The organism is Proteus myxofaciens ATCC 19692 (assembly GCF_001654855.1).
Lineage (GTDB): Bacteria > Pseudomonadota > Gammaproteobacteria > Enterobacterales > Enterobacteriaceae > Proteus > Proteus myxofaciens.
Genome location: NZ_LXEN01000005.1, coordinates 1 through 57,671, shown reverse-complemented (window position 1 = coordinate 57,671; position 57,671 = coordinate 1). Strand labels below are relative to the sequence as shown.

Genomic DNA, 57,671 nt, shown 5'->3' with positions numbered 1-57,671 from the left:
ACATTGATGTTTTGTGTTAGTAAAGTACATGATGTTGAAAGGATTTCTCCGTTAAAGTTAATTGTACCTGATGAATTATTAGCCATTACATTAGATGTTGATAGTACTAATAATAATGGTGTGATAATTTTGAAGCTATTTATTCTCATTTAAGAATTCCTTTATTATATTGATAGTTAAAAATGTATTTTTAGCGAACTGGATAATAGATTATTTCCTAAAAAACATAAAGAAGATGCAAAACACCAAGTAATATAAAATATAAAGAGCTATATTCTATTTATTCTCCATTGAATGATTTTTACTATAGGCTAACGAGAGTAAATATAGATTCCTAAACTAGAATTATAAAAAAAGAAAACTTTAATAAGGTTTTTATTTTTTATAGATGCTGTTATTTCTATTAACTTACATTAGTTACAACATACAATAAGTGTTTTGTTAAATACCTTAACTAAGGAGCTTCTATTCTAAATAGCTTAACAGAAAAATAAAAATGGCAGGACTATAGTTATAAAAAAGCCCCGTAAAACAGGGCTTAATAGCACTTTTGAGCATGTGTTAAAAACTAGTTAATGGCGAGATAACCTAAAGCAGGAATTGCCCCAAATAGCACAAGTGAAAGCATTATTTTTTCACTAGTATGTAATGGGGGTTTGTTTTTATACTGACTACGCGCATATAGGAAAAGTAAAGCCCCTGGTGCATAAAGTACAACTGATAATAATAAATTAACAATCCCAGATGCATAAAGTAGCCATAATCCATAAACACTTGCAGGAATAGCAATTAGTAATAAAGCTTTACTTTTACGTGCTAATGCAACTTTAATTAAAAATGCGCCCACCAGAAAGTAGGGTACTAAGATCATCTCAGAAGCAATGGTCAATAATGTATTATAGCTACTTCCTGTTAACCAAATTAAAATTAACGATAATTGCACTGCAAAATTGGTAAACCATAAAGAAGATGATGGCGCATCATTTTTATTTTGTTTACTCAATTGTTTAGGAAAAGAGCGATGTAAAGATGCAATAAAAGGGACTTCAGCCGCCATAATGGTCCAACTTAAATAAGCTCCACATACTGATAAAATTAAGCCAGCGGCGATGATAATTTCACCAAAACTACCAATCAATTGCACTAATAAAGGTGCCATCGATGGATTTCTCATCGCTGCTAAATCTGATTGGCTGACTAAGCCTTGCGATAACAGTGTAACAAGAATATAAATAATCAAAGCTGTAACAACAGCTAAAATTGTCGCTAAGCCAACATCTCGACGATTTTTTGCTCTTGCAGAAACCACCACAGCACCTTCAATACCAATAAACACCCAAAGTGTAATTAGCATGGTATTTTTAACTTGATCCCACACTGGAACGCCCATTTCAATTCCTGTGAAATCAAGTGTGAAAATGTCCTTTTTAAATGCAAGTAGGGCGACGACAATAAATAAGCCTAATGGAATAAGTTTCGCGAGTGTCGCCATTAAATTAATGCTCGCTGCCGTTTGTACTCCACGTAATACTAAAAAATGAACAACCCAAAGTAGAATAGATTCACCAATTAAAGCATGCGCAGTGTTTCCATCACCAAAGATAATGTTTTCAGGTGTGTCTGTAAAAAAGCTTAATGCGGCAAAGACGATGACAAGATAAGAAACATTAGCAACAACAGCACAAACCCAATAACCCCATGCTGAGCAGAATCCAACAAATTCACCAAATCCTTCTTTGGCATAAGTAAATATGCCACTATCTAAATCAGGACGTAAACGAGAAAGCAACAAGAGTGATATTGCTAAAAAGAGAATGCCAATTCCGGTAATAATCCAACCAATAATAAGCGCTGCAGGGCTTGCAACTTCAGCCATATTTTGAGGAAGACTGAATACACCTGCACCAACCATAGAGCTTAAAACTAACGCGGTGAGTGACATTAAACCAAGTTTTTTATTCAAGGATAACTTCCTATGTGATTAAAATGGTAAACAAATAGCGTAATTTCTTGTTTTTGGTTTAATAAACAGAATAATTATAAATATCTAAATTTAAGACAAAGACAAAAACACTAAAAATCAGCGAGATTTTACGTAGAGTTAATATGGTTGTCTATGCATAAAATCATAAAATCTATGCATGCTGTGAGTCATTGTGTTGAAAGGAGCTAGATAGAAAAGAATAAGAAAAAGACTTTGCCTTAGCAAAGTCTTTTAATAAAAGAAGAGTATTATTTAAAGAGTTCAGCTGTAATTGTTACGTTGCCGCCATCACTTTGCCATTCACGGGTGATATGATAGTACTTAGCACCTTTTGCAGCAGCACGTTTAGCAACCTGGTAAGAAACTTCTGGTGAGTTGGTAAAATAACCACTGAATGTAATGGTATCAAACGGTTCCATTAATGCCGCAGCTGCTTTATTGACTTCTTGAATTTCTTGTCCATCTGGTAAGGTTACAGTGTAACGTCCACTTGCTCCTGATGATTGTGTATCAGTAAACTGACCTACACTTCTATCAAAGTCAGTGTTTGAAGCCAACCCGGGTTTTTCAACTTTATCAGCAGCTTTACCGCCTTCAGCAATAAGAGCTCGACCTGCATCTGAATCATAAGGAACAACGGCTTCTGGAGCCTGAATTGCTCTTTTAGGTGCATCTTTTTTGTAAATGTAGGCTGTCACTTCTTGGTTGCCACCATCATTTGTCGCGACATTACGGACAATAAAGAAAGAGGCAGCCCCTTTTTTAGCAGCTTCTTTTGCAATTGCTTCATTAATATCAGGCGTCGTTGGATAGTAGCCACGAATGGAAACAGTATCAAAAGGCTGTAATAGGATAGCTTCAGGCTTTGGTAGTTCTTTTAATCCATGGAAAACACGATATTCTGGTTCTTCTGCTTTAGGTGCATCTTTTCGGTATACATCAGCTGTTACGCTCATGTTGCCACTATCGCTAATATCATCTAAACCTTGAATATAAAAACTATCAGCACCGATTTTGTCAGCACGGCGGGATACCGCATCAGCTGCTTCATAAATCGCATTAAAGCGACCGATAACTGTAATTCTTTCAAATGGTTTTAGCTCTGCCGCTTGTTCTGGAGTCAGTTCCTGAGCAGCCTGCGCAACAGTGATATTAGTTAAAGATAACATCGCTGCTGCGATGACTGAGGTTTTCAGCTTCATACAAAATCCTTCCGCCTTGCGCAATTAATATTGGTCATGTGCTGAACATCGTGGTTTATCACATAGGGCGTAATTATTACATGTAATAATAGCATTTGTCGCATTATTTTATTTAGTGATTAACCAGTGGAACATATGACCAGTATATGGTACCAGATATTTACCTGAATATAGTGAATAATTCATTAATATGCCATTTCGACTAAAATGATCCAATTAAGTTCAATTTTAGCTTTACTCTGAACTAGATTATTGGTTTTATTTTCAGTAGTTTATTAGAACTCCGATTAATAGCATGAAAACGATAACTTTTTACACGCTTTTTTCAAATTTATGACACTGACGAGAAAATTTTAACAATTTTCGTATGGATAAGAAGGACTAATTATGCGAATTGGAATACCCAAAGAGCGACTTTCTAACGAAACAAGAGTTGCAGCAACACCCGCTACAGTTGCTCAACTTATAAAGTTAGGTTTTACAGTCGCAATTGAAAGCGGAGCTGGTATAGCATCCAGCTTTGAAGATAGCGCTTATGAGAAAGCAGGTGCTGAGATTGCTAACGATAAAAATATTTGGCAATCAGACATTATTTTAAAAGTGAATGCACCGGTTGATGAAGAAATTGTACTCTTAAAAGAAGGCTGCACGCTAGTCAGTTTTATCTGGCCTGCTCAAAATGAGGCATTACTCGCGAAATTAGCTGAAAAAAACATTAACGTTATGGCCATGGATAGTGTGCCACGTATTTCTCGTGCACAATCTCTCGATGCGTTAAGCTCAATGGCGAATATCGCAGGCTATCGTGCAGTTGTTGAAGCTGCTCATGAATTTGGTCGTTTCTTTACAGGTCAAATTACTGCAGCAGGAAAGGTACCACCAGCAAAAGTAATGGTGATTGGTGCAGGTGTAGCAGGGCTTGCTGCTATTGGTGCTGCTGGTAGCTTAGGCGCTATTGTTCGAGCATTTGATACTCGACCAGAAGTCAAAGAACAAGTGCAAAGTATGGGCGCTGAATTTCTTGAGATTGATTTTAAAGAAGAATCTGGTAGTGGTGATGGCTACGCAAAAGTGATGTCTAAAGCCTTTATCGATGCTGAAATGACGCTTTTTGCAGAGCAAGCAAAAGATGTTGATATCATCATTACAACCGCATTAATTCCTGGTAAACCAGCACCCAAGCTTATCACCAAAGAAATGGTTGATTCAATGAAACCAGGAAGCGTGATTGTCGATCTTGCTGCTCAAAATGGCGGTAATTGTGAATACACTGTTGCAAATGAAATTTTTACCACAGAACATGGTGTAAAAATCATTGGTTATACAGATTTAGCCGCACGCTTACCGGCTCAATCTTCACAGCTTTATGGTACTAACTTAGTTAACTTATTGAAATTACTTTGTAAAGAAAAAGACGGCAATATCAATATTGATTTTGATGATGTTGTTATTCGTGGTGTTACTGTTATACGTGATGGTGAAGTTACATGGCCTGCACCACCAATTCAAGTATCAGCGCAACCGAAGGCCGCCCCTACAACTAAAACACAGGAGAAACCTGTTACTAAGCTGATGTCTCCTTGGAAAAAATATGGTTTATTAGTTGTTGCTTTTCTCTTATTTGCTTGGCTTGCTAATGTGGCACCAAAAGAATTTTTATCACACTTTACCGTTTTTGCGCTGTCATGTGTTGTAGGCTATTACGTTGTTTGGAATGTTAGCCATTCATTACATACACCATTAATGTCAGTCACTAATGCTATCTCCGGTATCATTGTTGTTGGGGCTTTATTGCAAATAGGCTCTGGTGGTTGGGTGAGCATTTTCTCATTTATCGCCATTTTAATTGCAAGTATTAATATTTTTGGTGGGTTTACTGTTACTCAACGTATGTTGAAAATGTTCCGTAAAGGATAAGGGAGACAATTATGTCCAGCGGCGTAGTTACAGCGGCATATATTGTCGCCGCAATATTATTTATTTTTAGCCTTGCAGGGCTATCAAAGCATGAAACCTCGAAACAAGGTAATTATTTTGGTATCGCAGGTATGGCTATCGCGTTATTCGCGACAATTTTTGGTCCTTATGCCGGTAATGTAGGCTGGATCATCGTTGCTATGGTGATTGGTGCTGTTATTGGTACACGTTTGGCTAAGAAAGTCGAAATGACACAAATGCCAGAACTTGTTGCTATCTTACATAGTTTTGTAGGTTTAGCAGCGGTTTTAGTCGGTTTTAATAGCTATCTTGATCACAGTAGTGCGATGGATCCTGTAATGGCGAATATCCATCTCACAGAAGTCTTTTTAGGTATATTTATTGGTGCGGTAACCTTTACAGGTTCGATTGTTGCTTATGGCAAATTAAGTGGGAAAATGTCATCTAAACCAATGATGTTACCTAATCGTCATAAGTTAAACTTAGCAGCGCTCGTTGTTTCATTTTTACTAATGATTTGGTTTGTTAAAACTGACAGTGTTGGTTTGCAAGTATTCCTTATCATTGTGATGACAATAATAGCATTAGTCTTTGGTTGGCATTTAGTCGCTTCTATAGGTGGGGCTGATATGCCAGTTGTTGTTTCTATGCTGAACTCTTATTCAGGATGGGCAGCCGCAGCCGCAGGTTTCATGCTAAGTAATGATTTATTAATCGTGACAGGGGCACTTGTGGGTTCTTCTGGTGCAATCCTTTCTTACATTATGTGTAAGGCAATGAATCGCTCTTTTATTAGTGTTATTGCTGGCGGATTTGGTACTGATGGCTCGGCATCTAGTGAAGAAGGTGAAGAGGGTGAATATCGTGAAACAACAGCTGAAGAAGTGGCTGACATGCTGAAAAACTCAACATCAGTTATTATCACTCCAGGTTATGGTATGGCGGTTGCTCAAGCGCAATATCCTGTACATGATATTACAGAAAAACTTCGCCAACGTGGTATCAAAGTCCGTTTCGGTATTCATCCGGTTGCTGGTCGTTTACCAGGACATATGAATGTCTTGTTAGCAGAAGCAAAAGTACCTTATGACGTGGTATTGGAGATGGATGAAATTAATGATGATTTCTCAGATACTGATACAGTACTCGTTATTGGTGCAAACGATACAGTTAATCCAGCAGCTCAAGATGATCCTAATAGCCCGATAGCAGGAATGCCAGTATTAGAAGTCTGGAAAGCGCAAAATGTTATTGTCTTTAAACGCTCAATGAATACGGGATATGCAGGCGTACAAAACCCACTGTTCTTTAAAGAAAATACACAAATGCTTTTTGGTGATGCTAAAGCAAGCGTAGATGCTATATTAAAAGCACTGTAATTTTTAAGATATAAAAAAACACCCCAAAGTTCAATATTGTCTTTGGGGTGTTTTATATATAATAAATTAAAATCAAATTACGCGTTATCAGTATCAACAGTGATAGGACATGTAAATCCATCAGGTTTAATTGCTAATAAGTCACATTTTATATGGTCGATCAGCTGTTCTGCTGTATTACCTAAAAAGGCCGCAGATAATCCGGTTCTTCCTAAAATACCTAATACCACTATACCCGCATTAAGTTCCTCACACATTTGAGGGATAACTTGTTCTGGTAATCCTTCTTTAACATGTGTTTTTTCTTCAGGAATTGCAAATTGCTGACGTAATTCTTTCATTGCGATTAGATGTTGTCCACGTAATGCATTGTTATAGAGGTTTGGATCAAAATCAGGGAGTTCAATGGCAATATTAATAGGAGCAACAGGATAAGCACTAAGCAGGTGTACATCAGGATCTTTTTGAATACGATGAGCTAGATCCGTTGTTAACTCAATTAATTTCAAATTGAGTGCATCATGGTAAGATTCTTCATTCGTTAAATTAGTGGCAACAACGATAGTGCCATATTCAGGCCATACCTTATTTTTTACCATCCATACAGGGCAAGGACATTTTCTTAATAATTGCCAATCAAGAGGCGTAAAAATCAAGGAGCCTAATTTATCATTTTGATGAGCCATTTTTAACAGCACATCATGTTTAGCTGCAATCACTTCCTCAATAATCGCTTCATAAGGGCGACTATGCCAAATCACTTTGATATCAATATCAATACCAGCTTCAAGATAATAACGAGCTTGTTGCTTTATCCAAGCAGTTTTTTGATTAATAACACCTTTACGCATGGCATCTCGTTCATCGGGGGATAAAAGGGTTGTCATGTCATATGAGAGATCGTAAACAGGTAGAAAAGCTTTTATCCGCCCACCATTACGCTGAACGATATAAACAGCACGACGTAGTGCTGGTTGGTCATCTTGGTTAGGATCAATGACAACGAGAAGGTTCTGGTATTTTTCCATTGCGATATCCTCTTTTGGGCTGGATGTATCCATCTACAACTTTAAAGATAACCTAAGAAGTACAAATGCAATAGTATAAAATAGAAAACGGGACACAATTTTTTGCATCCCGTTATAAATAATGTGGGCTGAGTATTTAAATTAAGCTTCAGTAGAAGAGGGCAATTTACCTGCTAATTCACTTAATAATGTGCCATCTTCTATTGTGATATATTTACCTTTAACACTTAACATACCACTTTTTTGGAAGCGACCTAATAAACGGCTAATGGTTTCTACAGTAAGCCCTAAATAGTTACCGATATCACCACGAGTCATCGTTAAACGAAATTCACGAGGTGAGAAACCACGCTGTGCGAAACGACGAGAAAGATTATAAATAAAAGCGGCAAGGCGTTCTTCTGCATTCTTTTTAGATAACAGTAAAATCATCTCTTGGTCACCTTTGATTTCGCCACTCATCAGACGCATCATTTGTTGACGTAAATTAGGCATTTTACCTGATAAATCGTCTAAGGTTTCAAATGGTATTTCACAAACCATAGATGTTTCTAAAGCTTGTGCAAAACTTGGGTGTTCTGTGTTAATAATGGCATCAAACCCAACCAAATCACCGGCTAAATGAAAACCAGTAATTTGTTCGTCGCCTTCTTCGGTAATGGTATAACTTTTAATTGTACCTGAACGAATGGCATAAAGTGATTTTAGCTCGTCACCGGCTTTAAACAGAGTTTGGCCTTTTTGAATAGGCTTTTTACGCTCGATAATATTATCGAGTTGATCAAGCTCGTGCTCGTTTAAAGTAAACGGGATGCAGAGCTGGCTAATACTACAATCTTGACAATGGATTGCACAACCGCCAGATTGGATTCGGCGAACGACGCGTTTTTCTGGGATCATAAGCTTGCTCATTACAAATGAAAATATTGATATGCGTCAATTTTAACACATACTGCTGTAATTAGTAAGGGGAATAAAGGTGCGCAAGAAAATATTTCTAAATGTGTTAAACCATTTATTTTGATAAAGACAATGTTTAGCTTTAAGTATATTTAAAAACACATTTCGATAACCCTATACTTGCGGGTATACTATTCGATTTTTTAGTCTAGTCATAGAGCAATCACTAAAATATCCTTGGTAAACATAAAAAGCGAGCTCATCTGTAAAGAATAACACCCTTCATATTAATTTGTTTTTTAGTTATTTATCTTAAAAATTATGTTTTTTTATGCAGTTATTCTTATTCTTTCAAAAAAGACTTTATCAAATTAATCAAGTGTATTTTTGATACAACTTAATGCTTATTTGCATAATCCAAGCTTATTGCATGGCTGGGCTCATATAAGAAATCTATCAATATAGAACCTTTTGTGGACTATTAAGTTGTATTGATATGAATCAATCAATTTTTTATTTTAGCACGAAATGCGCAAGACAACTCAACTGTAAACTAAGAGGTAATAGTGGTGGTTTTACTGTACTAACAAATGTATAGCAACTCAGCTATTTTATTTTAAAAAGTGGGTGGGGTTTATATCAATAAATGATGCGATAACATTCCTGTATTCTTTACTGATTGCGTATAATGTTACTCTTAGATTAAGCGTTTTTGCGTGAGGATTGTCCATAGCATTATTCGAGGACAGTTTATGTCGATACCGCAATGCAGTATTAGCATTAGATTCTAGTACGTTCTCGTATGGGTCTCTAATCAGTTGCATTATGATATTTGTTGCAGAAATTCTTAATCGATTTGTCTTCTTTATTGTAGTGGAGTAGTAATGTATGAGGCGTTTTATTAAGGTGGAACTTCCACCTGAACCTGTTATTAACAATCGATGTGTCAGAAAGCGCCTTAAACAAAGTCTCTGTGATAGTTGTGCTAAAGTGTGTCCTGTTGATGCAGTAAATTTTGCACCACTTAATGTGACTATTGATAATGAACGTTGTTTCCAATGTGGCAATTGTTTATTTACCTGCCCTGTTAATGCGATAGAAAATATCACACCTCATGAAAGAACTTATCAAGATGATCGTTTAATTGTTGATCATGATGAGCCTTTAGCAAGCAAAGAAGAGTTGTTAGTTTGGCACCGTCAATTCCATATTCGAGCAATGCAAATTGCTGAACCATTAGTTGATAAATGGCTTCCTATTCTAGCGAGTTTAAATTTACAACTTAAATTACTAGAAGAACCAATTTGGCAATTAATTATCACAGAGCCTGCTGATATAGATACAGGGCGTCGTTTTATGCTTTTTCGTCAAAAATTAGATGAAAAACCACTAAATAAAAATCACGTCAAAATAGGATTAAATGCTAGAAAACAACTTTATCCTGAAGATAGCTGGTTTCAAATTAAATTAGATAAGGAAAGTTGTATTCTTTGCTCAGCATGCGCAAATGTTTGTGATGAAGGGGCGATTGAACTTGAAAATAATCGCTTTATTATTGATGAAAAACGCTGTACGGGGTGTATGAATTGTGAAGTCGTTTGTTTTCCAAAATCTATAAAAGTTACTGAACAAACAGCAAAAAATAACGAGCCACAGCTTTATCATTATCATCAATCACATTGTAAAAAATGCCATTTATCTTTTTTCTCATGGGAGCCACAAGTTACATTGTGCCCGATTTGCCTACAGCATAAAAAGCAAGGTTGGTTATAATCATTATATATAATGATTATCCGATTAGAGGAAAATATGATGAATACATCTACATTATTACCAGCAACAATGACTGAAATTGTGATTACAGAACCTGGTGGTATTGATAAATTACAATCTCAGAAAGTACCACTTCCTGAAGTTCCAGCTCACTATGTACTCATTAAAGTGAATGCATCTGGCGTTAATCGCCCTGATATTTTTCAGCGATTAGGCAGTTATCCACCACCTTCTGACGCTTCTCCTATTCCTGGTTTAGAGGTCGCAGGTGAAGTCGTAAAATTAGGGGCTGGATGCACTAAATGGAATATAGGCGATCGAGTTTGTGCATTAGTTGCTGGTGGTGGATATGCGCAATATTGCTTAGCTCATGAAGATATAGCTTTACCATCTTTGAGATTAAGTGATATTGAAGCTGCTGCATTACCAGAAAATTTCTTTACTGTATGGGCTAATCTTTTTCAATTAGGGAAATTAAAAAAAGGTGAATCAGTACTTATTCATGGTGGAACATCAGGAATTGGCTCTGTCGCTATTATGTTAGCTCATTCAATAGGTGCTACTGTATATACAACGGTAGGATCTGAAGAAAAAGAAATAGTAGCACTAAAATTAGGAGCAGACTTTGTTATTAACTATAAACAAAAAGATTTCGCAAAAGAAATACCGGTATTAACAGAAGGGCAAGGTATTGATGTTATTTTAGATATTATTGGTGGTGACTACGTTGAAAAAAATTACCAAGTTGCTGCTAAATTTGGACGAATAATTCAAGTCGGTATGATGAAAGGTACACCTAAGAACTTAAATATGATGCCATTAATGATTAAACGTTTAATTCACACTGGATCAACAATGCGTTCACGTAATATCGAAGAAAAAGCGGAAATAGCGCGAGAATTGGAACAGAAGGTATGGCCAATTATTGCGGATGGAAAAATTAACCCTATCATTAATGCCGTTTTTCCATTAAATGAAGTTGGTAAAGCCCATCAATTAATGGAATCAGGTGATTTAATTGGTAAAGTGATACTTGAAGTTACTCATTAATAAATAACAATAAAAGAAAAGTACAATTTTCTATTTTTATAAATTTTATTTAATGTATTAATTATAAAGCACGAATAATCTTAAAAGCACATAATCAATTTTTTATGTGTTTTTAATTTTTTTATAAATTAATGCTTGTCAAATAAAACATCATTGCTATTAAAAAATAAAATAAATAGCCTTTGTTTTACGTTTGATTTTTCACGATACAAAACGCTAATTATTTTTCTTTTATCAGATTTAGTTTCTAATACTTGTGAAAAATAACTCATAATAGGTAAGTTGTAACTTAAATCAGAATTAACAATATTTTAATGTCATTAGAGAATAAAATTACATTATTTATAATGAAAGTATCATTCACTAAAGTAAAAATTGAAAAATATTAACGAATATCAATAAAATAAAGAAGATTCTGACTCATCATATAGTATATCATTTGAAAAACGATAGAAAATTCACAAAAAACAAATCTAATTCCGATAGGGAATAATAACAAAATTTTATATATAGGTGCGATGATGGCAAATCATAAAGAAACCTGTGAGGGTCATGCAGAACGAGTATATTCTACTCGAAACGCTAATACTCATACATGTTATCATCGGGAGATGGCAAAAATATTAATGAATAGTGAGCATTTTTTTTCTAAAGAAAAGAACCAAATAGAAAGTAAAGATAATATAGAGGTGAAATTAACAAATAAACCAACTGATAAGCAATCTATAGATGATGTTTATGAGACTATTTTAAATTCGCTCAAGCAACAAAGTTGTTATCATCAATCTGAAATAGAGCCTTTTTTTAATCATTATAATTCACATGTAATGAAATTAGCTAAATTAGGTTATCTCTCAGCATTAGCTTATAGTTCTGATAATGTTTTTGACAACCAATCTCCATTACAAAAACAACAAGAAGAACAAATAATCAGTGATTTATGTCAATTAATTGGATTTACGTCTAAAGATGCTTTTGGTCATATTACAACAAGCCATATATTTGCCTGCTATGAAATATTATGGGCACTAAGAAACCTAAAAACATTACCTATGGCGGTTGCTCGTCATCCTAAATCTCGTGATTTAATTGCAGATAAAAAAGCGTATGAATTATTTAATATGCCAGTTGCAACACTTCTCGATATTAGTGAGCAATTACATAAGCGTGATATTTTCGATGATGTCAGTTATTTAACTTGCCGTGGTACAGGAATGACGAGAACGATGCACTTAGGTAAATTATTAGTACCTATTTCACGTTTTGAATTCTGGAAAAAGGCAATGGATATCGTTGGATTAGGTTACGATAATCTAATAGCCTTACCTATCGATAAAACCTTTAAAACTGATATTACAAAAACACGCGAGATAATTCTCCGTCTAATTGATCAAGGAGAACCTATATTAGGAGTTATTGGTTTATTAGGTTCACCTATCTATGGCACTATTGACAAATTAAAGCCACTTTTTGAATTAAGAAAAGAATGCGAAGAAAACTATAATTATTCTTTTTACATTCATATCGATGCTTCACAGCTAGGTTATATGAAAAGCTTGTTTCTTGATGATAATTATCAAATTATTCCTTATAAAGAGCTTAACGAAAAGCTAAAAAAAGAAGCACCATTACTTGAGCTACAGCCAGATGTTTATGATAGCTTTGTGCATTTAGCTCATGCTGATTCAGTGTCTTTTGAGCCTTTTCAAGCTGGATTTTCTCCATATCCTACCGGTGTGTTATGTATTAAAGATACAAGGATTAGCTATTTTTTACAGAATCCACCTCAAATTTGTCCTGAAGACAGAGATGCTATGCAAAAAATAGATGGTATACAATCTGCGCCTGCTGTTGCATCAATGTGGAGTGTACATCAACTTTATCCTTTTAATTTTTCAGGCTATGGAAAGCTCGCTCAGTCACAATGGGAAACAAGAGTTAAACTCGCTAATTTATTTGAACAATCTGCACCATTTGAGAAGAACGGAATTTATTATCGTATCCAGGTTTTACCAGCTTCGGATTTTAATAAATTAAATTTTGCAGTTGTGATAGAAGGGAACCATAGCTTAAAAATACAAAATAATCTTAATCAAGAAATATATGAAAATTTAGTCATAAAAAGCTATCACAAACAAGATTTAAATATACTGACTCTTTGTGTTCGTAATTGTGAAAATGTGCCTGTTCAATTTTGCCGTAGTTGTGAGTTAGCTGAAAATGAGTGGAAAATAGTCAAGCATCTAAGCATATTACAACTCACATTAAAAGATGCCGAAAAATATGATATTGATAAAATTGAAGCTGGATATCAATATATTAAAACAGTTGTATTGTCTGCGCTTGATAATCGTTAGCATCTAACTGTGAGAAAAAGGAAGTGGCTGATCAATCATTATCCTTTTTCTCTATCTTCATTTAACCTCCCGATTAAATAAACGTGACAACGTCACATTATTGTTTATTATTAATATATAAATAGCATCGTTGATATTTGCCACTAACAGCATATAAATCAAAAAGTCACCTCAAACAAAGTTAATCACACAAAAAACCAAATTAGATAATGAGAATTATTTATAATTAGATAAAGTCATTTTAGAATTTATAGATAAATCAAATAATTAATGACTATCTGGCTTTAAATATTGGCTTTAAATACAAAAATAGATATATCTAAACCTTGATCAATTAGATATATCGGATTATATTTACATTATAAATTCGATATATCTAAAGCAATGAAGGAGTATTTATGATTATTCGATCTTTGCATGCACTCTATCAACAGCGCGCCGACCATGGCGGTCATGGACATGGCAAAGGACGTTGTGATAACAAAGGCAGAAGAAGTGATGAAGACGGTTCTCACTCAGAACACCATGGCGAGCATTGTTGTCATCATAGTGAACATGATAGGAATCACAGTGAGAGAAAAGGACGTCATGGCGAACATAGTAGACATAATGATTCTCGCGGTTGTCATCATGAAGGGCGAGGACATCGTGGTCGAGGTTGTGCTAACCGAGGTAAATCTCAAGGTCACCAATTAAAACGTATGTTTGATCATGGTGATTTACGTGTACTATTACTAAGTATGATAGCGACGAAACCAAGCCATGGTTATGAAATTATTCGGGAAATAGATGAAGCGTCATCTGGCTTATATGTACCAAGCCCAGGTGTCATTTATCCCACGCTAACACTACTTGAAGAGCAAGATTTAGCTGTTGCTAATATTGCTGAAAAAGGCCGTAAAAATTACAGTATTACACCTGAAGGTACACAATTTTTAGCAGAGCATCAGGAAATTGAAAAAAATATCCAAAGTAAACTTGCATACGCGAGAGAGCTCTCTCAAAACGCAGGTGGTGTTTCTGAAGAAATTGAATCCGCAGTGGGTAAACTAAAAGCAGTATTACGGCATAAACTCGTTTTAAAAGAGCTCTCAGTAGAAAAAGCAGGGCGTATTGCATCTATTTTAAATGAAGCGGTTGAACAGATAGAAGCTATTAATGAAGCGTTGATCTCTGAGGAAAATGACGATGAATAAAATAGAAAATAGATTAATAAACAATCGAAAAAACAATGATATAGAAAAAGAAGATTTAGAAAATAATCCGGCGGAAAAAGAGCAAGTTTGTCCCAAAATGCCAGTGTCTTATTTTCGAAGAGCCTTACGTAAGCCGGGTAGAATATGATTAAAAGACAGAGGTTAGTATATAGCCTCTGTCAAAATATACTCTGTAGCATTAATTATCTTAGCCATCCTAAAAATGGTTTCTAATTATAGAAACCGCTTTCACTATATTTAATACGTATTATCACTAACCAATTAAAATTCTTCCTTTTATGGAATTTCCATGTCTAAAATCTGCAATAAAGCGAGTTGAGATTATTATTTATACTATTTCAAAAATTTATTGCACGAATATCAAAAAAAATAAAATTGCCTATGGAAACGTTCCATATAAATGATTATCTTACAGTGCACAGTTATTAAATTAATATTTATAAAGAATATTACGTAAAAATAAGTAGGGAAATTCACAAAAAGAAATAACAATAATCTTAAATAGGTTTAGTTTAACTATATATAAAATAAGTTAACGACTTAGTAAATATCTTATTTAGTAGCGTTTATTTTTAAATAGATTAAACATTATTTTAACATCATTAAGATAGGTTTTGATAGCAATAATAAAGATTAACTCTATGAAGTTAAAAGAAAATAGTAATTTTTATTGCTAATAAAAGCAATCGATTACTCAGATTGATTGTTATTTATTTTTAGAACAACGAGATCAATTTTTGCTAACTTAGGAATATTCGAATGAAAGTAAAGGCATTATCTTTATCGATAGGGTTAATATTAGCAGTACCATTAAGTGCTAATGCACAAATGGATATGAGTGCAATTGAGGCAAGGTTAAACGCATTAGAACAACGTGCCGCAGCTGCTGAAGCTAGGGCTGCGGTAGCAGAGCAAAAAGCAGAGCGTTTAGAGCAATTAGTTGCTACTCAAAATCAAGGTACAAAGAAAAGCCAAATCATAGAGGGTGGTACAACAGCAAAAATGGAGCAACGTATCGCATTATTAGAAAAGCAGTCTGATGATGCTCAGGCAAAAGCGACACTTGCACAAAATCAACTTAGCGAAATACAAAAACAATCAGCAATTACATCTAATGATAAAGATGGTGCAGGGTTTTTCTCAACAAATACAGATTGGGGAAATCTAAAATTATATGGTGATATTGAATATAATATTGATGCTGCGAGTAAAAAAGGACAACTTACCTCTATGCATTCAATGGCTGGAAATAATAATGACTTCGGTGATAAAGAAAGATGGGACCTTAATGGTCGTATTTTAATTGGCATTGATGGCGAAAGAGAATTAAGAAATGGCAACTATGCTGGATTTAGCGTTCAGCCTATGGCCGATATGACAGGCAGTATGAACGTTGATGATGCTGTGTTCTATTTTGGTCAAAAAGATAAATGGGAATACAAAATTGGTCGATATGAAGCCTATGATATGTTCCCATTAAATCAAGATACTTTTGTTGAATATTCAGGAAATACGGCTAACGATTTATATGGTGATGGTTTTGGCTATATTTACATGATGAAAGAAGGGAGAGGCCGTAGTAGTGATGGTGGTAGCATGATGGTTAACACTCACTACAACAACTGGTATTTTGAGCTTAATGCATTAGTTGAAGATGGCACCTCTGTTTTTAAAGATGGTGAATATCATGGACGTAAACTAGATAATAGAAAAAATGTGATTTACATGCGTCCTGTAGTGGCTTGGCAAAAAGATAATTTCACTGTTGCAGCTGCTGTAGATGCTAACGTTATCAATAACGCATATGGCTATGAAGAAGATGGTCAATTCTATGACCAATCACGTCGTACTGGGTATGGCCTAACGATGAAATGGGATACACTAGCAAATGATCCTATTAATGGTTTTGTCGCAAATCTAAGTACTGCTTACCTTGATGCTAATGAAGAAAATGACTTATCTATTGGTGGTAATATATTATGGCGTAAATTCCAATTAGGCTATATTTATGCGCACAATGATATTAAAAAGTATTATCAAAAAGAGAGTGGGACAGATGAAGCATACTTAGCGCTTAACCCAGGAAAATATAATATTAATACAGTATTCGCTTCTTATGAGCTTCCTAATGTCTTAGATATGGATAACTTTAAAACCTATTTAGGTGCTTATTACTCCCATATTGATGGAAAAGATGAGATTAATGTACACAGTAGCGATAAAGATCGTTATGGTGCACGTGTCCGTTTTAAATATTTCTTTTAATTAGGAAAGATAAAACTTCAAGTTACAATTATTAATTCTATTAATAAATCGTTTAAGTAAAATTGTAGCTTGAAGTTTCTACATATTTTTTATGCAATAAATAGTGCAACATTATTCTATCGCTTCTAAAAAATTGTCTCTATTTGTCTTAATATCTCTTCTATATCAGTTGGTTATTATATAGTTAATATCAAAATTGTGAGAAGCATCGAGCTTCTTAATTAAGTTACGTCTGATTTTCTCTAATCGCATACTATTCTTATTTTTCCTGTCATAATTCCTTTAATAAAAATAACCACCTATCAATATCAATATCAATAAGCCTGAAATAGAGAATAACTAAATGCGATTTTATATATACAAAAAAATAGTTAAGATAGCTAGTACTTATTTATTATTTAAAATAATGGTGTTATTTCCAGTTATAACGTTTGCTGATCCGATACTATCTGAACTACCACAAAAAGATCGTATCGTTTATTTCGAACAAGCAAAGCAGTCTGGCTTAACAGGTATTGCTAGAAAAACGAAACCCGTGTTAGCGAGGCCGGCAAAAGAAGGTGAAATTATTACTACAACCATAAAAGGAGAAGGTATTGAAACAATATCAGTACCAGCAAATATAGGTGATTGGGTTGTACAAAATATCTGTCCTGAAACAGGTAATGAAGAAATATTAGTCAAAAAAGACAAATTTATTCAACGTTATGAGCAAGCTGATGTAAATAAAGTAGACGTTTCTAGCACTACCAAAGAATATCATTCTTATATACCTAAAGGTGTTGAGATGAACTACTTTATTATTCCTAAATTATCATCGCCCTTTGTTATGCAAGCGCCTTGGGGTGAATTGCAACGTTTTCAAGCTGGGGATGCTGTTGTTCAGTCGATAACTGATAATCAAGATATCTATCGTATTCAAAAAGATGCTTTTAACTGTACTTATACTATTCTGAAAAAGGCTAATTTATAGATATAAACCAATTTGTTATATAAATTTTCTATGATTACTTTATAGGAAAATAAAGAGAATTGACATGTATCAAAAAGCTATCCTTTCTCTTTAATTGTTTTATCTGCTACATTTTGTTAACCTAAGACTATCAATTAAATATCAATCGTTAGGTAAAACCTATTGATTCGATAGTAGGAATGTATTAGCCATACTCAAATGGAATGGGTACATTAGGCTCATACCAAACAGGAGGATACAAAATGTCTTTAATTAATACCCCAATCAAACCATTCAAAAACATGGCATTTAAAGACGGTCAATTCGTAGAAGTGACTGAAAAGGACGTCGAAGGCAAATGGAGCATTTTCTTCTTTTACCCAGCTGACTTTACCTTTGTTTGCCCAACAGAATTAGGTGACTTAGCTGATCACTATGAAGAATTTCAAAAAATGGGTGTAGAAATTTTCTCTGTTTCTACTGATACTCATTTTACACATAAAGCATGGCATAGCAGCTCTGATACTATTGGCAAAATTAAATATGGCATGATTGGTGACCCAACAGGTGCTTTAACACGTAACTTTGAAAATATGCGTGAAAACGAAGGTCTAGCAGATCGTGGTACTTTCGTTGTCGATCCACAAGGTATCATCCAAGCAATTGAAGTTACAGCTGAAGGTATCGGTCGTGATGCATCTGATCTATTACGTAAAGTAAAAGCAGCACAGTATGTAGCAAGCCACCCAGGTGAAGTTTGTCCTGCAAAATGGAAAGAAGGTGAGGCAACATTAGCACCTTCATTAGATTTAGTCGGCAAAATCTAAAAATAATTAAGCCACAAGATGAGTTATTTATCGGGTGTTTCGGCACCCGATTTTATTGAGGGACGCAAAATGTTAGATGATAACCTAAAAGCTCAGTTAAAAGCTTATTTAGAACGATTAACACAGCCAGTAGAATTAGTTGCATCATTAGATGACAGCAAGCATTCTGCTGAGATCCAATCTTTATTAAAAGAAATTGAACCTCTATCTGATAAAGTCACTTATCGTGAGGATAACAGCAAAGATGTGCGTAAACCTTCTTTTCTTATAACGAATCCAGGGAAAAAGAATGGTGTCCGTTTTGCAGGTTCACCTTTAGGGCATGAATTTACTTCATTAGTGTTAGCTTTGTTGCAAACGGGTGGTCATCCTTCAAAAGAAGCACAAGAATTACTTGAACAAATTCGTCAGTTAGACGGTGAGTTTCATTTCGAAACCTATTATTCGCTCTCTTGTCACAACTGCCCTGATGTTGTTCAGGCATTAAACTTAATGGCGATTTTAAATCCAAAGATAACGCATACTGCTATCGATGGAGGCATGTTCCAAAATGAAATTCAGGAACGTAACATTATGGGCGTTCCTGCTGTATTCCTTAATGGTAATGAATTTGGACAAGGTCGTATAACGCTTGCTGAAATCGTTAACAAAATAGACAGTAATGCAGAAAAACGTACAGCAGAATTATTAAATCAAAAAGATGTTTTTGATGTACTTATTGTAGGAAGTGGCCCTGCTGGTGCTTCAGCAGCGGTATATTCAGCACGTAAAGGCTTAAATACAGGCCTAATTGGTGAGCGTTTTGGTGGTCAAGTCCTTGATACTGTTGATATTGAAAACTACATTTCAGTATCAAAAACAGAAGGTGCCAAACTTGCAGGCGCATTAAAAGCACATGTTGATGATTATCAGGTTGATGTTATTGATAGCCAAACCGTAAAACGTTTGATCCCTGGTAATAGTGAAGGGGAATTACATCAGATTGAGACACAATCTGGTGCAACATTAAAAACACGTAGTTTAATTATTGCCACTGGTGCTCGCTGGCGAAATATGAATGTACCTGGTGAGAATGAGTATCGCACACGAGGTGTGACTTATTGCCCACACTGCGATGGGCCACTGTTTAAAGGCAAAAAAGTTGCTGTAATCGGTGGTGGTAATTCAGGTGTTGAAGCTGCAATTGATTTAGCAGGACTTGTTGAGCATGTTACTGTATTAGAATTTGCGCCAGAAATGAAAGCAGATAATGTTTTACAGAAAAAATTACGTAGCCTAGCCAATGTAGACGTGATTCTTAATGCACAAACAACAGAAGTTTATGGTGATGGGACTAAATTAACAGGGCTTAAATACAAAGATCGTACTAATGATTTAATACATGATATTGAATTAGCCGGTATTTTTGTTCAAATTGGTTTGTTGCCTAATACTCAATGGTTAGAAGGTACGATAGAGCGTAATAAGATAGGTGAAATTGTTGTAGATGCTCGTGGTGAAACATCTGTTAAAGGTGTATTTGCTGCTGGTGACTGTACAATCGTTCCTTATAAACAAATTATTATTGCAGCTGGTGAGGGTGCAAAAGCTTCACTTAGCGCCTTTGATTACCTTATCCGCACGAGCGAAAAATAAGCAAATCAAAGATAATCAATGAGTTATAGAGAAAGGCATCTTTTTTAAGATGCCTTTTTTTGTACATAAAATCATCAAAAAGGGCTGAAAAGTGCCCTAAAGAGTCCAAGTGTGGACAATATGTGGACAACCTAAACCAGCAATTCTGTACTACCTTTCAATGGGTTATATTGAATGGCGTCTTGTAAGAAGTCTGGAGCGAAGTGTGCATAGGTCAACGTTTGTTGCAAATTGGTGTGTCCTAAAATGCGTTGTAACGTAATAATACTTCCACCGTTCATCATAAAATGAGTGGCGAATGTATGACGTAATGCATGCGTTGCTTGGCCTAATGCCATACTAGGTTTCACTTTTTTAATCGCTCTACGAAACATGTGATAAGACGTTTCAGTAAAGAGTAATCCTGATTTCTTTGTACAAATCATGTCAGCAACAGCTTGAGAGATTGGCACAATTCTTGGCTTATTGGTTTTGGTGTAAGTAAATCTCACCTTATTTTGGATCACATGTTCGCGTTTTAGTTTGAGCGCTTCACCCCAACGGGCACCTGTGCTTAAACAGAGAACGGCAACTTTTAAGTTATCATCTTCCAATAATGCTAATAATTGCTGGATTTCCTTATCTGTAAGGTATGACATTTCAGTCGCTTGTTGCTTTAACCGTGATATTCCATGAACGGGATGTTTACTTAAAAAGAAATCCGTTTTTTTAAGTGCGGTAAACATGCCACTTAATGCCGACATATCTCTATTTATGGTTGACGCCTTCACACCAGAGGAAAGCCTAAGTTCACGATAAAGTATCAGTTGCTTATCCGTTAGCTGGCAAACTGGAGGGTTATTGAGAGATTCGGCAATGCGTCTCACCCTTAGATGTGTAACTCTTCCATGAGGTGTATTTTTGCCGAACACTTCCCACCAAATATTAATTAATTCGCTAAGAGGGCGAATATCAGTAGATGCATCTATCCAATCTTTTTGCTGATTAGCGAGTGAATAACGTTCAAATAAAATAGCTTCTTGTTTTTTTCCAAAGCGTCGTCTGATCCGTTTTCCGTTACGGCCAGTCGGTCTAATGTCCACTTCATATTGACCATTTTCGAGTTTCTTAATTGTCATAAGAAAGCCCTCCAATGGTACAAATGCTTTGCGAATCAATAAATTCACAAAATGCTTGATGTATTGTTAGCCAGTTTTCTTGTCTGAGTGGGATGATTGTGTGTTGTCGTGCCCACTGTGTGCGAGTGCCGGTGCGATTTGCCCAGCATCAGGATTAACCTCATCGAACATAAACCAGTCTCGATATTTCCTGAATTGTGGATGTTTAAAGAATTTCATTGCAGATTCTAAAGACATTTTAGCTTTTCCACTTTCATAACCATGATAAGTGACATAATTAATACCTACTAAATCAGCCGCTTGTTTAACATTTAACCTTTCTGACTCACGTATGAGTTTTAGTTTTTCATTATCGTAGATTGACATTATATAAGAGATCTCTTATTTTATAAGAATAGTGATACCTCCTTGCCGTGAAGCAAAGAGTCGCAAAGCGCTATAAAGCGCCTAACATAAGAGGGTAGCAGATGAGAGAGAAAATCGTAAGTCTGTCAGATGGTGTGACAGAGGAAAAATTTGCTGAATTAATCGGTAAGCCGGCGAGTGCAGTTGCAGATATGCGCAAAGCAGGAAAATTGCCCATTATTCAAATGAGAAAACCAGGTTCAAGTAGAGCAGAAAACTATGTTTATCTACCTGCATGGAATAACGGTTTAAAGATGGCTTATGAATCTTTACCAAAAGAGATCCGTGATGGTTGGTTAGTGTGGTTAGGGTTGAAGTCATGATACGACAAATAACTGAGCATAGTTTTATATATCGTGGCTTTACGATTATTAAGTTACCACGAAAAGCAATGAATCCAGTTACTCGTTATCACGTTTGGTTAGGTGATCAGTCATTCGGCAAGTTTGATGCAATGGCTGAGGCGGTTAAATATATTGATGGGTTAAGGAAAGCTAAAAATGAAAAATAATATAACTGTTATAACCAATAATAAATGTGAAAGTATATTTATTCGTATTAAAAATAAATATACATCTGTTGAAGATCTTACTTTTAGGCTAGATGAATTAACCCATTTTTATCCCGCTAATAATAATGGGAAAACCGTTGTTATTATACTAAAAGCAATGAATTTCTGTCCAACAATAAGATACTCAGATTTCAGTGATTTTTTCACCTTTATAATCAAAAAAATAGCCGCAGTAAATAATGATCCTCAGCTGTTTGAATTAATTGTGAACACCGATTTAAGTTGTGAATGGCATCAGGTGGCTTAAATATCATGGTGTTATTATTATCTTAGGAAAGTAATTACAGCCAATAAATAATCAAATATTAAATAATGACCTTTATCGGTCAGGGATTTTTATTACCTAAAAATGAGGTTTTAAAATGAGAAATATTCCAGAACCTATATTTACGCCTGTGGCTGAAAATATAAAAGCAAATAGAGAAGATGAACGTAAATCATTAATAAATCATTTTGCCGATCGCCAACGTCAATTAGCCGACAAAGTATTAATAGATAAATTAGATTATGCGCAAGTTCATCAATTATTAATTGGTGAGGCAGATAAATTAGAGTTAGAAGCAGGGGAGCTTAATTATGTCTGATGCAGTTGATCGTGCCAATGAATATGCAGAGCTAGTGCTGGAACAAAATATTCAAGCAACGAGAAAGGCAATAAAGAGTGTATCGGCGTTTGAATGTGAGAATTGTGACCATCCAATACCTCAAGCGCGTCGCCAAGCAGTTATAGGCTGCACATTATGTATTGATTGCCAAATATTGCTTGAGCTAAAAGAAAAACATTATCACAGCATATGAGAATCATTTTCTATAAGTAAATAAAAAGCACACAACCTGCGGGATAGGCAGTTATTGTGTGCTCTAAGGTTATCTCATGAAATCATACCATATTCAGGCGTTATTGCCTCGTCTTATACACGACTTTCAATTCAAAGAGCAAAATGGTTATTTGCGCCAAGGTATTTGCCCAAGCTGTAAGAAAAAAGAGTTATTTACTTCAATTGAAATGCCGTTTGTGTTGCGTTGTGGACGTGAGAATAAATGTGGTGCTGAATTGATCGTAAAAGAAATTTATCCCGATATATTTGACGATTGGTCAACCCATTACCCTAAGACACAGCAAGCACCCAATGCGGCAGCAGATGCCTATTTACAGCACGCTAGAGGGTTGAATATTGAGCCATTAAAGGGGCTTTATTCAGAGTCTAGTTATCATGCTAATGGTTTAGGTGCTGCAACAGTTAAATTTGCGTTACCAGAGAGCGCATATTGGGAACGTATTATTGATAGACCATCGAGATTTGATCGTAAAGCTAACTTTTTTGGCTCTTATAAGGGGCATTGGTGGTCATTACCTCAACAAGATTTAACACAAGCTAAAGAGATTTGGCTAACTGAAGGTATTTTTGATGCGCTAAGTCTTATTCAAAATGGTATGACAGCAGTTTCATTGATGACTTGCCATAATTATCCTGAAATTGCTTTGGCTAAGTTAAAAACAGAACTTGGCAATAATAAAAAACCGTTATTGGTTTGGGCATTAGATAATGGTGCAGCTGGTGAACGGGCTATGAGGAAGTTTGTTGCGCGTAGTCATGAGGAAGGTTGGAAAGCCACTGCCGCCAGACCAGCAGAAGTTGATAATGGGAACGATTGGAATGACTTGCACATGAAAGGCAAGTTAACTGAACGAGATATGGCTCGTTATCGTTATTATGGAAAATTGCTGTTAGCTTCCACTGCGTTTGAAAAAGCACGTTTAATGTTTAATTGGACGGAGCGTTCAGAGTTTGATTTTCAGCATGATAACCGTTTGTATTGGTTTAAGTTGGACATCGACAAAATGATGAAGACGATTGAGCGTATTCATGATGCAGAGCCTGATTTAGATGAAGATGAAACTAGACAAAAAGCCGTTAAAGAATCTGGCACCGTAATTGAAATAGCCAACTGTTATCCTACACCATTATATTTCCAAAAATCGGTAGAAACCGATGAATCATGGTATTACATCCGTGTTGATTTTCCTCGACAGCCACAAGTTAAAGCGACTTTTACCGCCTCACAATTAACTAGCGCTAGTGAATTTAAAAAGCGTTTATTACATGTGGCAAAAGGGGCCGTTTATACAGGTACAACTTTGCAATTAGATCGTATTTGTAAGCAGGCATTGCCTGATATCAAAGAGGTGATCACTCAAAATTATGTCGGATATAACAAAGAATACGGTGTGTATGTCTTTAATGATGTGGCAATACAAGACGGTAAGTGTTTTACGTTGAATGAGGAAGATTATTTTTCTTTGAATAAGCTTGATATTAAGACGTTAAGTCTTAGCCCATCATTATCTATTAATACGGATTTTAGTGAATTTGATACCAATTGGTTAGGCTCTCTTTGGGAAGCTTTTGGTGTGAAGGGCTATGTCGTATTAGCGTTTTGGGTGGGTTCTCTTTTTGCTGAACAAATACGAAAAACACATAAGAGCTATCCTTTTTTAGAGATTTGCGGTGAACCAGGTTCGGGTAAAAGTACCTTAATTGAATTTTTATGGCGTTTATGTGGTCGTGCTGATTATGAGGGATTTGATGCATCAAAATCGAGTGTTGCCGCTCGAGGGCGCAATTTTGCACAAATTAGTAATTTACCTGTGTGTTTAATTGAAAGTGATCGCGTACAAGATAACGCAAAATTGAAAGCGTTTGATTGGGAAGAGCTGAAATCTTTGTATAACGGCCGTGCGACTCGTTCATTAGGGGTAAAGAATAGCGGTAATGAGACTTACGAGCCATTATTTAAAGGCAGTATTGTGATTGCACAAAACGCAGAGATTAATGCCTCACGAGCGATTTTAGAGAGGATTATTCATCTTTATACTGATAAGGCTGAGCAGAGCGTAGAAACCCGTTATGCCGCTATCGCTCTTGAACGTTATCCTATTGAAAAGTTATCAGGATTTTTACCTAAGGTATTAATGAAAGAAACGGCGATATTAAAACAATACAATGAACGTGTAGATGATTTGCAGGCGCAGTTATTTGCGGATAAGGCGATTAACCATGAGCGGATCGCTAAGAACCATGCACAGTTAATTGCTTTATTGGAAACATTAGCATTGGTATTGCCTGTAAAAGACATGCATATCCGACAAACACGTAACTTTATTATTGAGTTAGCTAAACAACGAGTTCAAGCCATACAGTTGGATCAACCGCCAGTTATGGAATTTTGGGATATGTTTGATTATCTACAAGATAATGAGCCATTTGGTGTTAATCATAGTATTGAACAGGGCGTTTATGCAGTGAATTTTAACCATATTGCGCAGGTTGCCAGCGAGCACAGACAATCAATGTTATTAAATACGGATATTAAAAACTTACTAAAAGCAGGGCGTATGCGTAAGTTTGTAGGTATTAAGACTGTGAGAAGTGTAGTAAACAGTCAATTTAATAACTCACTGGCGATAGGGAGTGCGCTTAAAAGGCCTGAAGTAATTAAGTGTTGGGTATTTCAGGAAAACAGTGAGAGTTAGCGTTTTATTTGTATTTAAATTGGCTGCCATGTGCAGCCTTTCTTTTATCTGTAGAAAACCATCAAGTAATTATCATAATTACTAAGAACAATAAAAGAGAGAAGATATAAATGTTTGTGCAATAAATAAGCATTATTTAATCTCTTTTATATAGATAGAGAATTTGTGGGAGGGGTTCGGAAAGCGGTTACAATGGTTACAAAATTAAAATAGGTTTATATCTTATTGATTAAATAAAGAAATATAAAGATTAAGAAAGGTTACAAATGGGTTACTTTGCAGTTACGTGTAACCGTTTAAAGAGGTTACAAATTAAAAATATAACTTATTGTTTTATAAGGATTTAACTTTTTAATCCCTGTTTTGTAACTCGTTGTAACCCGTAAAAAGTTACAAAGGAGTTGTTTGTAATCAGTGGGTTAGAGGTGGTTTTTGTAGGGTGTAACCGATGTAACCGGTTTCCGAGAAGGGGATAGCTAAATAGTTAACTTACTAATTGACTTGATGATATTTTTTTTTGAAATATTATATTAGATATATTTATTGATGACTAATATCTGAGTAAACAATAAGTGAAGATGATAAGCATTGGAACTACCCATAAGAATAATTATATTCAAATATAATAATTGAATGTGTAATAAGTGAGGTATGAAATGAATGAATTTATAGATGTAGATGAGACTAAAAAACAAGCAAATATTGATTTTGAGAAACTAATGGGAATTCTTGAGGAAGTCGATGTTAAATCTGTAATCTCAATTTTTTTTTATGAATCTATTTATGGGAAAACTCTTCCCATTATTTATGAAAAAATCATTAGCTTAATTCCTAAGTTAACCAGTATTAATGGAAAAAAACCTGATTTTTCTGATATAAAGATAATAAAAGAAAATCTCTATAGTATAGATACTATTGATCGACTATTCGATGATGATAAATCAAGCATGAGTGGAAATATAGAAAGAATATACTCAATGAATAAAAATCTTATTCGAGGTGAATATTATGATTCACATGCGATGAATTATTTCAAATCACTTTTTGAAACATTTGAGGAAGGTTTAAATAATGGTTTGGGATGTTCATATAAAGACGCTGAATTGTTATTTTCAATCATTAATAGTCTATATTTAAATGCGACTAATAATAAGGCTGAGAAATTCATATCAAAAAAACAAGATTTGATTAAATTATATAAAGAAGATAAAAAAGAATTTCAAAAAACATTTGGAATAAAAATAAATAATAAAAAATCTGCTTATAAATATATAGATTATTACATTGACGTTGAATTTTCCAAGGAAATTAATGAGGTATTTTTTTTAGAAAAAGATAAGATTTTAAACTATAGAGGAGAAACACAAGAATCTTTAAATAACCTAATTAATCATTTAACCTTAAAAGATTTTTCTATTCTAGAAGAAGAGAAAACGTATAATATTTTCTCTAAAAAACCATTGTTATTATTGGATGGGGACTATTTTTGTGTTCATTTGGATATGATATATAAATCTTTTTATCAGTTAGCTGATGATTTTTTGAGAAATAATAAAGAATTAAGTAAAAAATATAATAAACATAGAGCTACGAATTTGGAAAAAAAAGCAATCGATCTTTTAAAAAGTGTAATGGTAGATTCAGAAGTTTATCAGGAAATATATTATGATTCGGTTGACACTGGTCTACAATGTGAAGTAGATGGTTTATTAAAATATAGAGATATCTTATTCATTATTGAGGCTAAGGCTCATAAAGTTTCAGAGCAAGCTGTTGGTGGTAGTACTCAAAGAGTAAAAAAACATGTTGAACAAATTATAAAAGAAGCTTATGAACAATGCATAAGGACTAAACGATCACTATTTTCTGAAGAGCATGATCCAAAACTTAGATATAAAAATAAAAAAAGAGTCAACCTCGATTTATCAGGGGTTCACCATGTTGTACTAATGCCTATTAGTCAAGAAAGATTTGATGAGTTTACAAGTAATCCTCATTTTGTATCTGAAACTAATTTATTTAATAATAATGAGTTACCATGGGCTATTAATGTTTTCGATCTTTATGTAATAACTGATATTTTAGATAATCCAATTGATTTAATTGATTACATATATAGGAGAGTAAGTTATTCAGGGAGAAATAATACATATATCCATGATGAACTTGATTGGCTTGGCTATTACATGGAGGATAGGCTTCGAGGTATAAGAGAAAATATCGATAACACTGAATTTAATATGATAATGTTTGAACCTAATTCAACTAAATTTGATGATTATTATATCAAAGGATTGGAAAAGCCAAGGTTTTATTTTAATCTGTTTCTTAAAGGCATAATAGATAACATGTTGAAATATAATACTGGTTATAAAGCGATAAAGGGTTTTTACTTCTTCGATAAGAAAGGGCAAGATGATTTATCTAAAATGATAATAAATAAGGAGGCTGATTACAAAAAAAACAATAAGTATGGGACCGTAGTATTTTCTAACTCTGAACAAAAAATCATTAATTTATTTTGTTTCTATAATTTTTATAATATAGAGAATAACGATAATACTTTTTTTAAAGAAAGAGCCGCATCAGCACTTAACAAATTATCTTGTTCTGATTTAATAGGTTATAAGGTGTATTTAATAAAAATACCTATTAATACTGGTTTTAATATTACAGGAGTTGATTTTATTTGTGATTTATAGGTTTTATGTATAATAAACTATTACCCATAAAATTGCATGATATTGAGTCTATTGTGCCGTCATTTTTTATATACACTAATGCCATTGCTAGGCGCTATGATGAGAACTTGCATCTGCATAAAAACTGACACATTTAGTGCGCGGGCGTGGCGGGGTCACGATTGCGTTTTGAGGGGGTTTAAAACATTATTCCTCGCAAATTTCCAGCGCGTAGAGCGATTAAAACAAGATAAAGTTATCTAGGTATCAAATAAATTACGTGTGCTTAAAATGGATTGTAGGCGCATTTGATATGGGTTTGAGAGGGTGAAAATTAGGCGGATTCGCCTTATCAAGGGGTAAACGGTATAATAGAATTGAGTCACTATTATTATTAGTCAGACCGATACTTATACCTTACAGGTAAAAAAATACCGCCAGTGTAGGCGGTATTGTTCTTTGTGCGGTGAAGTTACTCATCAGCCAATGTGTACTTATCAAACTTAATCACTTCCTCACCTAGCCAATCATTAATCTGTAATATCTTGCTTTGCAGTGGCGCCAACTCATTACGAAAGAAAACCTTTGCCGCTTTCTCGACATCACCAAAGCCACCGGTATTTTGTGGAATGATCCCCATCATTTGAGGCGGTACGCGGTGTGCCGCTAACATATCATCACGGCTGACATTCTTAATATTAAGAAATTCATCTTTTGCCGCAATCTCACTTAGTGGAATAACTTGTACCCCGTCTTTCTTGCCGTTTGGTGCGTGGATAAACAGATTACGGAAATTACCGGGGCCTTTTGAGTTTTGCATTGCCTTACGGATTTTATCAATGTCGCTTTGGTTTTGTGAGGCGTCACTGACGTATAAAATAAATCCGGCATGGCTACCATTGCGATAATACTTAAGGCGGAACAGGGTAGCCGCTTCATTCAGTAGCACTGACATGGTGGACGCCAGATATTCCGGTAAGCCGTACAACTCTTGATTTAAATCGGGTTCGTATAACTGAAACACACAGCCGGGTTTAAACTCATAAGGTTGTGAATCATAGCCATAGCGCACAAACCAATAACTATCATCAGCAACACCACGACGGGTATATTTTGCCAGTGTTGGTGTGAGTTTTAATAAATTACCCACCATATTATTACGCCGTTCAAGGTAGGCATTACCAAAGGTTAAGAAGTCGAGCGCAAACCGGCTAAAGTCTAACTTAGAGAGAAAACGGTTAGGCTGGAACGTACTCACTAAGATATTACGTTTCACATAAATCGCACTGCTATGATGAGTCGCCGCACGAAACAGTTTTGATAACCCATCAAAGCTAATCGGTGGCTCATACCAATTATCAATTTGCGCACACTCCAGATAATCAAAAATTTCTCGTTTATCTAATACCGGAACGGGATCACCAAAGGTAAAGGCTTCCATACCGTTATTGGCAGTTGCCGTTTGTTGTGCTTTAAAACTTTTTTTATTTTTACGGCTCATTAATAAATCTCCACAATGTTATTACTGTTCTCGGTGGTGCCGGTTAAGGGTTCGTTGAAAAGGGCGTGCATAGTCGCCCACGCTAGGTCAGCGTGTCCGCTTTCTTCACTGCGCGAGGCTTCATAGGTAGGGCGGTTACCACTTCCGGTAGTAGTACGGCGAATGGAAGTAAAAGATTGAACGATATCAACGCACTGCGCGTCGAACTCTAAGCGTCCGTGACTAATCACGTCATAGGCTTTAATGACTAAGGCATTTTTGACATTCGGGTTATAAATAAACTCACGCGCAGCAGGGAAAAACTGGATAACATTCTGATAAACACCATGCCCTAAGCCGGTGGTATCAATGCCCATATATTCCACATAGAAACGCTCAGTAATTTTTTTAATAGCGTCAGCTTGTGCACGAAAATCCATACCACGCCATTGATGGCGTTCTAATATGCGGAATTTTCCGCCGGGTACTTTAGGCGGCGCGATAACCACACAACCGGCACTATCGCCATTTTCACCACCTTTGCTGGGGTCGTAACCTACCCAAACCGGATCATAACCATAGGGACGTAGCGCTAACGGTTGAATGTCATCCCACACTTCCCAACTGTCCACCATGCAGTCTTGCATCATGTTAAAGTTGAATAGGGATTCGATATCATCCATAAAGTGGCACATTAAAAGGTTGTTATATTCGTCCGGGCTATACTCTTTTTTGAGTTGCTCTAAATCGAATAAATCACAACCGCCACGCAGGGCATCTTCAATATTAACGATTTGTCGCCATTGCCCATCTTCACATAAACGCCCATTGACTAAGGCTTCATGTGAAATATCAATATCAACTCTGTCTTCTTTTTTGCGTCCGCGGTTATACAGCTTGCCAGACCAAAACGGGTACGCTTCATGGCTCATGGTTGACGGTGTTGAAAAGTAAGTTTGTCGCCATTGTTTTTGGATGGCCATACCCGAAGTCACTTTGCGTAATTCTTGAAACTTGGGTATCCAAAAGGTTTCATCCAGATACAAATTACCGTGATAACTTTGTGCTGTGCGGGCATTGGTGCCAAGAAAATAGAGCGTTGCCCCATTGCTTAACATCAATGGGTCGCCTCTTAATTCAACATCAACTTCTAATGCCATTTTGATAATGTATTCACGGAACATATAGGCTTGCGCTTTACTGGCGGAGAGGAAAACTTGATTCCGTCCAGTAGTCAGGGCATCAATAAAGGCTTCACGGGCAAAGTAGAATGTTGCGCCGATTTGACGGGATTTTAAAATATTACGAATGCGGTGATGACCGGCGCGATACCATACTTTTTGATATTCAAACAACGTATTGCGAAATTCATCTTCTAATTTTTCAATTTGTTCTTCTGAAAAGAAATTTTTCTCTGTTTGACGGCGTTCGCCTTTATTGCGGTTAGCAATCTTAGGGTTAAGGTCTGTCTCATTACCGCCGTTTTGATATTTTCTGATCCGCGCCATGCGTTCAAGTTGGCGCCCTAATAAGTCGATTTCTTTAAAATCTTTCCCTTCTTTGCTCTCTTTTAAAATCAGATTGCAATAACGCGCCTCAACGGTTAATTCTGCGCGTTCGGTCGGATTAATTTCATCCCAATTATCACGACGTTTCCAACTGTGAATAGTGGACGCCTTTTCGCCTAGCGATTCCGCTATGCGGGCAATGCGATAACCTGAAAAATACAGGTGCATCGCTTTTTTTCGGTTATCAAAGGTTTCTGTAAGAGTCATTGCATAATCACGATTTCTTGCTTAAGTTACGGCTAGTCTATTAACCGCTGAACACCGATTCGCTTCATTCCCGTTGTGCCATATCTCAGACAAACCTTATTCATTGTTTAACGCCCCTTTTAACCGACAACATACAGACCAACGAATAAACGGATGCAGTCTGGAGTAGTGCATGTCGAAGAAATCAAAACCGGTTCGTCTTTGTGTTGAAGGGGCGACAACGGATGGGCGTAAGGTTAGTCGCGAATGGTTAACCCAAATTGAAAAAAATTACGACCCCAAATTTTATGGTGCGCGAATCAATATCGATCACTATAACGCTTCATGGGCGCCACGCTTTGGCGATGTGGAATCGGTGTATACCGAGGAAATAAAAGAAGGGGCGCTGGCGGGTAAACTGGCACTGTATGGCGTGATTAATCCTATTCCGGAATTAATTGAACTCAATAAAAAACGTCAAAAAGTATATACCTCTGTTGAAATTAACCCCAGTTTTTCAGATATCGGCGAAGCCTATCTTATCGGGCTAGCGGTAACTGACAACCCCGCGAGTTTAGGTACTGAAATGTTGCAGTTTAGTGCCAATGCACAAAGTAACCCACTTTCAGAACGTAAACAAAGCAAAGATAACGTCTTTACTGCCGCAGAAGAAACGCATTTTGAATTTACTGACGAAAAACCGGAAAGCGATAAGCCGGGACTTTTTAGCGTCATTAAAGAGATGTTTTCTAAAAAGCAACACAATGATGATGCGCGATTTACCGATGTGCATCAGGCGGTAGAACTGTGTGCCCAAGAAGTACAAAACCTTTCAGCAGAAATTACCGAATTAAAAAGCGCAGACCAACGCGAAGCGGTAAAAGCGCTCACGCAACAACTCACGGAATTAAAAAACCAATTTGAAAATACAGATGCCTCGTTCTCACATCGTCCGCCGGCAACAGGTGGCGAAAATAACGGCGAAGTGCTGACGGATTGCTAAGGTAACGAACAGACCATGAAAAAAGAAACTCGTTTTAAATTTAATGCTTATATGACGCAACTCGGTAAAATTTACGGTGTTAGCGCTCAAGAATTTAGCGATACCAAAGTACCGATTGAACCGTCTGCTGCTCAAAAATTAGAAACTACGATCCAGCAATCGGCGGAGTTTTTAACGCACGTTAATATTGTGCCGGTTGATGACCAAATCGGTGAAGCCATTGGTTTAGGTATTGGCTCAACTATTGCAGGCACTACCGATACAACAGCAAAAGACCGCGAAACAAGCGATCCGATTAAGCTGACAAAAAACAGCTACCTTTGCCAGAAAACCAATTACGACACCCATCTTGATTACGCCAAAATTGATATGTGGGCGAAGTTTACCGATTTTCAAACCCGTATCCGTGACGCGATTATCCGCCGTCAGGCATTAGACCGCATTATGATTGGGTTTAATGGTACGCACCGTGCTGATAACTCTGATCGTAAAAAATATCAATTACTGCAAGATGTAAATTCAGGTTGGTTACAAAAAGTCCGTGAACGTGCGCCTGATCATGTGATGGGCAGTATTACGCAAGATGGTACAACAACAGCCAAACCGGTTTATGTTGGTAAAGGGCGCGCGTATCAAAATTTCGATGCGTTAGTCCAAGACACCATTGATAAGGCAATTGATCCAGAATATCAGGACGATACTGGGCTTGTTGTGATTTGTGGTCGTAAATTACTGTCTGATAAATATTTTCCATTGGTCAATAAAGACCAAAACAACAGTGAAAAACTGGCAGCAGATACCATTATCAGTCAGAAACGTATCGGCGATTTACCGGCTGTACGTGCGCCGTTCTTCCCAGACAATGCCTTTTTTATTACTCGCCTTGATAACTTGTCGATTTATTTCCTTGCGGATTCTCGTCGTCGCCAAGTGCTGGATAATGCAAAACGTGATCGCATCGAAAACTACGAGTCAGTCAATGAAGATTTCGTCGTTGAAGATTTCCGCGGTGTGGCACTCGTTGAAAATATTGTTTTTGAAGAGGCTAAAGAAACACCGCCAGAAAATAAAGACGTTATTGCACCAGAAAATGACGCTGTGACGGAAGAAACACCGACTGACAATAAAAAGGAAAAATAATGGCGTTATCTCCGTGGGAAAAACACCGCATGAGCCTCAATGCGCAACAGTCCACTCAATTGGGTGGACATGTTAGTCGCAACACGAAAGGCTATCACATGATGCTGTTACGTCTTGCGACAGATAAAAAAGAGCTAAAACATTTTCAGTCACGCGAACGCAAAGAAGCTTATAAACGCAATATATTAGCCAATTATCAACCATGGGTTGATGGGGCATTGTCCGGTGGTAGCGGTGTGCAAGATGACGTCTTAATGACGATTTTGCTGTGGAAAATTGATGCGGGTGATTATGAGGGCGCATTAGATATTGCCGTTTATGCATTAGCTAATCGCTTAGTGATCCCCGGTGTCAACCGCACCACGGGCACCGTGATTGCCGAAGAAATCGCTGATTCGGCAATGCGAGCGTATGCCGTGAAATCACCGGTTTCATTGGCAACATTAGAGCGTACACGCTTACTGACCGATGATGAAGATATGCCCGATGAAGTCAGGGCAAAACTCTACAAAATCTTAGGGTTAGTGCTACGCGATAATAATCGCCCACAAGAAAGCTACTGCGTATTAAGCCGAGCCTTAGAGTTAAACATGAATGTCGGGATTAAAACCGAATTAAAACAACTCGATAAAGTGCTCAAAGCCCAGCGTGACGCTGAAAAAGTATTGTGACACCACGTCAGGGCGGCACGGAAAAAGCCACTCGCTTTCTTTCGTCCACCGCCCACCTATTTTAAGGGTTTCTTATGGATTATGTTTCTGCTAACCCTGTGCCACAAAAAGACGAAACCATTAAAAATAATGGCTTTTTCCCTGATATTCGTACCCGTGATTTTCAATTGCAAACTCGCGTTGATGGCACAGTGACACCGGAACGACTAAAAAGCACATTGCTTAACGCCATGATTGAAGTAAACCGCGAGCTGTATCAGTGGCGAATTAAACAATCTGCGAAAACATTAAACGACGTGCCCGCTGAACAAATTAACGGTGAAAGTGAACTACTGATTTTATATCAGCGTGCGGTGTTCTGTTTTGCAAAGGCCAGTTTGATTGAACGTTATCGCGATATTGATACCACTGCACAAGGCAATAAAAAAGCCGACACCATGACACCGGCAATTGATGAAGTGTGGCGTGATGGTCAATGGGCTTTACAACGTATCAAAGGGGAAACCCATAATACGGTGGAGCTTATCTAATGCGGATTTACACCCAACAAGGTGATACCGTAGATGATATTTGCTGGCGTTACTTTAGTCAGTCATCCGGCATGATTGAGCAAGTGTTAGATGCTAATCCTGGGCTGGTTGAATTGGGTGCAATCTTACCCACCGGCACAGCAATTGAATTACCTGATAACGCACAACAGTACAGCACAACACCGATTTTACAACTTTGGGATTAACCCCTTTAAGGGGGAAAGGTATGAAGAAAATGCCCTATAAAGATCCAAATAATATTAATTGGCTAACCGCGTTATTAGTTAGCTTAATGGCACTTTTTGGCAGTATCGCCAGTTATGCCAACAAGGTACTCAATGGGGAGTCATTCCGCGTTGGTATTTTAATTGCGCAAATTATTGTCTCCATGTTTGCCGGTATGTTTGTTCTGCTGGGTGCGAGTTATTTTCATTGGCAAATGGAGATAGCCGGTAGCTTTGCGGGTATGGCGGGCTGGTCTGGTGCTGCATTAGTCAGTGCGTTAGAAAAACGATTCTTAAGGAAAGTTTCCGGTGAATAAATTTATCTTTAGTCAGCGCAGTAAACATAATCTTAGTGGCGTTAACCCGTTATTAGTGAAAATTGCGTATCGTGCATTAGAAATCTCTACGGCAGACTTTGCAGTGATTGAAGGTGTTCGCACACTTGAAAAGCAAAAAGAAAATGTGAAAAAAGGCGTTTCAAAAACATTAGACAGCCGTCATTTAACAGGCGATGCCATTGATATTTTACCCTCTGCAATTAAGCCGGGAATGGAATGGCAACCGCATTTTTTTGAACCGGTATTAATGGCATTCAAACAAGCTGCGGATGAAGAAGGGGTAACATTGCGTTTCGGCAAAAACTGGAAAAATGACCCCAAGTTACCCGTTGAAACCCGTTTTACTGATTATCCTCATATCGAGATCCCACGATGAAATGGCACGTACTAATAGGTATTGTGGCGGGTGTGATGGGATTGCTACTGATATTTAAGTTTGACGCTTTGCTTACTGAAAATAGCCAGCTTAAGGGTGACAACCTTGTCCTTAAGCAAAACGTTATCAATCATAAAAATGTGATTGAACACTATCAGGAAGAACTCACCCGCTTATCAGAATTGGATAAACAGCATACAAAGGCGCTAACTGATGCAAAAAATGATATTAGCCAGCTTAATGATGAGTTGCGTAATCACACTAAACGGGTGTACATCAAAGCCGATTGCCCCAACCCCGATAATCACACCACCGCCACCGCCGGCATGGGTGATGCAACCCCCGCACGACTTACCGAAACGGCTCAACAAGATTATTTACGTCTCCTCGAAATGATGGCAGAAAATAAGGCACAAACGGAATATTTAATTGATTACACAAATCGATTATTACAATACATCAATGAGTTAAGTTATGAAAAAGCCTGCCAATCTACACGATACCTTAATTAACAAGGTCGCCTATTTAGGTGAAAACCCCGATAGGCTCTACACCTTTATTGACGGTGGGGCGATTGTGGCAACCGGTGCCCGCAGTCAATCTTATGAATATCAATACAACCTCAATATTATTATTGATGATTATCCCGGTGACCAAGATGTGTTAATGGCGGTGATCATTGGTTGGATTGAACAGCATCAACCTGATATTTTCCTTAATCCCGATAAACGCCAAAGTCATTTTACCTTTGATGCCTTTATTGATAGTCACCAGACCGCCAGTATTAGTATTGATTTAAAGTTAACCGAGCGAGTCCTCGTTAATATGCAAGCGGATAAACTCGTTGTTGGTGCCATTGAAGAGCCGGCTGATCCGTTTGAGAGTTGGGAGAGTGTGGCTCATGAACGCTGATGATTTCAGTCCGTTAACCCAAGCGTTAGCCGCCATGTTGGCAAAAGCGTCACCTAATGAACGTAAAAAATTAGCCCGTGAAATTGCCCGTGATTTACGCAAAAGCAATTTACAACGTATTCGCGCCCAAAAAAATCCCGATGGAACAGCATTCACCAAACGAAAAGCCTCAACGGTTACCGTATTACGGGGAATGAAATTTGTCTGGAAAGGGCAAGCGCGCAGTTTAAAAAATTGGCGATTACGCAAAACGAAAAAAGGTGAGGTGATCACCGGATATGATTTAGAAAAGAAAGCCGAACGCAGTTTTTATAAGCGCGATATTTTACGTTTTATTGAAGTGAAAAAAGACAAAATCAGCACCGCAAAGCCCAACAAACAGACTCGCATGTTTAAGCGTTTAGCCACTGCCCGTTATTTGCGCATGTCGGCTAATGATAACGGTGTCTCTCTCTCTTTTGCCCCTCAAGTTGCGGGCATTGCTGCCGTACATCATTACGGTTTAAAAGAACGTGTGCGGGGCAAGTCATTAGAAATTCAATACCCTGAAAGAAAGCTATTAGGCTTTTCACCGGCGGATATCAAACATATCGAAAATCAATTATTGGAATTTCTTTCCCGTTAATTGTCCAGTCTTTGAAACAATCCCAACCCCGTGCATTTTTTTATTTCTCGTTGCACATTGCGGGTATGAATATCGCAGAACTTATCCGAAAAATACAAAACTTGATCCGTACTGGCGTGGTGATTGATGTCAGTGCGGAAAAAGGGTGCCGAGTTAAAACGGGCGACAATGAAACCGACTGGCGCCCATGGCTCACTGCGCGTGCAGGAAAATCGTGTTCATGGTGGGCGCCCAGTGTCGGCGAACAAGTGTTATTGCTGTCTATCGGTGGTGATTTAACCACCTCGTTTGTGTTGCCAGCGATATTTAGTGACGATTTTTCAGAGCCATCAACCTCATTAACAGCCCATCGCCATGAGTATGACGATGGTGCAGTGATTGAATATGAGCCAGCAACAGGGGCGCTAATAGTCACAGGAATTAAAACCGCCGAGATTGAAGCTAGCGAATCGGTCACAGTCACATCCCCCGACATTACGTGTGTCGCGACAAGCAAAATCACCCTTGATACACCGGCCGTTATTTGCACCAACAATTTAACGACCGGATCACTGACGGTGCAAAAAGGCGGCACAATGACCGGTAATATTACCCATTCTGGCGGGCAAATGTCTTCTAATGGCGTGGTGGTTTCAGCCCATACTCACGGTGGCGTGCGTACCGGTGATGGTAATACGGGGAAACCGCAATGAACTATCTCGGTATGAACGCACAAACCGGTGAACGTATTACCGATATTGAACACGTTCGCCAGTCGGTGAGAGATATTTTTAACACCCCCATTGGTAGCCGATTGATGCGCCGTGAATATGGCAGTTTGCTTGACGATTTAATAGACGGCCCTGTTAACGCCAAGATGCGACTGCAATTAATGTCGGCGTGTTACACCGCGGTTTATCGTTGGGAGCCACGTATTGTGATGACCGCCATTGATATTCATAGCCAACACGAACAGGTGATTGTGGATATCACCGGCTATTACGTCCATAACCAACAACTGATTACTTTCTCATTACCGGTGACATAACATGCCAACGATTAACTTAAGCCAATTAACGCCACCCGATGTGATTGAGTCGTTAGATGCAGAGCAACTCTTGCGTGAACGCAAAACGGCGTTGATTGCTGCGATGCCAGTCCATTTACGTGATGCGGTTGCTAACACGTTATCATTAGAGTCTGAACCGCTAACTAAGCTGTTAGAAGAAAATGTCTATCGTGAGTTGCTATTGCGCCAGCGTATTAATGAGTCTGCCCGTGCGGTCATGGTGGCGTATGCGAAAGGGGCGGATTTAGACCAATTAGCCGCGAATTATAATTTATCGCGTCTAGTGTTACGCCCCGCCAATCCCAAAACTATTCCGCCTACACCAGCGCTTTTAGAGTCTGATGATGATTTGCGTTTACGCATTCCTGCCGCCTTTGAGGGGTTAAGCGTTGCGGGGCCAGTGGGAAGTTATGAATTTCATGCTCGTAGCGCTGACGGTCGGGTGTCCGATGTATCCGCGATCAGTCCAACGCCAGCAAATGTCACTATCTCGGTATTATCTCGTGAGGGTGACGGCACCGCATCCGAAGAATTACTGCGCATTGTTGAGCACGCGTTAAACGATGAAGATGTGCGACCGGTTGCTGACCGCATCAAAGTACAATCCGCCAAAATCATCCCTTATCAAATTGACGCCACATTATTTCTTTTTCCGGGGCCTGAGTCAGAGCCGATACGCAAAGAGGCTAATCGACGTCTGACGCAATACATCACAGAACAACACCGCTTAGGGCGTGATATTCGTTTGTCGGCGATTTATGCCGCATTGCATGTGGCAGGGGTGCAACGTGTGGAATTAAAACAACCCACTAAAGACGTGGTACTTGATAAAACTCAAGCCTCGTATTGCACCCAAAGTACATTAACCATTGGTGGCTCGGATGAATAGCCTATTACCGTCAGGCAGTAGTCCATTAGAAAAGGCGGCCGCCATTGCCTGTCAATCCTTGCAAACCTTGCCCGTGCCATTGCGCCAATTATGGAACGCCAGCACATGCCCCGTTGATTTATTGCCGTATCTCGCATGGGCTTGGTCAGTGGATCGATGGGATGAAAACTGGTCTGAATCCGTTAAACGTCAAGTAGTACAAGATTCGATGTTTATTCACCGACACAAGGGCACCATTGGCGCGCTTAAGCGTGTGGTTGAGCCACTCGGTTACATCATCAAAGTCACGGAGTGGTGGCAAACCGACGATCCACCGGGCACATTTCGCCTTGATGTGGGTGTGCAGGAAAACGGTATTACCCAAGAAATTTATGACGAATTAGAGCGTTTGATTGCCGATGCCCGCCCTGTTAGTCGGCATCTATTAGGGTTATCCATCAACCTTGATTCACAGGGTGAGTTTTATCTTTCCGCCGCCACCTTTAGCGGTGATGAATTAACCGTTTACCCCTATTTTGTAGAAGAGATTACTGTGTCTGGTACGCCATTAACGGCGGTCGGCGTACACATTATTGATAAAGTTGAGGTCGCACATGAGCGCTAAATTTTTTGCCTTATTAACCGTGATTGGTGCCAATAAGTTGGCAAAAGCCACGGCATTAGGTACCACCTTAAAAATCACCCATATGGCGGTGGGTGACGGTGGCGGAACGTTACCAACACCCGACACACAACAAACTAAACTCGTGGGTGAGAAACGCCGTGCGGGATTAAATACCTTATTTGTTGATCCGAAAAATGACAGCCAGATTATTGCTGAACAAGTGATCCCTGAAAATGAAGGCGGTTACTGGATACGTGAAATTGGGTTGTTTGATGATGAAGGCAGTTTAATTGCGGTAGGTAATTGCCCTGAAACCTATAAGCCCCAATTGCAAGAGGGAAGCGGGCGAACACAAACGATTAGAATGATATTAACTATCAGTCATACTGAATCTGTTGAGTTAAAAGTTGACCCCTCGGTGATATTGGCGACTCGTGATTTTGTCAATGATGCCATTGAAAGCGCCTCTAAAGAAATATTAAAAGAGGTTAAAGAAACTTATGCCACAAAAGAAGAAGTCAAAAAGAAATTTAATATCGACAATGTGGTGCATGAAAAAGGCGCATCAAAAGAAAAAGTGATTAGTCAATTTGGCACGACAGAGCTTTTTCAACCAAAAGGTGATTATGCATTGGTTGGATCGTCCTACACAAAAAAGGAAAGTGATGGCCGATATCAAGCCAAAGGTAACTATCAACCTGCGGGAAACTATGCCAATAAAGGGGATAGTTACATCAAAACTGAAAGCGATGGACGATATCAAGCAAAAGGTAATTATGCCCCAGCAGGCAATTATGCATTAGTTGGTGATTCATATACCAAGATAGAATCAGATGGTAGATATCAAGCTAAAGGTAGTTCTGTACCTAATACCCGAAAAGTTAATGGGAAAGCATTAAGTGATGATATTAATATCACTTCACAAGATATTTTTGGTGATCAAGCTATTTACATTAATGCTAATCAAAACTTAGATAACTATAAAACACCCGGAGTTTATTGTCAGTCATTTAATGCTAACACTTCTATTGCTTTAAATTATCCTGAAGCATCGGCGGGTACATTACTCATTGTGAAAAATGCGGGGATCACTCAGCTTTATTATGTGTATGATTCAAGTCGTATTTATTCTCGTGCTCAATATTCTAACGGCGGTTGGTCGCCTTGGGCTAGGGAATACAACACTCAAAACAAACCCTCCGCAAGTGATGTAGGAGCTTACTCTAAAGGGGAGTCTAACGCTATTTTTGCACGAAATGATAACGTTTGGTCAACCACATCATCAGATGCCAGATACCAACCTAAAGGAAATTATGGCGCTAAGAGTACAGCAAATAAATCATCAAGTGGTTGGTGGAAGTGCGGTGACACCGGGATGATTATTCAATGGGGAAATACCGGAAATATTTCCCGTGATGGTAATAAAGTGATTACATTTCCGCTTGCCTTTCCAACAATATGCGTATCTGTTACCTCGGTTGCTGCTAGACGTAATGGCGATCAGTTTAATAACGGAATATCAGTAGAAAGTCTGACGAAAACAACATGTAACTTTGTGCATCAATCTTATGATAATAGTTATCATTGGATGGCCATTGGGTATTGATTTGATAAAGGGGAAGATTATGTTTTACTCAGCGTCGTATTCAGGTTTTTATAGTCAAGAGATACACGGAAAGGACATTCCTAAAGATGCAAAAGAAATTACACAAGAACGCTATATAGAATTATTAGCGGGGCAATCAGAAGGTAAAAATATCTCACATAATAATGAAGGCTATCCCATTTTATTGGAACAACCAAAACCAGATAAAAACCAGTTAATAGATTTAGCTAAAAAAGATAAAGACAATTTATTACAGTGGGCTAACAACAAATTACAACCCTTAAATGATGCATATGAGCTAGGTTCTATTTTGCCAAAAGAAGTAGAGCGTAGAGTAAATTTAATGAAATTTAGGGTGGCTATTTCTAGAATTGATGTTTCATTAGCCCCCGATATCGAGTGGCCACAGAAACCAGAATAACCCTTGTATCATTCCTCAAACAATCCCGCTTTCGTGCAATTTACCCGCTAATTTTTCATGCTACACGGACACAGTTATAGGAGTCCGTGAGCATGGCACAAGATTATCATCACGGTGTACGTATCGTTGAAATTAACGAGGGTACACGCCCCATTCGTACTATTAGTACCGCTATTATCGGCGTGGTTTGCACCGCTGATGATGCGGACGAAAAAACCTTTCCTTTAAACAAACCCGTCTTACTAACGGATATTTCACAGGCTATCGGTAAAGCTGGGAAAACCGGCACCTTAGCCAGTACCTTAAAAGCCATTTCCGACCAAGCTAAACCCATCACCATTGTGGTGCGTGTAGAGCAAGGCGAAAGTGAAGCGGAAACCACCACTAATATTATCGGTGGCACTACCGACGAGGGGCTAAAAACAGGCTTACAAGCCCTGTTAGCATCACAAGCCCAACACGGTATTAAGCCTCGTATTATTGGCGTACCCGGTCATGATACGTTAGCGGTTGCCAATGAAATTGCCGTGATTTGTCAAAAACTCCGTGCCTTTGGCTATGTGTCTGCTTACGACTGTAAAAATATTAGCGAAGCAGTTAAATATCGTGACAACTTTGGTCAACGCGAATTGATGGTGATTTTTCCTGATTTCACCTCATGGGATAGTACCACCAACAGCGAATCAACCGCTTACGCCACGGCGCGTGCGCTAGGTTTACGTGCCAAATTAGACAATGATATTGGCTGGCATAAAACCCTGTCTAACATCACGGTTAACGGTGTCACGAGCATTTCTAAAGATATCTACTGGGATTTACAAGACCCCGCTACCGATGCCGGTTTACTGAATGAAAAAGGCGTCACTACGCTTATTCGTCGTGATGGTTTTCGTTTTTGGGGTTCGCGTACCTGTTCAGATGATCCACTGTTTACGTTTGAATCTTACACCCGAACTGCGCAAGTCCTCGCTGACACGATGGCAGAAGGGCAAATGTGGGCGATTGATAAACCGTTAACACCCTCTTTAGCGCGGGATATCGTTGAAACCATCAATGCAAAATTACGTTCGCTGGTCAGTCAGGGGTATTTGTTAGGCGGTGAATGTTGGTATGACCCGACATCAAATAGCAAAGAAGAACTGAAAGACGGCAAGCTCACACTGGATTATGACTATACGCCAGTGCCACCAATGGAAAATCTGATGTTACGTCAGCGTATTACCGATAAATACCTGATGGATTTCGGTAACAAAATCAAGGGGTAAATCATGGCATTACCACGCAAGCTAAAGAATTTTAATGTATTTATTAACGGTAATAATTATGTCGGTGTTGCCGAAGAATTTACATTACCCAAAATCACCCGCAAGTTAGAAGCCTATCGCGGGGGCGGTATGAATGGTTCGGTGCAGATTGATATGGGTCTTGATGATGGTGCACTAGACAGTGAGTTTACTCTCGGCGGTGCTGATATTGACGTTTACCGTCAATGGGGTGCCTCAACCATTGATGCGGTTCAATTGCGTTTATGTGGCGCTTATCAGCGTGATGATACGGGGGAAACATTAGCCGTTGAAGTGGTTCTCCGTGGTCGTTATAGCGAAATTGATGGCGGTAACTGGAAATCGGGCGACAACACACAAACCAAAGTCACCGTAAAACCCACTTACTACAAGTTAGTGATGGACGGCCAAGAAATCATTGAGATTGATATCGTCAATATGGTGGAAAAAGTGGACGGTAAAGACTTATTGCAAGCACAGCGTGACGCGCTGGGGCTTTAATTAAATGCGGAAAAAGAACATGAAAGAGTCAATCAAAGAACAAAACCAAGAACAAATTGAATGGGTTGTTGTGAATGGCGACCAAGCCACGGTGACATTAGAGCAACCGATTATGCGCGGTGAAACGAAAATTGACAAAGTGACCGTGATTAAACCCAATTCAGGGGCGTTACGCGGTGTGCGTTTACAGCCTTTAATGGATATGGATGTTGATAGCATGATGCAGATATTACCCCGTATTACGATGCCAACATTAACAAAACAAGATGTGTTGTCATTAACTGCGGGCGACTTGGTAAACCTGAGTGTGCAGGTGGTCAATTTTTTATTACCGAAGTCGGTTATGCCCGATTCCCCAGTGAATTAACCACCGATGAACTGGCGGCAGATATTGCCGTCATTTTTCACTGGTCACCGGCAGACACTGACAAAATGAGCCTTTCAGAATTATTGTCGTGGCGCTATCAAGCGGCGAAACGTAGCGGACAACAAGATGAGTAACTTAAAATTACAAGTTGTACTAAGTGCGGTTGATAAATTAACCGCACCGTTTCGCAGTGCGCAAGAAAGTAATAAACGATTGGCGTCCGCTGTGCGCCAGTCGCGTGACTCGTTAAAAACACTGAATCAGCAAGCCTCACAAATTGACGGCTTTCGCAAAATTAAACAGCAGTTAACCTCCACACAGCAAGCATATCAATCCGCCACACAGCGTGTTGCCACCCTCGCCAGAGAAATTGCCAGCAGTGAAAACCCTACTAAAAAACAGTTAGAGGCGTTTAAAAAAGCCCAACGGGAAGCGGGGCAACTCAAAACGAAATATGAGCAATTACAGCAGTCGGTACAGCGACAGCGTTCGGCATTACAAGCGAATGGCATTTCAACAAACCAACTCGGGGAAGCACAACGGCGACTTAATAGTGATATTGAACGCACCACGCAACAGCTCCGTCGGCAAGAAAACCAGTTAAAGCGAAGTGCCGAACAAGAAAGGCGCATGGCGGCGGCTAAATCGCAGTATCAAAAGACCCTTGATACCCGTAATAAAATGGCGGGCACCGGTGCCACGATGACGGCAACGGGTGCGGGTATGTTGTATACCGCGAAACAAACGATGATGCCGGGGTATGATTTTAATGTGGGTATGTCAAAGGTGCAGGCATTAACGCGCTTAGATAAAAATTCTGATGAATTTAAGATGTTGCGTGAGCAAGCGCGAGAGCTAGGCGCGACCACGGCATTTACGGCTAATCAAGTGGCGCAAGGTCAAGCATTCTATGCGATGGCGGGCTTTAAACCTGAGCAAATTAAAAATGCTATGCCGGGCACATTGGCAATGTCATTAGCCGGTGATATTGATTTAGGTACCACGGCAGATATTGGCTCTAATATCTTAACCGGCTTTAAGCTCGATTCCGATCAAATGGGACGAGTGAGTGATGTACTAGTTGGTGCCTTTACTCGTTCAAATACCAGTTTAACCATGCTTGGCGACACCATGAAATATGTCGCACCGGTTGCGTCAGGGTTAGGCGTCGATTTAGAAACCGCAGCAGCTGCAACAGGTAAATTGGGTGATGCGGGTATCCAAGGCTCGATGGCAGGTACCTCATTACGGGCCATTTTAGGTAGATTGGCAGAGCCTCCGAAACAAGCCGCTAAAGCGTTAGAAGAACTCGGCATTAAAACCCGTGATGCTAAAGGGAATTTACGCGATTTCCCTGAACTGTTAGCCGAATTAGATAAAAAAACCGCAAAAATGGGTAATGCGCAACGGGCAGGATTCTTTAAACATATTGCGGGTGAAGAAGCTTTTTCTGCATTATCCGTACTGGCAGAACAAGCTGGCAAAGGGGAGTTGCAAACCCTAATCGCTGATTTGAAGAAAGCCAAAGGCGAAGCCCAAAAAGTCGCGGGCACCATGACAGATAACTTAAGCGGGGATATGAAAAACCTGCAATCTGCATGGGAAGATTTAGGCATTCAAATGTTTGACGGCATTGATAGCCCACTGCGAGAATTTTCACAAAGTATCACTAATGTGATAACTAAAGTTGGCGTATGGATGAAAGAAAATCCTGAATTGGCTAAAACGTTAACTATGATCGGTTTAGCGATAGCGGGCATTATTACCACCCTCGGTATTATTTCGTTATCCATTGCCGCCATGTTAGGGCCGTTAGCAATGGCGAAACTCAGTTTATCGGTTTTAGGCATTAAAGGCGGTAGCGCATTAACATTACTATTAAAGCCCATAAAATTATTAGGTAGTGCTTTTTTATGGTTGGGTAAAGCCATGTTAGCTAACCCTATTTTATTGGCTATTGCCGCTATTGCGGGCGCGTTTTATCTGATTTATAAAAATTGGGATACCTTAGCGCCCTATGCCTATAAAGTATGGGATAAGATTAAAAAATTTATTTCTGAGGCATGGGACGCGATTAAATACATTTTTCTAAATTGGACGCCAGTAGGATTAATTATCCAGTATTGGGATAACATTACTGGATATACTAAAAATGCATGGGCGTATGTTAAAGCAATTATCTCTGGTATATGGGAAGGGATTAAAGCCTTTTTCATGACACAAACTTTACCCGGACTTATTTATAGTAATTGGGATCAAATCGTTAAGTACACCAAGGAAAAGTGGGAATTCCTTAAAACAACAATATCGACTAAATGGGATGAGATTGTCGAAGATACCAAAGCGTTACCAGCTAAATTTTTACAGTTTGGTAGCGACCTGATTGATTCCATTATTCAGGGAATTAAAAATAAATGGTCAGACTTTAAAAATAGTATTGGCGAATTGGCAACCGCCGCGAAAGAAGCGCTGACCCCTGATTTTATGAAAAGTGACGATCCTAAAGTGCAGTCGGCGTTAGATTCTTACAATAACAACTTTGCCGGCATGTATGATTCAGGGGGTTATATTCCCCGTGGTCAGTTTGGTATCGCCGGTGAAAATGGTCCTGAAATTGTCGAAGGTCCTGCCAATATTACCAGTCGTAAACATACCGCCATGCTAGCGGCCGCTGCATTATCATTAGGCAGTGCCTTTTCATTACAGGCACAAAATGCCCCGTTACACCCGTACAGTTTGCCCGTTGAAAACTATCGTACGGCACCGGCTAACGTCAATATTCAGCAACAGCGTTATCAAAGTGCGCCGGCACATTATGAAATTAATATTCATCCTCAACCAAATCAATCCGCGCAAGATATCGCAAAGATAGTCATGATGGAAATCGAACGCCGTGAGCGTGACAAGCAAGCACGATTAAATAGCCGTTATCAAGACAGTGAGGTGTGGTAATGATGGCAGCACTTGGGGTATTTGTGTTTGAGTTACGCACCGTACCTTATCAATCGCTACAAAAACAACAAACGTGGCGACATGGTTTTACTCAACGTGTCGCACGCCGACCGGCACAACAATTTATTGGTCCTGATACCGATGTAATCACCTTGTCGGGTGCGCTTTATCCCTCATTAACTGGCGGTAAAGTGTCATTGTTAGCGTTGGAGCTAATGGCGGATAGTGGTAAAGCGTGGTCGTTTATTGATGGTACGGGCACTATTCACGGGATGTTTGTGATCACCGATTTACAACGGACTCACACCGAATTTTTCCAAGATGGTGCCGCTAGAAAAATTGATTTCTCACTGACATTAAAACGAGTGGATGACTCTATCAGTCAGATGTTGGGGGATTTAAACGACCAATTAGGCATGATGGCCAATGGTGCCGGTGAAGCGATGAAAGGGGTTTTATCATAATGTTGCCAGAAATGATCACCGGTAAAAGTAGCACACCGGATTTTGTGTTAATTGCCGGTGACAAAGATATCAGCGCCAAAATTCAAGGGCGATTAATTTCTCTTTCATTAACAGATAACCGGGGCTTTGAAGCTGACCGGCTTGATATTGAGTTAGATGATTCTGACAGCGCATTAATGATGCCAAAACGGGGTGAGGTATTAACCTTACATCTTGGTTGGCAAGGTGAAAATCTTATTCATAAAGGCGCGTTTACAGTCGATGAGATAGAGCATTCAGGTGTACCGGATAAAATGACATTGCGCGCCCGTAGTGCCGATTTTAGAGCAACGCTGAATGTGCGCCGTGAAATGTCTTACCATCAAAAAACATTAGGCGATATCGTGAGAACCATTGCAGGGCGTAATCATGTCACGGCGGTGGTTGATCCTGGTCTTGATACGGTAAAGATTGAACATATCGATCAGACCAATGAGTCAGACGGTAGTTTTTTAACGCGCTTAGGGCAATTAAACGGTGCCACCGCCTGTGTTAAAAACGGCAATTTGCTGTTTATGGTGCAAGGGGGTAATACTACCGCTAGCGGTCAAGCGTTACCTTTAGTACAAATTACCCGCAGTGTGGGGGATGGACACCGTTTTTCATTAGTAGATAGGGGCGCTTATACTGGCGTGACGGCCAATTATTTAAATACCCGTAAACCGCAAGAGAAAACACAATCACAAATTCGACGCAGAAAACCCACTACCGATAAACCGAAAAAAGAAGAAGAGAAACAAGGGGAGTATCTTGTTGGTGAAGAAGGTAACGTGATGGTGTTGTCTCACACTTACGCGAGTAAAACTAATGCCGAACGTGCCGCGAAAGCTGCTTGGGAAAAAATACAGCGAGGGGTTGCTTCTTTTAGTATTACGCTGGCGAAAGGGCGTGCGGACCTCTTTCCTGAATTACCGGTACAAGTTAGCGGATTTAAGCCTGAGATTAATGATGCAAATTGGACGTTGGTTACGGTGAGTCATTCCCTGAACAATAGTGGGTTTACCACCTCGTTAGAATTAGAAGTTAAAAGCAGTGATATAGAGATGGATAAGGAATAGCGCCTGTGTATAATTACAGGTAATTTCCACATCATAAAGAGGTAACCCATTTATGATGATTTGTCCTGTTTGTGGTCATGCCGCGCATACTCGTAGTAGTCAGCAAATATCTTCCGATACCAAAGAACGTTATAACCAGTGCCAGAATATCAATTGTGGCGCAACGTTCGTCAGTCATGAAACCGTAACGCGGTTTATTTCAAAGCCTCAATTGATTGAGCGAGTAGAGCCACATGGAATACAGGGTTCATTGGAATTGTGATTGAAATATTAGCTGTAGAACCGAGATATTATTACTATAATGTTAAAACTATTGTACATTGATAATTTTATAATCCCGATGGGATGAATTACTAAAGTTACATCGGGATGAAAAAATACTCTTTATGATATTATATCAAAAATACCTTAATTTGATTTTGTATCATGTGGGCCTAAGAAACGGTCACCATTGAAATGGATCATATGATCTGGATTATCAGCAATCCAAACCTCAGTTTCCCATGCAATGTTTGCCGCATTTTTTCTGAACTCTGTACGTGTTGGGAAAGCAGTAACATACACTTTACCTACTGTACATGATGACAAGGCAGTTTCAAGTTCTAGCCAGCGTTTAGGACTAACAGGGCCATGGGATGTAACCGCTTCTATTAAAAATAACCACTTACGCTTCTCATCGTAGACAACAACATCTGGCAATTTGTCGTGTGACATGGGGGGCACACCTAATATTTTTAAATATTCGCTATCTAAAACCATTAATTTTCCACCTTCATTACGACTACTTGCAGTATCACCAATATATAAAATTTTACCCATATCACCAACGAAACGAGGGCAAAACTCATGAACGATATCAGCATGAAGTTGGTTATGCTCTCCCGGTGAAAGAGTTATTTGTGTACCATCTAATAATCTTATTGGGATTCTATCTTTAGCGAGTGCTCGCTCATATAACTCTTGAAGACTCGGAACATGGGTTAAAAACTGTTGAATTAACTCTTTCCAATTACCATTGGGATAATTATGAAGAATATCAATAATTACTTGATTTAAAGAATAATTATTGTCTTTGCTGTTTGTGGCCCGAGAGGGAAGATCTCTATTTCTATCAACAATTCTAGCTTGTTCAAACTGATGTAAAGTTTGACGTCTGATTGTTTCACGCGAATTTGGTTTATAGTCCTTACCGTATTCAATTCGGATAAACTCCATGATGCTTACTGTCGGTAATAAAGGGGCTTTGGCTTCTTTCCAGCTATCTTCAGGCTTAATATTAGCCAAAGCTAATAAAACCCAACCAGATCTATCATTATACTGTTGGGGTGGTAAACCAAGCGCTTTTAGTATCTCTTTAGCTTCTTTTAATTTTTGTTCTTTCATTTCTTTAAATTCAGTAAATTGTGATACAAAGTTGGTCAACTCTACACTATATGCAGGCATTTTACTTTATTAAGTGGGGCTTTTTTGAGATACTCATCATATTAAATATCACTGTATAAATGCACACTATATGACTGAAGCTGCAACACAATTATCTATATCTCTTAATATATTAGTAGACTCAATAAGAGAGGCTGCTAATAGCACTCTAGATGAAAGCCTTCGCTCAAAATTAGGGCAGTTCATGTCGTCATCAGCGGTGTCTGAATTAATGGCAAATTTATTTGAATCATATGATGGAGATCATGAACTTTTAGATGCTGGTGCTGGTGTTGGTTCATTAACAGCAGCTTTTGTTCAAAACTCAGTATTAAAAGGAGCAAAAAGTATACATTCTACGTGTTATGAAATATCAGATGTTATGCTCAATAATTTAACACAGGTTCTTGATTTGTGTAAAAATAAAGCGATTGAGTTTGGTGTCGATTGGCAACATCAAGTTATACAAGATGATTTTATTAAGATATCAGTTGAAGAGTTACTTGTTGAAAATTATTCCCCTAAATATAATAAAGCAATTTTAAATCCGCCGTATCTTAAAATAGCCGCTAAGGGTAAAGAACGTATATTACTAAAAAAAATAGGTATTAATACTGGTAATTTATATTCTGCTTTTGTAGCTTTGGCCATTAAACAGCTTAAAACTGGGGGAGAATTAGTAGCAATTACACCACGTTCATTTTGTAATGGGCCATATTTTACGGATTTTCGTAAATTAATACTAAATGAATGTTCATTAAATAAAATACATGTTTTTAATAGTCGGAGATCAACATTTAAATCTGATAATGTATTACAAGAGAATATAATTTATCATTTGACGAAAGATGAACCACAAAGAGATACAGTTACTATATATTCAAGCTCATGTGCAGATGATCCAAATCCGACAGTTTTTGAAGTTCCTTTTAATGAAATTGTACAGCCTAATAATCCAGATCAGTTTATTCATATTATTACAAGTGTTCAGGAAAGGACGTTAGCAAATAAAGCCGGTGGATTACCATGTTCATTAACAGATCTTGGTATTCAAGTGAGCACAGGAAAGATTGTAGATTTTCGAACTAAAGAAAATTTGTCCATAGGTTATGTACCTAACTCAGTACCGTTGATATTTCCTCAACATTTACAAAATCGTTCTATTATTTGGCCGATTACTAAAGGGAAAAAACCAAATGCTTTATTGATTAATAAATCTACAGATAATTTAGTAGTACCAAATGGTACATATGTTCTTACTCGCCGACTAACAGCTAAAGAAGAAAAAAGAAGGATAGTTGCATCTATTTATCATTCAGATATTGCTAATGTTAGTACAGTAGGTTTTGATAATAAATTAAATTACTTTCATGAAAATGGAAACTCACTTGATATTAATTTAGCTAAAGGTTTGTGGGTATTTTTAAATAGCACTCTAATAGATGAATATTTCAGACAAATGAATGGGCATACTCAAGTAAATGCTACTGATTTACGAGCTTTACGCTACCCAACTAGAAAGCAGCTAGAGAATATTGCTAATCAGATAAATTTCATTGAATTTGATCAAGACAAAGTTGATGAAATAATAGAACAGTTATTATAGCCTTAAGGTGGTGTTTGGTTAGATAATTAAAGGCATGCGAAAAGCCTCTCTTTCAAGAGGCTTTCCGAAGTGTGGTCAATATGTGGACATTGACGCTGACTAAATCCTTTTATATCAGTATATTAAGCTTATTTAAAACGCTTCACTTAGCGCCTTTGATTACCTTATCCGCACGAGCGAAAAATAAGCAAATCAAAGATAATCAATAAGTTATAGAGAAAGGCATCTTTTTTAAGATGCCTTTTTTTGTACATAAAATCATCAAAATAGCCTTAAAAGTGCCCTAAAGCGTCCAAGTGTGGACAATATGTGGACATATTAAATGAGGCATATCACTAATTCAGTCATATCTTTATATGCTACTGCAAAGTGGCTATCGGTTTTGTATTAATATCTTTATTCTTGTAAAAAGCTAATCTTTTTGACTCCTATCAAGGTAGCTTGTCCTCCAACCCTGACACATTGGATTTTTTGATGTTGCTTTTCTATCATAACTTCAATGCGCGATGAGGACTTCATTTCTCTGCCTTGCTCTAATACAAAATGTGTTTCATTTGGAAAAACATGTTTAACTAAATAACATCCTAACGCACCACTTGCGCTACCTGTTGCTGATTCTTCATTGATACCATATAAAGGTGCGAAGTTTCTACAATGAGCAGTAATAGAAGGCTCATTGCTTAATTCAAAGACATGAAATCCGATAGTATTAAATTCGCGACTTAATACAGATATAGCATCAAAATTAGGTTGTAATTTATCTAATTGGCCAGATTGAACGGGAACAATAATATCGGGTAACCCTGTTGAAATAATTTCTATAGGTAAACCCGTTTTAATAATAACATTCGATTTTATTCCTAATGATAAAGCAATATCTTCGATACTAGGTGCCTGTCGATAGGTGGGTAAAGTTTGGCTCATCACAATATTATCTGAATTAATTGTTACGTTAAGCACTCCTGCTTTTGTTTTTTGTGTATAACTTCCCTGCTTTAAACGGTTAAGAGAAGATAACGTAAAAAATACAGCTAATGTAGCATGACCACAAAAATCAACTTCGCCTTCTGGTGTAAAAAATTCCACCTTAAAATCAGTATCATTTCCAGTATAGACAAAAGCTGTTTCTGAAAATCCGATATTTTTAGCGATGGCAGTTTTTTGCTCATCACTCATATCAGGAGCATCGAGGACAACGCCAGCAGGGTTACCACCAGAATTATTTAGACAAAATGAATTGACAAGGTGTACGTCAACATAGTGAACTATTGAGGATTGCATACATATTCCAGTATAGAGTATAGATAGTATTCATTTTTTATAAAAATATACCATGTCATAAATTAAAAAACATAAAATATCTTGGCAATGCGAGTTTTGTTATTCGTATGATAGAGATAAGATCACATATTTTAGATGAAAGTAAAAAGTAACTTACTATTAAGATTAGATTTATAGATGAAATATTTTATTATGTTCTCTTTTTTATATAAATATTAAAGCCAACCCAATAATATTATAATTATTTTTAATAAAAAAGGTGATATATGACTATGATGGTTAATGTTGGAGAAGTGAAAGTCACACCTCAAAAAATAGAAAAAATGAAAACTTGTGATGATGTATCATCAGCATTAACAATATGGGAAAAAATAAAAAAATTCTTTCATATTGGCAATATAGAAGAAAAAGAAAAAATATTAACATTAATAAAAGATGTTTTTATTAGTAATGACGTAAATATATACCAAAAAGTAAAAAAATTTGAAGATATAAAAAATCTAGTTAAAAACAATGAAGATAAAAAATATTTCACGATAAATCTAGAAAATAATTCTCCTTATTTATCTATAGAAAATCACATTAAATATTGTTTAAAAACAAATGAAAATATTGCTGAGATTGAAAAAATAAAAAATATACAAGATAATATTTCACTTGTAAAAGTATGTAAGAACGAAAATTTTGATTCGAACGCGATTTGTGAATATTTATTTCTATTGATTTCAAATAAAGAAGAAGATCATTTTTTTGATGAACTCGGTGGTTTAAATAAAGATTATATTGATTCCGAAGAGCTAAGAAAGGACTTAATTGAATTTATAGCATCAGATATGAGAAATAAAATAAAAGGGAACATAATCAATCATTCAATCTTTAAAGAAGATGTTATTAATACGTTAAACAAGAAAAAAATCAATTACCAGATTGAACCTAATAATCTTTTAAATGAATTAAATAAAGCAGTACGTTCTGATAAAGAAAGATTGCAACATAATGAAACAGCAATAGATAAAATCACAAAAACGGTGGTGACTGATTTACCAAGAATGGAATTCTTAATTTCTAATGAAGAAGTAACTGACGGTAATTTTGATAAAATCGCAACTCTTTTTAAAGAAGAATCGGATGAAAAGAAAGTATTAATATACAATCTAATTTCTCAAGGCGTATTTCAATTAGTCAAAGACTCATTTCAGGCTGATGATCCTATGATTACAATAGGTGTATCTCTACTAAAGGGACGTTCGAGAATAAATATTGATAAAGATGGAGATAATATAAATATTAAAGTTTTTAATCAAAAAACATTAGAAACTGCTGATAGAAATGGCATAAAAAATGCTTCAATATTTTTATCTGAATATATAGATAAGGGACTGTCTCCATATACGCAAAATCATGTTAATTTATTAAATTTTTTAATTAATAATCTTAATGAAAAACCAACTAATTTAAATGAAATATTAAATGTTATTGAAGAAAACGAAGAAAATAATGAGCTGTTATCGATTTTCACTCATATGACTATGCTAGAAGAAGAAACACAACTGGCTTTTACGTATAATTCAGAAAATAAAGAGATAGTTATCGATAAAAGAAATAGCTATTATGAATATTCTTATCTAAATAGTTAGCACTATGGTACAAAGATGCTTCTTGCTATGATGTAGCTATCTAAAATAAGCAAGAGTCTCTTTTATGTCACAACCACAAAGCCAAGAAATCAGTCATACAATAACAAAGTTAAAAGAGCTATATCAACATGCAGTAGACTCATTACGTGATGCAATTAATGCTTATGTCCAAGAAGGAAAACTGCCTGATATAAAACAAAGAGCAGAGGGGCTTTTCTCTTATCCTCAATTAACTGTTCGTTGGTATGGCGAAATAAAAAATGATGATAAAACGAGAGCTTATGGAAGGCTCTCCCGACTAGGAACGTATTCTACAACGGTTACTAATCCTTCATTATTTGAAAACTATTTAACAGAACAATTGCAATTAATAGCTGATACTTATCATGCAACATTTGAAGTAAGTGCATCTAAACAAGAAATTCCTTATCCTTTTGTTATTGATGGTATGGGTATCGGTTTTGATAGAGCAATGAGTGCTTCATTAGCAAAATATTTTCCTACAACTGATCTCTCAAAAATAGGTGATGAGATCACTGATGGTCTTATTTTTGATAAAGAAGAATTACCGCTTTCTCATTTTGATGCATTACGTACTGACTTTTCATTAGCACGTTTAAAACATTATACAGGTACACAGCCTGAAGATGTTCAGCCCTATATCTTATTTACTAATTATAATCGTTATGTAGATGAATTTGTTCGCTGGGCAAGTATGCAAGTTGCTGATAAAAATAGTCCTTATTGCGCTCTTTCATGTGCAGGTTTTCAAACAATAACAGCTGACACGACAGATCCTGAAAAGTTAATCTCAGATTTAACTTGGAAAAAATATCAAATGCCTGCTTATCATTTAATTGCTAAAGAAGGCCCAGGAATTACTTTAATTAATATTGGTGTAGGTCCATCAAATGCAAAAACAATATGCGATCATTTAGCTGTTTTACGGCCTCATGTATGGCTAATGATTGGGCATTGTGGTGGATTACGTGAAAGCCAATTAATTGGTGACTATGTCTTAGCTCATGCTTATTTACGAGATGATCATATTTTAGATGATGTATTACCGCCAGATATCCCGATCCCAAATATTGCAGAAGTACAGCGTGCTATTTATGATGCGACTAAAAAAGTAAGTGGAAAACCAGGTCATGAAATTAAACAACGGTTAAGAACAGGCACTGTAGTTACAACAGATGATCGAAATTGGGAATTGCGCTTTTCAGCAACAGCAAGACGATTTAGTTTAAGTAGAGCCGTTGCTGTTGATATGGAAAGTGCAACTATTGCAGCGCAAGGATACCGTTTCAGAGTTCCTTATGGCACTTTATTATGTGTATCAGATAAACCATTACATGGTGAAATTAAATTACCAGGTCAAGCGAATCATTTTTATGAAGGTGCAGTATCAGAACATCTACAAATCGGTATTCAATCTATTGAACTACTGAAAGAAGAAGAAGAGCATTTACATTCGCGTAAATTACGAACATTTAATGAGCCCCCATTTAGATAATTAATATAGATACCCTGTAAAGCCCACAATAAATATTTAAATAAATAGTGGGCTTTATTTTATTAAAATATAGTGGATAGCCAATCATGAGAAACAAAATATAAAGTTAGAAACGTAAATGTCGTGCAGCTTTTCTTAAGCGATCATCTCCACGCCTATCATAGCGTTGAGTTGTCATAATACTTGCGTGTCCCATAGCATCTTTTACTGTGACTATATCTTCACCATTATCAAGTAATGCTGAGGCAAATGTTCTACGCAAATCATGAGGAGCAAATTTATCAATACCACTTTCTTGTTGGCGAATATCTAAAATATAGTAAATAGCTTGGTCAGTTATTCTCTCACTTGTTACATCATCAAATCTTCTAATACGAGTAAAAAGTGCGCCATCTTGAGAACCTCTTATTTCATCAACCCAAAGTTGAACTCTTTCCCATGTATCTTCTGGCATATAAGAGATTCGTTCTTTGTTTCCTTTTCCTCGAACAATAAAAGCCTGATCGCGAAATTGAATATGTTCATAATTTAACGCCACGATTTCAGAACGACGCAAACCACAGCCTAATAATACGCTTAAAATAGCAGCATCTCTTAATCCTTTAGAAGAACTGTCTTTTTCACAACAAGCAAATAGGGCACGTATTTCACGATGAGTTAATGCTCGCCCTTTAGGTAAACGACTCCCTTTTACTGATTTAACTTGTCGAATATGTTGATAACTTTCGGTATCAATTTGCTTCATTGTCCAAGCTTCTAAAGCAACACCTTTTAAAGCTGCTAAATAAGTATTAATTGTTGCTGGTGCTTTATTTGCATCAGATAACATTTCAATAATTGCTTGAATATGATGACGGCGAAGCGCTCCCCATTGGCAATTTTTCAATGAAGTAAAACCAATCATTTTGGCAACGATGGTTAAAAACGAGCCCATAGTTTGACGACTGCGTTTAGAACCTAAACTCATCAAATAAGCCAATGCCGGATTATTATGAGCAGGTGAGGTAAATGTTGCATCAAGATCCAATAATGTCTGATTTTGAGACAATACAAGTGATGTTTCGGGTATTAATTCTGGATCGTCGTGGTGAAATTTCACTGCTATTT

At 37.5% G+C, this 57,671-nt stretch carries 57 protein-coding genes (1 of these 57 running past the window's edge); 45 read left to right on the top strand and 12 right to left on the bottom strand.

Features of this window, described 5'->3' with window-relative positions:
* The 3 genes from M983_RS00625 to ydgH form a co-directional block, all read right to left on the bottom strand.
* Positions 1 to 149: the 5' end (the start) of a fimbrial protein gene (locus tag M983_RS00625; protein ID WP_066745459.1), read on the bottom strand. It extends 409 nt beyond the left edge of the window; only the first 149 of its 558 coding nucleotides appear in the window; it begins with the start codon at positions 147 to 149; its stop codon lies beyond the left edge, outside the window.
* A 419-nt stretch (positions 150 to 568) separates the two neighbouring features.
* On the bottom strand, positions 569 to 1,963 hold the full coding sequence (locus M983_RS00620) for a basic amino acid/polyamine antiporter (protein WP_066745448.1): 1,395 nt from the start codon (positions 1,961 to 1,963) through the stop codon (positions 569 to 571).
* Positions 1,964 to 2,232: 269 nt separating this feature from the next.
* Positions 2,233 to 3,186, bottom strand: coding sequence for a DUF1471 family protein YdgH (ydgH, locus tag M983_RS00615; protein WP_066745445.1), 954 nt, complete (start codon positions 3,184 to 3,186; stop codon positions 2,233 to 2,235).
* A gap of 387 nt (positions 3,187 to 3,573) precedes the next feature.
* On the opposite strand from ydgH, the gene pntA reads away from it, so the two are divergent.
* Together pntA and pntB are read left to right on the top strand one after the other, a co-directional pair.
* Positions 3,574 to 5,103: a Re/Si-specific NAD(P)(+) transhydrogenase subunit alpha gene (pntA, locus tag M983_RS00610; protein WP_066745443.1), complete on the top strand. Its 1,530-nt coding sequence runs from the start codon at positions 3,574 to 3,576 to the stop codon at positions 5,101 to 5,103.
* Positions 5,104 to 5,114: 11 nt separating this feature from the next.
* A complete protein-coding gene (gene pntB, locus M983_RS00605) occupies positions 5,115 to 6,503 on the top strand; it encodes a Re/Si-specific NAD(P)(+) transhydrogenase subunit beta (protein ID WP_066745440.1) in 1,389 nt (462 codons plus the stop codon).
* Between the two features lie 77 nt (positions 6,504 to 6,580).
* Here the strand turns inward: pntB and uspE are convergent, their stop codons facing one another.
* Positions 6,581 to 7,531 (bottom strand): universal stress protein UspE, encoded by a 951-nt coding sequence (uspE, locus tag M983_RS00600; protein WP_066745437.1) that lies wholly within the window; start codon positions 7,529 to 7,531, stop codon positions 6,581 to 6,583.
* A 141-nt stretch (positions 7,532 to 7,672) separates the two neighbouring features.
* On the bottom strand, positions 7,673 to 8,431 hold the full coding sequence (locus tag M983_RS00595; protein ID WP_066745434.1) for a fumarate/nitrate reduction transcriptional regulator Fnr: 759 nt from the start codon (positions 8,429 to 8,431) through the stop codon (positions 7,673 to 7,675).
* An 888-nt stretch (positions 8,432 to 9,319) separates the two neighbouring features.
* Here M983_RS00595 and M983_RS00590 point away from each other — a divergent pair.
* The 9 genes from M983_RS00590 to ahpF all read left to right on the top strand — a co-directional run bounded on the left by M983_RS00590 (position 9,320) and on the right by ahpF (position 20,507).
* Positions 9,320 to 10,204, top strand: coding sequence for a 4Fe-4S binding protein (locus M983_RS00590; RefSeq protein WP_066745430.1), 885 nt, complete (start codon positions 9,320 to 9,322; stop codon positions 10,202 to 10,204).
* Positions 10,205 to 10,240: 36 nt separating this feature from the next.
* On the top strand, positions 10,241 to 11,254 hold the full coding sequence (locus tag M983_RS00585) for an NAD(P)H-quinone oxidoreductase (protein ID WP_157091902.1): 1,014 nt from the start codon (positions 10,241 to 10,243) through the stop codon (positions 11,252 to 11,254).
* Between the two features lie 521 nt (positions 11,255 to 11,775).
* Positions 11,776 to 13,611 carry a pyridoxal-dependent decarboxylase gene (locus tag M983_RS00580; RefSeq protein WP_066745424.1) on the top strand — a complete coding sequence of 612 codons (1,836 nt, stop codon included), beginning with the start codon at positions 11,776 to 11,778 and terminating at the stop codon, positions 13,609 to 13,611.
* Positions 13,612 to 14,009: 398 nt separating this feature from the next.
* On the top strand, positions 14,010 to 14,807 hold the full coding sequence (locus M983_RS00575; RefSeq protein WP_066745421.1) for a PadR family transcriptional regulator: 798 nt from the start codon (positions 14,010 to 14,012) through the stop codon (positions 14,805 to 14,807).
* Entirely contained in the window at positions 14,800 to 14,955 is a 156-nt protein-coding gene (locus M983_RS17475) for a hypothetical protein (protein ID WP_167348662.1), read from the top strand. The genes M983_RS00575 and M983_RS17475 overlap by 8 nt, the downstream gene beginning before the upstream one ends.
* A 632-nt stretch (positions 14,956 to 15,587) precedes the next feature.
* Positions 15,588 to 17,093 carry a carbohydrate porin gene (locus M983_RS00570; protein ID WP_074388126.1) on the top strand — a complete coding sequence of 502 codons (1,506 nt, stop codon included), beginning with the start codon at positions 15,588 to 15,590 and terminating at the stop codon, positions 17,091 to 17,093.
* 406 nt (positions 17,094 to 17,499) lie between these two features.
* Positions 17,500 to 18,066: a hypothetical protein gene (locus tag M983_RS00565; RefSeq protein ID WP_425415157.1), complete on the top strand. Its 567-nt coding sequence runs from the start codon at positions 17,500 to 17,502 to the stop codon at positions 18,064 to 18,066.
* A gap of 242 nt (positions 18,067 to 18,308) precedes the next feature.
* Positions 18,309 to 18,872 carry an alkyl hydroperoxide reductase subunit C gene (gene ahpC / locus M983_RS00560; protein WP_066745418.1) on the top strand — a complete coding sequence of 188 codons (564 nt, stop codon included), beginning with the start codon at positions 18,309 to 18,311 and terminating at the stop codon, positions 18,870 to 18,872.
* A 69-nt stretch (positions 18,873 to 18,941) separates the two neighbouring features.
* Positions 18,942 to 20,507, top strand: coding sequence for an alkyl hydroperoxide reductase subunit F (gene ahpF, locus M983_RS00555; RefSeq protein WP_066745415.1), 1,566 nt, complete (start codon positions 18,942 to 18,944; stop codon positions 20,505 to 20,507).
* Between the two features lie 131 nt (positions 20,508 to 20,638).
* Here ahpF and M983_RS00550 read toward each other — a convergent pair whose 3' ends face one another.
* Positions 20,639 to 21,625 (bottom strand): phage integrase, encoded by a 987-nt coding sequence (locus M983_RS00550; RefSeq protein WP_066745411.1) that lies wholly within the window; start codon positions 21,623 to 21,625, stop codon positions 20,639 to 20,641.
* A gap of 66 nt (positions 21,626 to 21,691) precedes the next feature.
* The gene (locus M983_RS00545) at positions 21,692 to 21,991 is read right to left on the bottom strand and encodes a helix-turn-helix transcriptional regulator (RefSeq protein ID WP_066745408.1); all 300 of its coding nucleotides are present in this window, start codon (positions 21,989 to 21,991) and stop codon (positions 21,692 to 21,694) included.
* Between the two features lie 101 nt (positions 21,992 to 22,092).
* On the opposite strand from M983_RS00545, the gene M983_RS00540 reads away from it, so the two are divergent.
* The 7 genes from M983_RS00540 (at position 22,093) to M983_RS00510 (ending at position 28,838) form a co-directional block, all read left to right on the top strand.
* Positions 22,093 to 22,353 (top strand): Cox family DNA-binding protein, encoded by a 261-nt coding sequence (locus M983_RS00540; protein ID WP_066745405.1) that lies wholly within the window; start codon positions 22,093 to 22,095, stop codon positions 22,351 to 22,353.
* On the top strand, positions 22,350 to 22,541 hold the full coding sequence (locus M983_RS00535; protein ID WP_066745401.1) for a hypothetical protein: 192 nt from the start codon (positions 22,350 to 22,352) through the stop codon (positions 22,539 to 22,541). The genes M983_RS00540 and M983_RS00535 overlap by 4 nt, the downstream gene beginning before the upstream one ends.
* Positions 22,531 to 22,848 (top strand): hypothetical protein, encoded by a 318-nt coding sequence (locus tag M983_RS00530; protein ID WP_066745398.1) that lies wholly within the window; start codon positions 22,531 to 22,533, stop codon positions 22,846 to 22,848. The genes M983_RS00535 and M983_RS00530 overlap by 11 nt, the downstream gene beginning before the upstream one ends.
* 115 nt (positions 22,849 to 22,963) lie before the next feature.
* Entirely contained in the window at positions 22,964 to 23,185 is a 222-nt protein-coding gene (locus M983_RS00525) for a hypothetical protein (protein WP_066745395.1), read from the top strand.
* Positions 23,178 to 23,399 carry a TraR/DksA family transcriptional regulator gene (locus M983_RS00520; protein ID WP_066745392.1) on the top strand — a complete coding sequence of 74 codons (222 nt, stop codon included), beginning with the start codon at positions 23,178 to 23,180 and terminating at the stop codon, positions 23,397 to 23,399. Before M983_RS00525 ends, M983_RS00520 begins: the two co-directional genes overlap by 8 nt.
* Positions 23,400 to 23,475: 76 nt before the next feature.
* The gene (locus M983_RS00515) at positions 23,476 to 26,136 is read left to right on the top strand and encodes a toprim domain-containing protein (protein WP_066745389.1); all 2,661 of its coding nucleotides are present in this window, start codon (positions 23,476 to 23,478) and stop codon (positions 26,134 to 26,136) included.
* Between the two features lie 656 nt (positions 26,137 to 26,792).
* A complete protein-coding gene (locus M983_RS00510; RefSeq protein WP_066745386.1) occupies positions 26,793 to 28,838 on the top strand; it encodes a hypothetical protein in 2,046 nt (681 codons plus the stop codon).
* Between the two features lie 451 nt (positions 28,839 to 29,289).
* Here the strand turns inward: M983_RS00510 and M983_RS00505 are convergent, their stop codons facing one another.
* Positions 29,290 to 30,318: a phage portal protein gene (locus M983_RS00505; RefSeq protein WP_066745383.1), complete on the bottom strand. Its 1,029-nt coding sequence runs from the start codon at positions 30,316 to 30,318 to the stop codon at positions 29,290 to 29,292.
* Positions 30,318 to 32,072, bottom strand: coding sequence for a terminase ATPase subunit family protein (locus M983_RS00500; protein WP_066745381.1), 1,755 nt, complete (start codon positions 32,070 to 32,072; stop codon positions 30,318 to 30,320). Before M983_RS00500 ends, M983_RS00505 begins: the two co-directional genes overlap by 1 nt.
* Positions 32,073 to 32,244: 172 nt before the next feature.
* Here M983_RS00500 and M983_RS00495 point away from each other — a divergent pair, with 172 nt between their 5' ends.
* The 24 genes from M983_RS00495 to M983_RS16905 all read left to right on the top strand — a co-directional run bounded on the left by M983_RS00495 (position 32,245) and on the right by M983_RS16905 (position 49,364).
* Positions 32,245 to 33,054 carry a GPO family capsid scaffolding protein gene (locus M983_RS00495; RefSeq protein WP_066745373.1) on the top strand — a complete coding sequence of 270 codons (810 nt, stop codon included), beginning with the start codon at positions 32,245 to 32,247 and terminating at the stop codon, positions 33,052 to 33,054.
* 15 nt (positions 33,055 to 33,069) lie between these two features.
* Entirely contained in the window at positions 33,070 to 34,194 is a 1,125-nt protein-coding gene (locus M983_RS00490; protein ID WP_066745370.1) for a phage major capsid protein, P2 family, read from the top strand.
* A complete protein-coding gene (gene gpM / locus M983_RS00485; RefSeq protein ID WP_066745367.1) occupies positions 34,194 to 34,865 on the top strand; it encodes a phage terminase small subunit in 672 nt (223 codons plus the stop codon). The genes M983_RS00490 and gpM overlap by 1 nt, the downstream gene beginning before the upstream one ends.
* Positions 34,866 to 34,939: 74 nt before the next feature.
* Positions 34,940 to 35,395 carry a head completion/stabilization protein gene (locus tag M983_RS00480; protein ID WP_066745364.1) on the top strand — a complete coding sequence of 152 codons (456 nt, stop codon included), beginning with the start codon at positions 34,940 to 34,942 and terminating at the stop codon, positions 35,393 to 35,395.
* A complete protein-coding gene (locus M983_RS00475; protein ID WP_066745362.1) occupies positions 35,395 to 35,601 on the top strand; it encodes a tail protein X in 207 nt (68 codons plus the stop codon). The genes M983_RS00480 and M983_RS00475 overlap by 1 nt, the downstream gene beginning before the upstream one ends.
* A gap of 20 nt (positions 35,602 to 35,621) precedes the next feature.
* A complete protein-coding gene (locus M983_RS00470; protein WP_425415155.1) occupies positions 35,622 to 35,936 on the top strand; it encodes a phage holin family protein in 315 nt (104 codons plus the stop codon).
* A complete protein-coding gene (locus M983_RS00465; protein ID WP_066745360.1) occupies positions 35,929 to 36,333 on the top strand; it encodes a M15 family metallopeptidase in 405 nt (134 codons plus the stop codon). The genes M983_RS00470 and M983_RS00465 overlap by 8 nt, the downstream gene beginning before the upstream one ends.
* Positions 36,330 to 36,845 carry a lysis protein gene (locus M983_RS17325; protein ID WP_066745358.1) on the top strand — a complete coding sequence of 172 codons (516 nt, stop codon included), beginning with the start codon at positions 36,330 to 36,332 and terminating at the stop codon, positions 36,843 to 36,845. Before M983_RS00465 ends, M983_RS17325 begins: the two co-directional genes overlap by 4 nt.
* On the top strand, positions 36,808 to 37,245 hold the full coding sequence (locus tag M983_RS00455) for a phage tail protein (RefSeq protein WP_066745356.1): 438 nt from the start codon (positions 36,808 to 36,810) through the stop codon (positions 37,243 to 37,245). The genes M983_RS17325 and M983_RS00455 overlap by 38 nt, the downstream gene beginning before the upstream one ends.
* Entirely contained in the window at positions 37,235 to 37,870 is a 636-nt protein-coding gene (locus M983_RS00450; protein ID WP_066745353.1) for a phage virion morphogenesis protein, read from the top strand. The genes M983_RS00455 and M983_RS00450 overlap by 11 nt, the downstream gene beginning before the upstream one ends.
* A gap of 65 nt (positions 37,871 to 37,935) precedes the next feature.
* The gene (locus tag M983_RS00445) at positions 37,936 to 38,562 is read left to right on the top strand and encodes a phage baseplate assembly protein V (RefSeq protein ID WP_066745350.1); all 627 of its coding nucleotides are present in this window, start codon (positions 37,936 to 37,938) and stop codon (positions 38,560 to 38,562) included.
* Positions 38,559 to 38,897: a GPW/gp25 family protein gene (locus M983_RS00440; protein ID WP_066745347.1), complete on the top strand. Its 339-nt coding sequence runs from the start codon at positions 38,559 to 38,561 to the stop codon at positions 38,895 to 38,897. The genes M983_RS00445 and M983_RS00440 overlap by 4 nt, the downstream gene beginning before the upstream one ends.
* Before the next feature lies 1 nt (position 38,898).
* Entirely contained in the window at positions 38,899 to 39,807 is a 909-nt protein-coding gene (locus M983_RS00435; protein ID WP_066745344.1) for a baseplate assembly protein, read from the top strand.
* Positions 39,800 to 40,411 carry a phage tail protein I gene (locus M983_RS00430; RefSeq protein WP_066745341.1) on the top strand — a complete coding sequence of 204 codons (612 nt, stop codon included), beginning with the start codon at positions 39,800 to 39,802 and terminating at the stop codon, positions 40,409 to 40,411. Before M983_RS00435 ends, M983_RS00430 begins: the two co-directional genes overlap by 8 nt.
* On the top strand, positions 40,401 to 42,017 hold the full coding sequence (locus tag M983_RS17735; protein ID WP_066745338.1) for a phage tail-collar fiber domain-containing protein: 1,617 nt from the start codon (positions 40,401 to 40,403) through the stop codon (positions 42,015 to 42,017). The genes M983_RS00430 and M983_RS17735 overlap by 11 nt, the downstream gene beginning before the upstream one ends.
* A 19-nt stretch (positions 42,018 to 42,036) precedes the next feature.
* Entirely contained in the window at positions 42,037 to 42,438 is a 402-nt protein-coding gene (locus tag M983_RS00420; protein ID WP_066745330.1) for a tail fiber assembly protein, read from the top strand.
* Between the two features lie 92 nt (positions 42,439 to 42,530).
* A complete protein-coding gene (locus tag M983_RS00415; RefSeq protein ID WP_066745327.1) occupies positions 42,531 to 43,703 on the top strand; it encodes a phage tail sheath protein in 1,173 nt (390 codons plus the stop codon).
* A gap of 3 nt (positions 43,704 to 43,706) precedes the next feature.
* Complete coding sequence (locus M983_RS00410) at positions 43,707 to 44,222, top strand: phage major tail tube protein (protein ID WP_066745324.1); 516 nt, start codon at positions 43,707 to 43,709, stop codon at positions 44,220 to 44,222.
* Positions 44,223 to 44,241: 19 nt separating this feature from the next.
* Positions 44,242 to 44,589, top strand: a complete 348-nt coding sequence (locus M983_RS00405; protein WP_066745321.1) for a phage tail assembly protein — start codon at positions 44,242 to 44,244, stop codon at positions 44,587 to 44,589.
* Positions 44,475 to 44,723, top strand: a complete 249-nt coding sequence (locus M983_RS18045) for a GpE family phage tail protein (protein WP_425415156.1) — start codon at positions 44,475 to 44,477, stop codon at positions 44,721 to 44,723. Before M983_RS00405 ends, M983_RS18045 begins: the two co-directional genes overlap by 115 nt.
* The gene (locus M983_RS00400; protein WP_066745317.1) at positions 44,716 to 47,541 is read left to right on the top strand and encodes a phage tail tape measure protein; all 2,826 of its coding nucleotides are present in this window, start codon (positions 44,716 to 44,718) and stop codon (positions 47,539 to 47,541) included. Before M983_RS18045 ends, M983_RS00400 begins: the two co-directional genes overlap by 8 nt.
* The gene (locus M983_RS00395; protein ID WP_066745314.1) at positions 47,541 to 48,005 is read left to right on the top strand and encodes a phage tail protein; all 465 of its coding nucleotides are present in this window, start codon (positions 47,541 to 47,543) and stop codon (positions 48,003 to 48,005) included. The genes M983_RS00400 and M983_RS00395 overlap by 1 nt, the downstream gene beginning before the upstream one ends.
* Positions 48,005 to 49,102: a phage late control D family protein gene (locus tag M983_RS00390; protein WP_066745311.1), complete on the top strand. Its 1,098-nt coding sequence runs from the start codon at positions 48,005 to 48,007 to the stop codon at positions 49,100 to 49,102. The genes M983_RS00395 and M983_RS00390 overlap by 1 nt, the downstream gene beginning before the upstream one ends.
* 52 nt (positions 49,103 to 49,154) lie before the next feature.
* Positions 49,155 to 49,364, top strand: a complete 210-nt coding sequence (locus tag M983_RS16905; RefSeq protein ID WP_074388124.1) for an ogr/Delta-like zinc finger family protein — start codon at positions 49,155 to 49,157, stop codon at positions 49,362 to 49,364.
* Between the two features lie 146 nt (positions 49,365 to 49,510).
* Here M983_RS16905 and M983_RS00385 read toward each other — a convergent pair whose 3' ends face one another.
* Positions 49,511 to 50,524, bottom strand: a complete 1,014-nt coding sequence (locus M983_RS00385; protein ID WP_210433217.1) for a BsuBI/PstI family type II restriction endonuclease — start codon at positions 50,522 to 50,524, stop codon at positions 49,511 to 49,513.
* Between the two features lie 91 nt (positions 50,525 to 50,615).
* Between M983_RS00385 and M983_RS00380 the strand changes: the two genes are divergently transcribed.
* Complete coding sequence (locus tag M983_RS00380; RefSeq protein WP_066745308.1) at positions 50,616 to 52,130, top strand: Eco57I restriction-modification methylase domain-containing protein; 1,515 nt, start codon at positions 50,616 to 50,618, stop codon at positions 52,128 to 52,130.
* 396 nt (positions 52,131 to 52,526) lie between these two features.
* Here M983_RS00380 and M983_RS00375 read toward each other — a convergent pair whose 3' ends face one another.
* Positions 52,527 to 53,411: a PhzF family phenazine biosynthesis protein gene (locus M983_RS00375; RefSeq protein ID WP_066745305.1), complete on the bottom strand. Its 885-nt coding sequence runs from the start codon at positions 53,409 to 53,411 to the stop codon at positions 52,527 to 52,529.
* Positions 53,412 to 53,683: 272 nt separating this feature from the next.
* Here M983_RS00375 and M983_RS00370 point away from each other — a divergent pair, with 272 nt between their 5' ends.
* Positions 53,684 to 55,048: a hypothetical protein gene (locus tag M983_RS00370; protein ID WP_157091901.1), complete on the top strand. Its 1,365-nt coding sequence runs from the start codon at positions 53,684 to 53,686 to the stop codon at positions 55,046 to 55,048.
* 64 nt (positions 55,049 to 55,112) lie between these two features.
* Complete coding sequence (locus tag M983_RS00365) at positions 55,113 to 56,564, top strand: AMP nucleosidase (RefSeq protein WP_066745299.1); 1,452 nt, start codon at positions 55,113 to 55,115, stop codon at positions 56,562 to 56,564.
* A gap of 106 nt (positions 56,565 to 56,670) precedes the next feature.
* On the opposite strand, the gene M983_RS00360 is transcribed toward M983_RS00365, so the two are convergent.
* Positions 56,671 to 57,663, bottom strand: a complete 993-nt coding sequence (locus M983_RS00360; RefSeq protein WP_066745465.1) for a tyrosine-type recombinase/integrase — start codon at positions 57,661 to 57,663, stop codon at positions 56,671 to 56,673.
* Positions 57,664 to 57,671 lie beyond the last annotated feature (8 nt).

Bases quoted from the DNA above. Each gene is read 5' to 3' on its own strand.
- M983_RS00440 (WP_066745347.1), top strand. From the start codon at position 38,559: ATGAACTATCTCGGTATGAACGCACAAACCGGTGAACGTATTACCGAT.
- M983_RS00380 (WP_066745308.1), top strand. From the start codon at position 50,616: ATGACTGAAGCTGCAACACAATTATCTATATCTCTTAATATATTAGTA.
- ahpF (WP_066745415.1), top strand. From the start codon at position 18,942: ATGTTAGATGATAACCTAAAAGCTCAGTTAAAAGCTTATTTAGAACGA.
- M983_RS00490 (WP_066745370.1), top strand. From the start codon at position 33,070: ATGAAAAAAGAAACTCGTTTTAAATTTAATGCTTATATGACGCAACTC.
- pntA (WP_066745443.1), top strand. From the start codon at position 3,574: ATGCGAATTGGAATACCCAAAGAGCGACTTTCTAACGAAACAAGAGTT.
- M983_RS00475 (WP_066745362.1), top strand. From the start codon at position 35,395: ATGCGGATTTACACCCAACAAGGTGATACCGTAGATGATATTTGCTGG.
- M983_RS00435 (WP_066745344.1), top strand. From the start codon at position 38,899: ATGCCAACGATTAACTTAAGCCAATTAACGCCACCCGATGTGATTGAG.
- M983_RS00450 (WP_066745353.1), top strand. From the start codon at position 37,235: ATGAACGCTGATGATTTCAGTCCGTTAACCCAAGCGTTAGCCGCCATG.
- M983_RS17735 (WP_066745338.1), top strand. From the start codon at position 40,401: ATGAGCGCTAAATTTTTTGCCTTATTAACCGTGATTGGTGCCAATAAG.
- M983_RS00500 (WP_066745381.1), bottom strand. From the start codon at position 32,072: ATGACTCTTACAGAAACCTTTGATAACCGAAAAAAAGCGATGCACCTG.
- M983_RS00430 (WP_066745341.1), top strand. From the start codon at position 39,800: ATGAATAGCCTATTACCGTCAGGCAGTAGTCCATTAGAAAAGGCGGCC.
- M983_RS00375 (WP_066745305.1), bottom strand. From the start codon at position 53,411: ATGCAATCCTCAATAGTTCACTATGTTGACGTACACCTTGTCAATTCA.
- ydgH (WP_066745445.1), bottom strand. From the start codon at position 3,186: ATGAAGCTGAAAACCTCAGTCATCGCAGCAGCGATGTTATCTTTAACT.
- M983_RS00530 (WP_066745398.1), top strand. From the start codon at position 22,531: ATGAAAAATAATATAACTGTTATAACCAATAATAAATGTGAAAGTATA.
- M983_RS17325 (WP_066745358.1), top strand. From the start codon at position 36,330: ATGAAATGGCACGTACTAATAGGTATTGTGGCGGGTGTGATGGGATTG.
- M983_RS00480 (WP_066745364.1), top strand. From the start codon at position 34,940: ATGGATTATGTTTCTGCTAACCCTGTGCCACAAAAAGACGAAACCATT.
- M983_RS00520 (WP_066745392.1), top strand. From the start codon at position 23,178: ATGTCTGATGCAGTTGATCGTGCCAATGAATATGCAGAGCTAGTGCTG.
- M983_RS00395 (WP_066745314.1), top strand. From the start codon at position 47,541: ATGATGGCAGCACTTGGGGTATTTGTGTTTGAGTTACGCACCGTACCT.
- M983_RS17475 (WP_167348662.1), top strand. From the start codon at position 14,800: ATGAATAAAATAGAAAATAGATTAATAAACAATCGAAAAAACAATGAT.
- M983_RS00455 (WP_066745356.1), top strand. From the start codon at position 36,808: ATGAAAAAGCCTGCCAATCTACACGATACCTTAATTAACAAGGTCGCC.
- M983_RS00525 (WP_066745395.1), top strand. From the start codon at position 22,964: ATGAGAAATATTCCAGAACCTATATTTACGCCTGTGGCTGAAAATATA.
- M983_RS00470 (WP_425415155.1), top strand. From the start codon at position 35,622: ATGAAGAAAATGCCCTATAAAGATCCAAATAATATTAATTGGCTAACC.
- gpM (WP_066745367.1), top strand. From the start codon at position 34,194: ATGGCGTTATCTCCGTGGGAAAAACACCGCATGAGCCTCAATGCGCAA.
- M983_RS00590 (WP_066745430.1), top strand. From the start codon at position 9,320: ATGAGGCGTTTTATTAAGGTGGAACTTCCACCTGAACCTGTTATTAAC.
- M983_RS00370 (WP_157091901.1), top strand. From the start codon at position 53,684: ATGATGGTTAATGTTGGAGAAGTGAAAGTCACACCTCAAAAAATAGAA.
- M983_RS00595 (WP_066745434.1), bottom strand. From the start codon at position 8,431: ATGATCCCAGAAAAACGCGTCGTTCGCCGAATCCAATCTGGCGGTTGT.
- M983_RS00390 (WP_066745311.1), top strand. From the start codon at position 48,005: ATGTTGCCAGAAATGATCACCGGTAAAAGTAGCACACCGGATTTTGTG.
- uspE (WP_066745437.1), bottom strand. From the start codon at position 7,531: ATGGAAAAATACCAGAACCTTCTCGTTGTCATTGATCCTAACCAAGAT.
- M983_RS00420 (WP_066745330.1), top strand. From the start codon at position 42,037: ATGTTTTACTCAGCGTCGTATTCAGGTTTTTATAGTCAAGAGATACAC.
- M983_RS00405 (WP_066745321.1), top strand. From the start codon at position 44,242: ATGAAAGAGTCAATCAAAGAACAAAACCAAGAACAAATTGAATGGGTT.
- M983_RS00400 (WP_066745317.1), top strand. From the start codon at position 44,716: ATGAGTAACTTAAAATTACAAGTTGTACTAAGTGCGGTTGATAAATTA.
- M983_RS00565 (WP_425415157.1), top strand. From the start codon at position 17,500: ATGGTGTTATTTCCAGTTATAACGTTTGCTGATCCGATACTATCTGAA.
- pntB (WP_066745440.1), top strand. From the start codon at position 5,115: ATGTCCAGCGGCGTAGTTACAGCGGCATATATTGTCGCCGCAATATTA.
- M983_RS00515 (WP_066745389.1), top strand. From the start codon at position 23,476: ATGAAATCATACCATATTCAGGCGTTATTGCCTCGTCTTATACACGAC.
- M983_RS00545 (WP_066745408.1), bottom strand. From the start codon at position 21,991: ATGTCAATCTACGATAATGAAAAACTAAAACTCATACGTGAGTCAGAA.
- M983_RS16905 (WP_074388124.1), top strand. From the start codon at position 49,155: ATGATGATTTGTCCTGTTTGTGGTCATGCCGCGCATACTCGTAGTAGT.
- ahpC (WP_066745418.1), top strand. From the start codon at position 18,309: ATGTCTTTAATTAATACCCCAATCAAACCATTCAAAAACATGGCATTT.
- M983_RS00575 (WP_066745421.1), top strand. From the start codon at position 14,010: ATGATTATTCGATCTTTGCATGCACTCTATCAACAGCGCGCCGACCAT.
- M983_RS00495 (WP_066745373.1), top strand. From the start codon at position 32,245: ATGTCGAAGAAATCAAAACCGGTTCGTCTTTGTGTTGAAGGGGCGACA.
- M983_RS00505 (WP_066745383.1), bottom strand. From the start codon at position 30,318: ATGAGCCGTAAAAATAAAAAAAGTTTTAAAGCACAACAAACGGCAACT.
- M983_RS00365 (WP_066745299.1), top strand. From the start codon at position 55,113: ATGTCACAACCACAAAGCCAAGAAATCAGTCATACAATAACAAAGTTA.
- M983_RS00535 (WP_066745401.1), top strand. From the start codon at position 22,350: ATGATACGACAAATAACTGAGCATAGTTTTATATATCGTGGCTTTACG.
- M983_RS00585 (WP_157091902.1), top strand. From the start codon at position 10,241: ATGATGAATACATCTACATTATTACCAGCAACAATGACTGAAATTGTG.
- M983_RS00415 (WP_066745327.1), top strand. From the start codon at position 42,531: ATGGCACAAGATTATCATCACGGTGTACGTATCGTTGAAATTAACGAG.
- M983_RS00510 (WP_066745386.1), top strand. From the start codon at position 26,793: ATGAATGAATTTATAGATGTAGATGAGACTAAAAAACAAGCAAATATT.
- M983_RS00580 (WP_066745424.1), top strand. From the start codon at position 11,776: ATGGCAAATCATAAAGAAACCTGTGAGGGTCATGCAGAACGAGTATAT.
- M983_RS00445 (WP_066745350.1), top strand. From the start codon at position 37,936: ATGAATATCGCAGAACTTATCCGAAAAATACAAAACTTGATCCGTACT.
- M983_RS00550 (WP_066745411.1), bottom strand. From the start codon at position 21,625: ATGACAATTAAGAAACTCGAAAATGGTCAATATGAAGTGGACATTAGA.
- M983_RS00410 (WP_066745324.1), top strand. From the start codon at position 43,707: ATGGCATTACCACGCAAGCTAAAGAATTTTAATGTATTTATTAACGGT.
- M983_RS00540 (WP_066745405.1), top strand. From the start codon at position 22,093: ATGAGAGAGAAAATCGTAAGTCTGTCAGATGGTGTGACAGAGGAAAAA.
- M983_RS00570 (WP_074388126.1), top strand. From the start codon at position 15,588: ATGAAAGTAAAGGCATTATCTTTATCGATAGGGTTAATATTAGCAGTA.